Genomic DNA, 47305 nt, shown 5'->3' on the forward strand with positions numbered 1-47305 from the left:
GGTGAGCGCCACCACCTGGTGCCCGGCGGCGGCCAGGTGCTCGGTGACGGCGGAGCCGATGTAACCGGTCGCACCGGTGAGCAGAACCTTCATGACGTTCCTGTCTTGAGGAACGAGACGCTGCGTCTCGTTCGACGGCATGGTGACTTGCTTCGAAGCTGCGCAGTGCGCGCAGGGTTTCGCTTCAGGGATCGATCAGGTGTCCGGCCAGGCCGCGCACGGCTTCCCGCCCGCCTCCCCGAGGGGCGGGCGGGCGTGGGCGTGCACGGCACGGGCCGCCTCGTGGACGGTGAGGTCCCGCTGCCGAGCGGGCAGCAGCTCGGCGACCTCGGGCGCGCTGGGCCTGCGCCTCGATCCGGCCGAGGTCGGCGGCCTGCGGCCGGGACAGCGGGTAGGAGAGCGGGTGGGAGAACGGGTGGCGCGCGGGTGACACGCCGGATCATCGGGCGAGGGAGGCAGGCTCTAGGGCCGGGTGACGGTCGGAGCGTCCCGGGTACCCCACCGGTCGAGCACCGCGTAGGCAGGCTGCCATCGGTGCGCGTACGTGTGGTGCGCGGACTCGGGCAGGAGCTCCGTCAGAACGGCGGCCACGGTCCGCTCGGCGACGCCGTCCAGGAGCCACGGCAGGATCCGTGCCGCGTCGACCTCGATCCGCCGGGCGTGGACGCGCCCGAAGTGTTCCCACTGCTCCTTTCCCAGGATGGTCTGCACCAGCGGGAAGACGGTTTCCTCCTCGTGGCGGAGGTGTCCGCGCAGACCGGTGATCAGCGAGCCGGTGAGCTCACCGAACAGGTCGAGCCCGACATCGGGGCCGGCCAGCGTCCGGTCGATCGCTTCGAGCAGCAGCGCGAGCGCGGCGTGCTCGGCCTCGATCGCCTCCAGCCGCGCCAGGGAGAAGGGACGGCCGCTCAGGGCCTCGCGCAGGGAGGGCCAGAGGGCGTCGTCCTCGGCGGAGTGGTGGGCGTGCAGACCCCTCCGGAACAGCTCCCAGCCCGGGGCGGTGCGCAGCACGTTCCGGGGATCGGGATGGGCTCGGGCGGTGGCTCGGTCAAGGTGGTGCAACTCCCTTCGCAGTGCGTTGTGCATCGCGTACGTCACGGTCATGTCGAACCTGTCTCGCACGTCCGTCTGACTCCTGGTGCCGGTGGCCGGGTGAGCCCGTGGCAGGCAGTGGCGCCATGACTAGGTTCCTCCAGGAACAAAGCAGTGGAGAGCCACGCCTGACGGAGCGGGGCATCGTCGGAAGGGTGGCCGGGCGGGGGACGGCCGGGATCCCAGGCCCTCGACGAGCAGCCTGCCCGGGTGCCTCAAGCCTCCCGTGAGAGCCGTGCCCGGATCAACACAGGCTTCGTGCGTTGATCGATAACTCGACGGTTATCGCCGTACGGGAGCGGTGGTGGAGCGACACGACGGGGAGACCCCGCGGGCGCCGGCGTCACGCGTCGGCGAACGGCGAACGGCGAACGGCGAAGGCGGCATCCTCGGCTCCGCGGCGTGGCGGCGCCTCAGAACCGCAGTGCGCCGAGTTCGCGGACCGTGTCGGCGAGCGCGCCGATCAGCTCGTTCTCCGCCTCGGTCCGCCAGACCAGGGCGAAGGACAGGGCCGGCAGGTCCGTGACTGGTATCCAGCGGATGTTCGGCATGCCCCAGTGCCGGGTGACGTGGCTCGGGAAGCCGTGGATGATCTCGCCCATGCCGACCTGGTTGATCAGCTCCTCCGCGTTCACCACGAGGCGCCCGCGCTCGATCGTCCGGCCCTTGGACGTGTGGAAGGGCAGGTAGCTGTTCTCCCAGTAGTCCGGCATGGCGGGTGCGACGGCGTGCTGGGAGTCGGCGAACACCTCCAGTTGCACCGACGTTCGCCGGGCGAGCTCGTGGTCGGCGGCCACGGCCAGGATCCGGGAGTCCGTGCAGAGGATCGGGCCGACGGTGAGGTCCGGTTCCTCGACGGGCAGCCAGGTGACGAGGACGTCCATCTCGTTGTCACGCAGCCGGCCGAACGGGTCCGTGTACTCCAACTGGCGGATCTCCAGCTCCCACTGCGGATGCCGCGAGCGGAAGGTCCGCCAGTAGGTGTGCATGTCGACGACGTTGAACGGCATCATGCCGACCCTGAGCCGGCCGGTGACGCCGCGGGCGACCAGGCGCGCGCGTTCCAGGGACTCGTGCAGGCCCGTGTAGACCGGCTGCAGGTCGTCGCGCAGCTGGCGTCCGACACCGGTCAGGCGCACGGTGCGGCTGGTGCGTTCGAACAGGGGGGCGCCGATGCGCCGTTCCTGTTTCCGGATGGCCTGGCTGACCCGGGCCTGGGAGACCAGGAGCCGCTCGGCGGTCCGGCCGAAATGCAACTCCTCGGCCAGGACCAGGAATATCTCGATGTCCCGCAGCTCCACCACGCCCCCGTGTGCCCTCATCCGCCGACAACCCGGAGGCTGCCGAACCGCAGAAGTATATGTTGATCACGGTTCCGCGCGCAGAAGCAGCGGCCAGGGGCAGCGACCGGGAGCAGTGACCGGAGCGGACGTGCCGGACGGCGGACTCCTGCCCCGGCAGCGCACCCACGACCGGATCGAGTACGGAGGCTCGCCGAGCCGGCCGCGGGGCTGTCACAGGTGACGGGCACAATCGACCTCACCGCGATCACCGCACCCACCGGAGGCCCGCTTGTCCACGCTGTACGAGTTCGAGACCTGGGAGCCGCTGCTGCGTCTCCTGCGGACCGCACACGCGCAGGCGCTCGCCGTGCCGGGCGGCCAGGTGTCGGGAGACATCGGCCGCGGCTCGCACAGCGTGCCCGTGAAACTGCGGTACCCGCCGCGCGGGCGGGCCATGCTGGTGTCGGACAACCAGGAGGAGCACGACGCGATCGAGCGGGTGCGGGACACCCTCGCCGGGGCCGGAGTGACCGACATCGCCTTCAGCGCGGAGATCCCGCCGAACGGAGCGGCGGTCCTCCGGCTGTTCGAGCGCAGTCCGGCAGCCGATCCCGGCATCGGCAGTGCCGTGGGCGCGCTGACCCTGGTCGAGGGCGCCGTCCCCGAGCCCTGGCGCCGCCTGCCCGAGCCCGTGGAAGAGGCCCGGCCGGCCCCGTCCGCGGACGCGGCCCTGCTGGAGCGGACGCTGCGCGAGCGGATACCCGACGCGATCGGCGCCACCGAGGAGGAGATAGCCGCCGCCGAGGAGCGGCTGGGCCTGTCCCTTCCCGAGGAGGTCAAGGCGTTCTACCGGGTGACGCGGGCACGATGGGAGGACTGGCGGGACGACCACGAGGCCGAGATGCGCGTCCTCGGCGCGATCGGCTTCGAACCGAGCGCCTTGGAACACCTGGCCATCGCCGACCTGTCGTCCCGTTCGTCGTTCCGCTGGGAGCACGCGGCGACGGGCGCCGCCGTCACGGGACCCGACGATGCCGTACAGGACCTGGTCGGCTCTCCGGGGTGGATCGTGCTCGGCGGAACCGGTGGAGGGGACATGGTCGCCGTCGACCTGACGCCCGGCCCCCGCGGCCACACCGGCCAGGTGATCGTGCTCGACCACGAGCAGAGCATCGGCGCGTCGCTGTGGGCCGAATCGCTCACCGACCTGATCCTCGACCCCGACCGGACCTGGTACACCGGGCACCGGTGGGACAAGCCGCCGGTCACGGCCATCATCCACGACGAGTACGTCGGAGGCGTCGAGGCCGCCGCCCACCCCGCGCTGGAGGTCCTGCGGATCGGGGGGTGGAGCGGCGCGCCCCTGAGCCTCGCGCCCGTCGTCGGGCTGCCCCGCCTGCGTACTCTCTGCGCCTACCCCGGCACGCTCGCCGACCCGCTGGAGATCGCCGCGCTCACCGGTCTGGAGTTCCTCGAACTCTCGCCCGCCGACTGGCGGGTCCTGCTCGACGCCGGGGCCGTCCCGCGCGGCCTCTCGGCTGCCTCCATCCACACGTTCGGGAGCGGCGACCCGCGTTCCATCGTGGCCCTGGCCGACGAGATCCTCGCCCTCGGGGACCGCCCCCCGAGCACCGAGACCGTCGTCACCGGCGACCTCGGTCCGCTGCCGTAGCGCGCGACGTGTTCGCTCCCGCGGTCGCGCGAGGGGCCGGACACGCTCCCAGGACGCCCAGGCGCGGTGCGCTACGGCCCGTCAGCCCGGCATGGTGCCGGGCCGACGGGGCGCGTCGGGCCGGTCGGCCGTCGGGCCGCCGGGGCGCACATGAGCCGGTCGGCCGTCGGGCTGACGGCGGCGCACTTGGCCCGGTCGGCCGTCGGGCCGCCGGGGCGCGGCCGGCTCGCCGTTGACGTCCGCCGCCGGGATTCGGCGCGACCTCGCTCCCGACGCCACCACCCCCTCTCGATAGGCTCACCCCATGACCGCACGTCAGACCGACAGCACCTCGGGCACCGTCCAGCGCAGCTCCGGGCCGCACGAACCGTGCTCGGCCAGCGCGGACGACGCGGACGACGCGGACGACGCCGTCGCCGAGCCGTGCGGGCCACGGTCGCTGCCCGCCGCGCTCACGCACGGGCCGAGCCGGGAACTGCTCGCCGCCGGCGAGTTGTCCTGGTGCCACGCCTACCTGGACCTGCGGGCCGCGGCGGCCGAGCCCCTGGAGACGGCGGCAGACCGGTACGAGGGCCGTCTCGTCAGCGGTGCCGCGGGCCTGGACGCCGCAGGCCTGGACCCCGCGGGCCTGTTCGTCCTGGGCGAAGCCCAGTACCCCTCCGGCTCCGAGGACGTCACCGTGCTGCTCGACGGCGCGAGCGGCGCCGTGTACCTGGCCTGCCCCGACGACGGCGGCGTCCTGCGGCATGACCTGCTGGCCAGCAGCCCGCACACCCTGATCGCCCTGGTGACCGTACTGGAGGGCCTGAGCGTATGCGCTTCGGGCGCCTACGAGCCGGACGAGGGCGACGCCAGGCCGCCGTACGGCCCGGAGACAGTCGGTGCGGCCGTGCGGATCACCCTGCAGGAGATGCGCGAAGCCGATCCGGACCTGTGGGAGCGGACCGGCGGCCGGCCCGCGCACTGGGAGACGGCGCTGCAGGTCCGTGCGCTCGCCTGGGGCGCCGCTCCGGGGGAGCCGGGAGAACTCGCCTACGCCGTCGGGCCCGACCTGGTCGAGGACCTCGCGGCACGGGCCGGCGGGGGGACGGTCCGCCGGTTCACCGCCGAGGAACTGCCCGGGCAGCTCAGCCACGCACCGACGCGGCGCCTGCTCCTCGACGTGGGACTGCCGGTCGCCGACCGCTGCGTCCTGGCCGTCGCCGCCGACGGCCCGCTGACCACCGTGGCGCTGACGTACCCCGCGGACTACACGGACGACGGAGCCGTGGAGCCGACCGGCCGCCACCACCAGGGCGAGTACGTCGCGCTCGGCGGGTGGACGTACGACCTCGCGGTCGCACTCGACGGCGCCACCGGGCGGGTCGAACTGCCCGACTGGCACGACGGCGACGAGCCGGCCGCGTACCTGCACCGGGACCTCGCCGCCCTGCTCCACGTCCTGTGGACCCATGAACGGCTGCGCGCCGAACGCCGCCGCTGGACCGGCGCCCCCGCGCAGTTGCCCTGGGCCGTCTTCCGGCCTCGCGACCTCCTCGACAGCGTCGCCGAGGACGTCCTGCGGGCCCTCGACCCGCCGGCCTGGGCCACCCGGAGCCACTTCTGGCGCATCCGCGTCGACGACTGCCACATGGGCGAGCTGATCGGCTGAACGCACCGTCCGCGGTCCGCACTGCCCGCACTGCCCGCACTGCCCGCGCTGCCCGCACTGCCCGCGCTTGCCTGCGGAACACGCACCGACACCGCGCGGGGCCTGGGTGTGTCGGAGGCTTGCCGGGCGGCTCCGCGAGCGCTACGCAGCTCGGGTCGGGCCGGTGCGGCGGAGGACCATGAGCGAGTCCTCCAGCGCCGCCGTCATGGCGAAGGGGAACCGGTCGAGTTCGAGGCAGAGTGCGACGTCGTCGGGGTGGACCCCTTCGCGCACACCCTCCGTCAGCTCAAAGGCGGCGCGCGACTCGGCGGCGCGGCGCAGGAAGTCGGCGGCATCCGTCGTCCCGGTCTCGACCGCCCTACGCGCGATGTACTGAGCGCACGCCAGGTCCTCGTCGGCCTTCCCGTCCTCGCCGGTGACCACGAACGTGACGCTGTCAGGCGTGCGCGTCCGCAGGACCCGGGCCGTCGCCTCCGCCACCACGAAGCTCGCGCACAGCACCAGCGACGCCTCCTTGACCGCGAGGGCGCCGACCGTCCCCGCCGTGGTCTTCTGCACGACGGTCCGTCCGCCGAGGTCGACGGACCGCAGCAGTCCCGGCGAGTTGACGGCGTCGAACCCGGGCGCGGACGGACCGTCCTTGATCGCCACCCAGTCCGGATGGCGGGCCTTGAGCGCCAGGGCTTCGTCCAACGACTCGGCAAGAACGATCTTCTCCGCGCCCTGGGCGAAGGCCCAGGCGGCCACGGTGAAGGCACGCATGACGTCGACCACTACCGCTACGGACGGGGTTTCGGTCAGCTCGGCGATACCAAGGAAATGGGCGTCCATACGATCATGATCGCGCACGCCGGGCCCGGAGCAGCCGGAGAGTGATCCATGTCACATCCACGGCCTCGGAATGCGGCAGCCGCCGCCGAGCGCACCCTGCCGTCGGAGGCAGTGCCCCCGCATGGCATCAGTCGCCGGATCCCGGCCGTTCGGAGGAGGATTCGCTCGCGATCCCCACGGCCTCGGCGTACCACGTGACGAGGTCGGTCGTGAGATCACCGATCGAGTAGCCGATCTTCGTCCGGATGCCGTCCGGGCCGAGGAACACGGCCTTGAACGGCCACGGCCCCTCCATGTGGACCACGTGCTCCTCGGTGTCGTCGGTCAGGACGGCCGTGCGCCCGCCGTCGAGGGTGACGACCCAGTAGGCGCCGCCGTCCTCGGGGTCGTGGAACACCTGAATCCGGTCGGCGTCGATCCCCGCCGCCGACAGCGTGCCGAGGACACCGTACCGATGGGCGACCTCGCGGGAACTCCCCCTCCGCGTCACCCTGTTCGCGGCAGGCGACACGTGCGGCGGCCGGGTGAGGTCCGGTTCGGGGCGGTCGGCGGGGCCTTCCTCGTCCATGTGGACCGACCCTCCTTCGTGACGGCTGCGGGGGACCACAACTCTGCCGTACGAACTGCCGACAGGACACGGTGAGGCCTGTCCCATGTTCCCGTGGGTTCCCGCAGTCTACCGACCTTGGTGACGACCTCGGCAGCCGTCTGATCCGGTGCTCCCTCTCGTCCGTCCACGGTCGAGTGATTCCTGCTCGTTTCTCGGAAGTCCCGAAGTCTCTTCGGCTGTCATGGCGGAGTCGCCTGGTAGCCGAAGGGGAGGAACGGCGTGGCTCTGGCTGTCGGACCCTCTCCACCTCGCACACGTCTTCTCGATCGGCGCCAGGACAAGCCTCCACTTCACGACCGCCGTCGCCACCTCGGCCGCCGAACACGACCCGCGCACCCATGAAGCGGTGTGCCTTGGTCCCGATCGCCTAGCCGATGAGGGCCTCGGTGATCTGACGGGTGGTCTGCGCGGCGACCCGGGGGTTGACGGCGGCGTAGTGGGTGTAGGCGTTCAGGGCCGTGGCCAGCGCCCAGCCACGGCCCCGGATCCAGGTGGCGTCGTCCACGCCGAGCGCGGCGCGGAAAGCGGCCCGGCTCCCGGCCGACATCAGGGTGAAGGCGATCATCAGGTCGCAGGCCGGGTCGCCGATGCCGAGTCCGCCGAAGTCGATGACCGCACTGAGGCGGCCGTCGACGGTCAGCAGGTTGCCGGTATGGAAGTCGCCGTGGAACCAGACCGGCGGGCCGTCCCAATCGGGGGCTCTCAGCGCCGCCTCCCACAGCTCCGTCATGGCAGCGGTGTCGAACGGGCCGTCGACCTCTGCGATGGCGGCCCGCGTAGCCCGGTCCCGTGCAACCAGCAGCCGGACGGACAGCCCCCCACCAATCCGGTAGATCACATGGTTCGAGCCGGCCGGGTCGAGCAACTCCAAGGGCAGCTCGGCCCACTGCGGGAACTGCGTATCGACCAGGCGCCTGACCAGCGCGGCATCGATCGCGGGACGGGCGTCTGTGATTCTCCCGCTTGCCAAGAGCAGCTCCTGCAGTCGGCCCGCCACCTGCGGCAGGCAGTCGGAGCCATCACAGTGCGTCGCGTGGCGCCTGTCGACCGGTTTTCCCCACCGGCGTCACCGCTACAGGACTCCGCGCGCCGGTTTCTCGAAGCCGGCCCAGCGCGCCCCTTGGAACCCGCGGAGGCTGACGCCCGCTCCGAGGCGGGGCGCCCGGGCCACTCCCAATGGAGATGAGGTTAGGCCAGCCTAACTCTTGCTGGCCTGCAGGTCAGCCCACCCTCGAAGATCGAAGGCTGCGCATGCCCCGTGCCCGCCCGCAGCGGCCGAGCAAGGCCGAGCGACTCCTGACCGTCCTGACCGCGGCGCACTCCATGACCGTCGTCAGCGACGGACCCGGCCGGCAGGTGCACCGCCTCGACGGCCACGGTGTCATCGGCCGCATCCATCTCCACGACCCCTCGCCCGCGACGCCCCAGGACCCGGTCGGACGCATCCCCGTCCGCATGGAGTTCACCGACGTCGCCCCCACCCCGGTCCGTGACCGGGTACGCGCCCGGGTCACCGTCACCGGCCTGCTCGCCGAGCCCTACAGCGACTCGGCCGAGACCACGTGCGTGGAGTTCGGACAGGCGGTCATCGAGGACGCCGACGGCCTGAGCGACGTACCACTCGAAGCGCTGCACGGGAGCACACCGGATCCGCTCGCCTGCTGCGAGGCCGACATGCTCACCCACCTCCTCGACGACCACCCGGAACTGGTCCCCCTGCTGCTGCGGCTCGCCCCCCGCGACGCTCTCGCCTGCCGACCGACCCGCACCCTGCCCCTCGCGCTGGACCGCCACGGCATCACGCTGCGACTGGAGCGGCCCCACGGGCACACCGACGTCCGGCTGCCTTTCGCCACCCCCCTCACCGACCCCGAGGAGGCCGGGGTCCGGATCCAGGCCCTGCTCGCCCGGGCCCGGCGCCTGACCCACGCCAACCGCCTCCCCGCCTGACCGGCACGACCGGCACGACCGTCTGACCGGCACGACCGGGCACCTCGTCGACACCGCCGGTGCCGGGGCCCTGGAGTGAGCCGGCGAGGACGCCGCGCCCGCCGACGGCGTTCGGCCGGCTACCGGGCGGCCGCCTCAACCGCCGTAGCCGGCGCAGCCGGTGCGGCCGGTGCGGCCAGGGCCCGGCGGTCCGGCCGTGCGGGTGCCGGCACCGCGGCCTTGCGCGCGTGCAGGACGGTACCGCCGAGCGGCAGCGGCGAGCCGTCCACGAGTTCGAGGCCCGCGTCGGCCAGGAGCCGGGCGAAGTGGTCGGCGCGGCGTTCGCGGCCGCCGGTGTTGCACATCATGTGGAGGTCCCACGCGGTGGCCAGCGAGGTCGAGCCGTCGGCGGGCAGCACCCGCTCGACGACGAGCAGGTCGGCGTGGGCGGGCATCGCACGGGCCACGTGGCGCAGGATGTCCCGGCAGCGCTCGTCGCTCCAGTCGTGCAGCACCCGCGAGAGCAGGTAGACGTCCGCGTCCGGCGGTACGTCCGCGAAGTCGCCCGTGAGGTACGTGCAGCGCCCGCCGCAGCCCGCCGTGTCCAGCAGCCTGCGGGCGGCGGCGACGGCGTGCGGCCGTTCGAGCAGGACGCCGCGCAGACGCGGGTGCGCGGCCAGGATGCGTCCGAGCAGTTCCCCGTTCCCCCCGGCGACGTCGACGACGGTGCCGGGAACGGGTGCCCGGCCCGCGGCCGTGAGGGCGGGGTGTTCCGGAATCGGCTCGAACATCCGGGAGCTCGCGGCCATCGACCGGTCGAACAGCTCCGCCAGTTCGGGGTCGCGGGCGAAGTGGTCGAAGTGGTTCTCGCCGAAGAGGTGGTCGAAGGCGGCCTGTCCGGTCCGCACCGTGTGCCCGAGTTCCGCGAAGGAGCGGTAGAACGGGCCGCCGTACATCAGTGCCAGCGGCTGCATCGATCCCGGGGCGTCCGTCCTGAGGAGCGCGCCCGTCCCGGTGAGCCGGAAGCCGTCCGGGTGGTGGGCCACCACGTCCAGCATCACGAGGTAGCGCAGGAGGGTCGCGAGGCTCTGCGGGTGGGCGCCGATCCGGTGCGCCAGCGCCTCGGCCGTGGTCCCCGTACGGGTGTCCAGGGCGTCGGGCGCCCCCAGGCGCGCGAACACCGCGAGGGCCTGGGTCGTCCAGGCTCCGGTGAGCAGGTGCAGGAGCGTTTCGGCGTGGCGGTGCGGTTCGGCGTGCGCATGCGGTTCGGCGTGATGGTGAGGTTCGGCCTGCGGGTGCGGTCCGGCCTGCGGGTGAGGTTCGGCCTGCGGGCGCGGTCCGGCGGGCCGGTGCGGGTGGCTCCGCCCCGGGCCGTCGCCCGGTGGGCGCGCCTGCTCGCCCAAGTGGGCCGCCAGGACGTCCGGGTGGGCGCCCGCCACGTGGAGCTCCAGCCGCCGGTACCCGGTCTCCGAGCCGGCGGGAGCGGTGAAGTAGAGGACGGTGCCGTCCTCGTGCGGGTTGTATCCCCCGCCGTCGGGGCTCGCGCCGTGCCGGGCGAGGAGCGCGCACAGGCCGTCCAGGACGAGCGGGTCCGCGGAGCCGACCTCGAAGGCGAGGTGTGCCTCGTGCTGCACGGCCCGCTCGTGTGCGGCGAGCGCGGCCAGTCCGGAGCCCGGCGGAACGGTCAGCGCGAACACCTCGACCACCCGGGGCTCGCCGCCCGGGCCGTGCAGTGGCGGCCGCAGGATGGCGACGTCCAGGGCCGCCGGGTCGTGCCCGTGCCGTAACGCCAGCCGCTCCCGGACGACGGTGCTGGGCGTCGGCGGGGTGTCGGCGACCAGTCCGCAGGCGGCCAGCTGACCGTGCAGGGTCGCCTCGTCCGGCGGGAAGACCAGGAGTGCGGCGTGCGCGAAGTGGCAGCGGTCCGCCAGCGCCCGCAGCTGCGGTCCGTGGAGGCCGGGGAGCAGGAGCCGGAGCAGGGCGGTGCTGTCCTGTTCCCGGACGAACGCGGCCGCCGCGAGCAGCCGGGCTGCGTCGTCGTCCGGGGACGTCGTCGTGGCTGTCATGGCTGTCGTGGTCGTTGCGGTCGTCGGGGTCGTCGTGGCTGTCGGGGTCGTCATGGCGTGGGTCCTTGTTCGGCATTGGGGGCCGGGGTCCGGGGCCGGGGTCCGGGTGAACGGCGGGGCGGGGCGGGACGGGCGGCGCGGCGGAGTGGGAGGCTCAGACGCCGACGTAGTTCGCCGCGAACCAGTCCTGATGGGTGCGCGATGTGCGCAGTGCTTCGAGGGGCGAGTCCCCCGGGGATGCGGGGAACGGATTCGCCCCCCGGGCCCGCAAGGATTCGTGGAAGAACGATTCGCCACCCGGAGCGGCCGTGCGGTGCAGCAGCCGGATCATCCAGTGCGAGAACTCCTGCGCGCGCCAGATGCGGGCCAGGGCGAGTTCCGAGTACCGGTCCAGGGCTCCGGGATCGCCGTGCGCGAGGTCGGCGATCAGGGCGTGGGCGAGCAGTTCCGCCTCCAGGACCGCGAGGTTGGCCCCCTTCGCGGCGGACGGGCTGATCAGGCTCGCGGCGTCCCCCGCCAGGAGGAGCGATCCGTGGCGCAGCGGTTCGACGACGTCGGACTCGAAGTCGACGACGCCGCGGTGGAGGATCCGGCCGCGGTTCAGGGGCCCGTGCTCCGCCGCGTACATCCGCGTTTCGAGCTCGTCCCAGAGGTGTTCGTCGGACCGGGCTCCGGCCTCGGTGCCGCGTTCGCACTCCAGGTAGTAGCGCGTGACCTCGGGCGTGCGGGCCATGTGCCCGGCGAAGCCGCGGTCGTGGACCGCGTAGCCCACGGCGTCGAGGCTCGGCGGTGCCTCGGCGAGCAGGCCGAGCCAGGAGACGCCGTGGTCCCGGTGGTGGCGTACGGTGCCGCGCGGCAGGGACCGCCGGGCCGCGCCGTGCCGGCCGTCGCAGCCGGCCACGTACCTGGCCCGCCATCGGCCGGGACGGCCGTCCGCCTCCCGCGCGGTCACGGACGGACGGGTCGTCCCCGCGTCGTGCACGGCCAGCGCCTCGGTCCCGAAGTGGATCCGCCCGCCTGCCTCCAGGTAGTACGTCAGCAGGTCCGTGACCAGGTCCTGTTGGGGGTAGACGGTGTGCCGCTCACCCCGGCCGAGCCTGCCGTAGTCCAGCCGGAAGCGGCCTTCGGCGGTGCGGAACTCGCAGACGCCGTGCGGCAGGCCGTGCCGGTGCAGGCCCTCGGCCAGACCGTGGCGGTCCAGGATCCGCACGGTGTTGGCCGCGAGGAAGCCGGCCCGTGCCCTGGTCTGGACGCGGGCGCGGTCGGCGCGTTCCAGGACGACGCAGTCGATCCCGTTCCGGTGGAGCAGGTTCCCCAGGAGGAGGCCGGCGGGGCCTGCACCGAGGACCACGACATCGGCCGACTGTAAGTCCGTTCTGCTGCTCTGACTGTTCGTCACAGGAAGTGGATCATAATCACCGATAGCGGTTCGGAATGGCGCCAGTAACCCGAATTGCCTACTTTGACGACAATCCTTACGACGGCCGCCGACGCCGGCCGGCTGACGCGACGTCCACGAACGCCCCGCCGCCGGTCCACCGGACCGCGCAAGGTCGACCCCGTCGCGGTCGCCACGACGGCTGTCGATCCGACTGCCGGTCAACCTGCCTCACCGAGCCGGTCGGCGAGGTCCGCCGGCAGGCGCGCCCGATTGCCGGTACCTCCCGGCACCATCGCGGCATGAAGGCCGAAACGACGGAACGGGGGGTGAGGAACATCCATGCCAGATCGTGCGCCAAGGCCGGATCGTGGCTGGTGGGCGACTGACGGGTCGTCGGTGCCGGGGCCGAAAAGGTTGAGCGTGATCCACACCGGGGGCGTGACCGAGGTGCGCGCCGAAGGGGCAATGTGATGATCTTGAAGCCCCGAGCTCCCGTCCCGTCACCCATTCGGGTGCTTCGTCTCCTTGTCTCATTGTCCGGACCACCTGCAGGCCTGGAGACTGTTCGACATGATCAGAGCAAGAGCATCCCGGCTCCTCGCCCTCACAGCCTCAAGTGCCCTGCTCCTGATGGGCGTTCAGGCTGCTCCCGCGTCGGCTCAGGTCGACTGCACCGGGGGTTACTCGGTCCACGGGGCCATCTGGACCGAATACACCCAGACGCCGGGCGTACAGGAATCCCTGGGCTGTCCGAAGTCCGACGAAATCCCGCTCCCCGACGGCAAGGGCGTACGCCAGGTCTTCGAGCACGGCTCGATCTACTGGAGCCCCGACAGTGGGGCCCACGCGATCTGGGGCCTCATCGGCGACAAGTGGGGACAGCTCGGCTGGGAAGGCGGCAGCCTCGGTTACCCCACCAGCGACGAAAGCCGGCTCCCCGACGGGAAGGGCGTACGCCAGGTCTTCCAGGGCGGCTCGGTCTACTGGTCCCCCAACACCGGTGCACACCCCGTCTGGGGTCGCATCGGCGAACGCTGGGGAACGGCCCAGTGGGAGACCGGCCGCTACGGCTACCCGATCAGCGACGAAGTCCAGGTTCCGGGTGTCAAGGGCGTCAGCCAGATGTTCGAGCACGGCCCCATCGCGTGGTCTCCCGAGGAGACTCCCAACCCACAGTACGCACAGGCACGCGACCTGTACCTGACGCCCAACAGCACTACGCGTGACGGGGGTCGGCAGGAGGCCGCACACCTGCTGCCCCTGGGAGGAGACCGGGGGATCGTCGTCGTACGCGGCTACATCGCCACCGACAACAACCCGGTGAACGACATCATCGGCAACCACCGCCAGTGGAGCACCGACCCGGCCGCCGAATCCAAGGTGACCGTCGCGTGGGACACCGAAACGGGCCGCGTCGGCGTCTACGTCGAACACTCCTGCGTCCATGACCCCAGCTCCACGCTGAACGGATGCCACGACGCCAAGCCCCTCCTCCGCACCTCGCACGCCGAAGCCGTCCAGGACGACCCGATCCCCCAGAATGAATACTGGGTCGAGCCCACCGCCGGCGGGGGCATCAAGGTGTCGATCTCGGCGGTCAACTCCTTCGTGGACATCCCGGGCTACCAGTTCGGAGACCTCGGCCGGATCAACGCGACCTGGTACCTGACGCCGCACGGGTACGACGACAGGAACAAGTCCTTCACCGGCTTCGACATCACGACGACGAAGGACAGGTTCCCGTCGTGGGAAGTCCTGCGCTACCCCAGTCGCCTCGACAACGCCGGCGCCCCGCAGGCCAAATGGCAGGGCTCCGTCTGGCAGACCCGCGTCAGCGACCTGAAAGCCCCCCAGCACACCTGTACCCGGAACGACCCGGATTCCCAGAACGCCACCATGGCGTGCACCGGCTGAGCCCGTAGCGGCACGACGAAGCCCCTCGTCAGCCTCCGGGCCGGCGAGGGGCTTTCGTCGTCGAGATCCACTGATTACCCCTTCACGGACCGGATTCCCCCGTTCCCCGAGGCCGCCGTGCGGCGGGTCCTCACGGCGTGGAACCCGGGCCGTCGCCACCGGGTCGACGGACGACGGCGCCGAGACGGAGTACCACTTCGCCCCGGACGGCGAGGTGCTCTCCGTGGCGGTCGGCCAGAGCGGGCGGCGGCGCCGGCTCGACCATCGCGGCCACCGCCGCAGCGGGATCCTTGCACGGCACCACCGCCTCAGGAACCCGATCCAGCCCCCTGTCCGGGTTCCCCGCAAACCACGTCCGCACCGTGCCCGGCTACAGGAGGACGAGCAGCTTGGTGCCCGGCACCAGCTTCCGGTTGACGGAGGTCGACTGGACGAACACGGTGTACGACGGGTTGTCGCCCGGCTTCACCGTGGCCTCCGACGTCGGCAGGCCGAGGAGTCGGCGGGCCGCCGGGCCCGAGAACACCCGGCCCGTCATCCGGCCGGTGGCCGGGTCCTTCTCCGCCACGGCGAGCTGCTTGTTGCCCTGGATCTTCTCGCGCTTGGACAGCTCGTAGAAGGCGCAGCCGGACTTGTACGAGTGCCCGGTGCTCGTGACGAAGTCGCGGATCGGCGCCTGCTCGTCGACCGGGACGAGGACGTACTTGCCGGTGTCCAGGGCGTCGAGGTTGGCCTTGACCTCGTCGGTGCTCAGGTCCTGGCCCATGGCGAACAGGTTCCTGGTGCCGCGCACGCCCTGTTCCCGGCCCCGCAGGAAGCTCGTGGCGGCCGTTTTGACGGTGCCGATGGCCTCCTCGACGCCCTTGCCGGAGTCCGCGTCCCAGACCGCGATGTTGCCCGCCGGGAAGCCGTACTCCTGAGCGGTGCGCTTGGCCAGGGAGTTCGGGACCAGGATCGCCGACGTCCAGTGGTCGGGGAGGTCGTCCATCGCGCCCTGGATGCGGTCCATCCACGTGCGCAGGACGGCCTTGCCCGGGCCGGCGCCGAGGCGGGTGTGCATCCGGCCGCTCTCCGAGAAGCCGGAGGCGTTCTCCTCACCGTCGGTGACGACGACCTGGAGGAAGGAGTGCTCCCCGTACCCCTCCCAGATGTTCTTCAGGTCGTCGACGGACTTCACGGCCGCCTCGATCAGCGCCGTCGCACCGTTGTCGACCTTGTAGACGCCCTGCAGGGACGGCAGGTGCTTGACGTCCATGTCCCAGACGAGGTTCCGCACCTCGTGGTCGAACGCGTAGAGGCTGATGCGGGTCTCGTGGCCGAGCCGGTCGGACTCCTCCTGGAGGCCCTTCACGAACTCGTCCACCACGCGGACGAGCTGCGACTCGTGCCGGCGCATCGAACCGGACTTGTCGACCACGAGCGAGACGTGGTTGACCTTGTGGTTGATCCTGGTCGCAGACATGGTTCCACCCCATTTTCCGACGCCTTCTCCGACGCCCTTCCGGCGTCCCCTCCAGCGTTGATCCCACACTACGGGCGGGCACTGACAGTCCGTCCTGACCTGGGCGCTTCCGCGGATTCCCACCGCTCGCACGCCGAATGATCGGGCACTGACGGCCGGACGAAATACGCTGCTCGGAGGAGACCTCGCCGATCGGGTTGGCTGCGGACCCGCGGGCGCCCGCACACCCGGGCCGTTCTGCCGACAGTGAAGAACGGACCGACCGGGGCCGGCAATCACTAGAGTCCGGTCCCATGACGACAATCACCACACGAACGGTCGAATACCCGGCCGACGGCCTGACGATGATCGGGCACCTCGCACTCCCCTCCGGAGCGGGCCGCCGGCCCGCGGTCCTGCTCGGGCCCGAGGGGCCCGGCCTGAACGACTTCCAGCGTCGCCGGGCCGACGCCCTCGCCGAACTGGGCTACGTGGCACTGGCCTTCGACATCAACGGCGGGCGCTGGTTCACCGACCGGGAGGAGATGCTGGCGCGCGCGACCCCGTTACTCGCCTCCCCCGACCGGATGCGGGACATAGGGCATGCGGCGCTCGACGTGCTGCGTGCCGAACCACGGACCGACCCCGACCGGATCGCCGCCGTCGGCTACGGCACCGGAGGCGCGATCCTGCTGGAACTCGGGCGCGACGGCGTCGACCTGCGGGCCATCGCGACGATCAACGCCCTGACCACCGGCCGCCCGGGCGAGGCGGCGCGGATCCGTTGCCCCGTCTGGGCCGGGGTCGGATCGGAGGACCCGATCATGCCCGCCGAGCAACGGGACGCCTTCGCCGCCGAGATGCAGGCCGCGGGTGTGGACTGGCGCCTCGTGGTCTACGGCGGGGCCCTGCACGCGTTCCACCACCCGCCGGTCGACAAGCCCGTGGTCCCCGGCGTCGGCCACCACCCGCTGCACGCGAAGCGGGCCTGGCACGACATCGTCGGCCTGCTCGCCGAATGCCTGCCCGTCACGGAGTAGGCCGCGGGATCATCCGCCCGCCGCGGGGGCTCGGCCGGAGCGGTGCCGGAGCCGAGACCCGGCGTCCAACCCTCCTGGCCGGCCGCGGAGTTGCTGCGCCGCGGCTCGCCCGCACCACGAACCCAGCGCGCGCCGGTCGGCCGTGAGCGCCCGGTGGCGGACCACCGGGCGCTCGGTCTGCCGTCGCGCGCCGGGCTCGCGGCGCGGGCAGCGGTTCCCGGTCAGTCCTGGTCGTCCAGGCCCTGGCCCTGGTCGCCGACCTCGCTGCCGCTGTCGCCGGCGCTGCTGCCGTTGCCGTTGCCGCTGCCGTCGCCGCTGCCGGCACCGTGGTGACCGGTCGGGCGGGCGAAGACCTGGTAGTCGGTGCCCTCCGGGCCGCCGGCGCCGGGGAGCAGGTTGCCGCTGGTCGAGCCGAACACCACCGTCTCGCCGCGGGCGTCGACGACCGGGTCGATCGAGGAGCCGTTGCCGGGCGAGCCGTCCGGCGCGGTGGCGACCCGCTCGGTTCGGCCGGTGCGCAGGTCGTGGCGGTAGACGTCCCAGCCCGGGTGCTGCGGGCCCGCCACCAGGTTGTCGGCGGCGGAGGAGAAGTAGACCCAGCGGTTGTCGGCGGTGATCCGCCCGTGGTCGGACGAACCGACCGAGGCGGTGCCGGGCAGACCCCCGCTGATCTTCGTCACGGTGCCCTTCCTGAGGTCCCGGACGTACAGCACCGTGTGGTACCGGTGGCCGTTGGTCGACCCGCCGGGCTCGCGCAGGGCGTAGATCGCGCGCCGCCCGTCGGGGCTGATCGTCGCGTCGAAGCTCGCGTACCCGAGCTTGCCGTCGAGGTCGAGGCTCGCCGCGGAGATGCGGCCGGACGCCACGTCGTACGTGTAGTAGGCGCCGGTCGTCGGCCGGGCCAGGCTCTCCCGGGCGCCGCGGGGCAGGGCCAGGGCGGTACCCGCGGCGGCACCCGGGGCCGGCTCGACGTCGGCGGTGGCGGCGCCCTCGGCGGCCGGGGCGGCGAGGGCGGGGGTCTCCTCGGCGGGCAGCAGGTTGCCGGCGAGCGAGGTGAAGCCGACGGTGCGACCGTCCGCGCTGATCGTCGGGTTGAGGGACATGCTGTCGCCCGGCTTGCCGTCGACGCCGCGGGTCACCAGGCGGGTCTTCCCCGTCCAGCGGTCGGTGACGTAGATGTTGTAGTCCCAGGTGTAGGGCCTGGCCAGCGTGGGGCCGTCGCCCTGGAGGTCCGGGACGAGGTCCGTCCGACTGGAGACGAAGGCCACGTAGCGGCCGTTCGCGCTGATCGAAGGCGCGTACGAGGCGTGGAACCGGTCGGTGTCGGTGCTGGTCAGTCCACCGCTGACCAGTTCGGTGCGGCCGGTCCTCCGGTCACGGACGTACACCTCGTCGCGCCCCTGGACCTGCTTGCCGGGCACCACGTTCTCGGCGTCGCTCTCGAAGGCGACGTAGCGGCCGTCGGCGTTGATCGCGACGTAGTCGGTGAAGCCGTCCAGCACCTGGTCGTCGTCCGACAGGTTGATCCGCTCGGTGCGGCCGGTCCGCAGGTCGCGGACGTACGCGTCGCGTCCGCTCTTCGCGGGCTGGGACACCAGGTTCGTGGCCCAGGAGGTGAACAGGGCGTAGCGGCCGTCGGCACTGATCCCCCGGCTCCACGACTGACTGTCCGGCACCGCGCCGTTCAGCCCGACACTGACCTGGACGGTGCCGCTCAGTGCCGGACGGGCTTGCGCCGGGGCAGCCGTCGTGGCGATGACGGCGGCCGCCACGAGGACGCTGCCGCCTCCGGCAAGCCACCGGCTCCGGGTGGTACGGGTACTGCGTGCCATGAAGTCTGTCCCTCCCATGTGATCGCCCGCCCGGGCTCCCTCCCGGCATCGGGCTCCAGGAGAGCCAATCCGTCGGACGGCACGGCGGTCAACGGTCGCGGGCGAACAGCGCGGAAGATACGCCAACGGGCGTATCCGGAGGCGTGAGGACACGGACGGCACGGGGACGTGTCCGAACGTGGCCGGGGCCGGAAGCCGGGCCTTCGCCTTCCGCCGCTCGCCGCTCGGACCGATCGGCCCCGCAGGTCCCGCAGGTCGCGCAGGTCGCGCAGGTCGCGCTCGAAGGGGAACGGACCGACAACCGGGCGGGAGGTGCCGGCCGGAGGACGGGACGTGCCGCGGAGCCCGCCCGTCCGGTTGTCGGTGAGGTCCGCTAGGTTCGCGATCATCAGTCGACCGGTTGGAGGGGCGTCGTGACCGACCGCACGGGCGGGACCATCAGCTGGGACGAGGTGCGCGCGCTCATCGCCGCCCGGATTCCGCAGGGGGTGATCGACCGGCTCTCCCCCGTGCCCGCCTCCAAGCTGCGCCACCTGCGCGCCCCGCTGCGCAGGCTCCGCACCGAGTTGGGGCGCGAGCGCTCGTCGGGCGACACCCGGCGCGCCGTCGCCGCGTTCGACCAGCTCGCCGCGCTGCAGTTCGCCGGGATCGCCTGCGCCGCCACCCCGGCCGAAGCCCTCGACTGGCTGACCGCGCGCCGCCTCCTCGATGCCACCTGGCCCCTGCCCGGCGGCGGTTCCACCTCCGCCGACCCCCGCGCCGTCCTCCTGGCCCTGCTCGCGCCGCACCGCGACACCGCGTTCCACCGCGAACTCGCCGTCCGGCTCGCCCACTGGCTGCCCGCACGCGGCGACGCCGCCCGCTGGCTCATCGCACACGGCCTCGCCGTCTGGTCCGGCGCCGAACCGCCCGCCACCGACGGCTACGTGATCGGCTGGCTTCGCCAGGGAAGCCTGATGCGTCACCAGCAACAGGAGATCGGCGAGTGGTTCGCCGCCCAGGGGCTTCGCGCGCCGGTGCCGCACCACGACTCGCTGCTCTCCTGGCTGCGCGCCCAGCCTCGGCTCGCCGAGTTCGTCCGCCGCCTCTTCGAGGTCCCGGACGTCGGGACGGAACTCGCGGACCCGTACGCCTCCGGACCGGACGAGGAGTGGCCCAAGGCGCTCGCCGCCCTGGCGGACGAGGGCCTGCTCGACCGCGCCGAACTGATCGACCTCTGCCTCGGCCGCCTCCTGCGCGGCGACCGGCCCGGCAACCTGCGCGGATTCCTCCGGCTGTACGCGGCGCTCGCACCCGACGCCGAAGAGGTCTCCGCCCGGGCCCGCGACCACGTCCAGCTGGCCGCCGACGGTGCACCGGCCGCCGCGAAGGCCGCCCAGGCGGCGTTGCGGTCCGTGGGCGCCGGGCTCCCCACCGACCTGTTCGCCGAGCTTACTGCCACGGTACTGGCCCGCCCGGAGAAGGCTCTCGTGACCGCCCAGCTGAGTCAGGCCGACGCCGCTCTGCGCCGCGCCCCGGCCGGAGCCGACGAACTGCTGCCCGCCGTCGCCGTGGCGTTCACCCACCCGGTTCCCGCCGTCCAGGAACGCGCCCTGCGTCTGGTCACCCGTCATCTGTCCGACGCCGCTCCCGGCACCGTCGAGGCCGTGCGCACCGCCGCCACCGCGCTCAGTCCCGCCCTGTGGCCCGACGCCGACCGTCTGCTGGCCGCCTCGCCCGTGACCGCCGAAGGACGTGACGACTCGCCGGTGGCCGCCGGAGGACGCGACGAACCTCGCGTCGCGGCGGAGCACGTGAAGCAGGCGGGGCACGCGGAGCACGCCGCCCTGCCGTCCGAGCCCGCCCTGCCGTCCGAGCCCGACGGGCCGCACGCCCTCGCCGAGCGGTTGGCCGCCGTGACGGCCGACCGCGTACCCGACCCCGGCGAGTTCGAGGTGGTGTTCGCCGCCCTCGTCGCCGAGCACCACCGCGACGCGGCCGCGCTCGCCGCCGCTCTCACCCCGCTCGCCTCCCGCGGTGACGAGGGCCCGCTCGCGTTCTGGGAGACCCGCGGCATGGGCGGAGCACTGGGCTGCCTGATCGACGTGCTGACCGGCCGAACCCACCGGTCCGCCCTGAGCGCCGCCGAATTCCTCGACCACCCCGACCACCTCCGCACCCCGGCCGTGATCCCCGCCCTGCGCGTCCACGAGGCGGCGTGCCGGATCGTGGACACGCCGGTACCGTTCCTGCTCGCCGCCCCCACCGCCGCCGACGGCACGATAGCCCCGGCCGTGCTCACCGAGCGGCTCGCGGCGTACCGGGCCGCCGATGCCCGCCCCTGGCCCGCGGACCTGGCCCAGGCGCTGCTGCGGGTGGTCCCGGAGGCGCTGCCGGCGCTCCGCACCGCCGCCGCCGGACTCGGCTGTGAGCTCCCGGCCGACACGGAGCCGCCCGCCCCCGACCGGTTCCACACCCAGACCCTTCGCATGCCCGAGAAGCCGGTCGGCGAGCGCAACTTCACCCCGCCCACGCTCCCGCGCATCGCCCCGCTCGCCGGCACCGCCGAACCCGCCGGGCCCGCCGGGCCCGCCCCCGAGGGCGTCACCGGCCTGCTTCACGTCCTCCCCGACCCCACCGACACCGGCCGCTTCACGCTCATGTCGTGGCCGCCGCCCGCCGAACTCGCCCAACTGCCCTGGCTCGCGCCGTGGCACCCGGAGACCGTGGCCGCGCACGGCCTTCCCGTCGTGGTGTTCCAGGCGCACACTCCCGGCCCCCGCGAACACAACCCCTTGCTGCCCCGGCTCGCGGAGGTCCCGGGCGAGCCCGGACCGGTGAGCCACCTCCTGCTCGCGTACGGGCTGACCGCCGCCCGGGCGGAGAACCGGACCGCCGCGCTGGACTCCCTGCTGGCGATGGCCCAACGCGGGCGGCTGCGACCGGAGTCGCTCGGCGGGTGGCTGGCGGCGCTCTGGCGGCTGTCCGCGGCCAAACCGAACCGGGTCCTGCCCGTCCTCGCCGATGCGGCGCGCGGTGGCGCGGGCCGGACGGTGTTCGCGGTGCTCACGGCCTTGATCACCGAGCTCGCCGCCGAACCCGGGCAGCGTGGGCTGGCGGACGCTCTCACATTGGCATCCGAGTGCGCGGCGGCCGACGGTATCCGTACCGCCGTCCCCGCCCTGGACGACCTGGCCGCGCCGGCGGCGCCCCGCCGCGTTCGGGTGGAGGCGGCACGGCTGGTCGGAATCCTCACGTCCTGACCGCCCGTTCGGGTGCGGTGAACCGTCGCCGGCGGGGCCGACCGGGCGGCCCCCGGGCCGGTTCCCGCTCCCCGTGCTCGGTGCGGGAACCGGCCCCACGACGCGACCGGCGCGATCCGCGGCCGGTCGGTGTCAGCAGGCCTTCCAGGAGGAGATCGCGTCGTTGAGCACGTTGCCGCCGAGGTCGTCGATCTGCTGCCCGCTGTCCAGCCTGAGGTACCTGCCCTGGAAGTCGTTGTGCTCCCAGAAGCAGAGCCGCTGCCCGCTCGCGTTCGTGATGGACGAGATCGAGTCCTGGAAGCGGGCGCCCTGGTCGAGGTTCCTGAGCGGGTCCTTCACCCAGGCACCGCCGTTGACGCAGTCGTCGAAGTGGGCGTTCCGGCAGACCACGACCGGGCCGGCCGCCGCAGCCGCGCCCCTCTCGGAGGCGCTCCCGGCGGTGGCGCTCCTGGCGGTGGCGGTTCCGGTCGCGGTGGCCGACAGCGTCAGCGCCGCCGCGACCGTGGCGAGCGCGACCAGGTTCTTCCTCGAACGGCCAGTCATCTGTCCTCCTGTGCTCGGCGAACCCGAGGCGGTCGATCCCCGGGGACCGCAAGGCACTCGGTCGGCCCGACGGTCACCCATGTGACCGGACAGCGCCCCCGGTTGTGACAGCCGGCTCGGAGCCGGCGGCGAGCCGGGAGGGGCATCGCCGTACGGGCTCCGTCGCGAGGCGCCATGCAAGCCGCCCGACCCCCGTTTGCCGACGGATCGTCATGATCCCGTCCGTTTGAGGACAATCACCTCTCCCGGACCTGCCCGCGCATCCGGTCATGGAACTCCCGGATGAGGCCGCGATCGCGCCGGCGGCGGAAGAACGCATGGGCCCGGTACCGGCAGCAGCGGCCGCACCACCACCCACTCCGCGTCCGTCATGCCGCTCGGATACCGACGCTCTCGCAGGCGGTTGTCGGCGGCGTTTCCGAACCGGTGAGCCGGACGGTCACACTCCCGAGTACCCGCGGTGGAGTGCACGGGCATCGGCACGCAGGACTGCGACACCAGGGTCTCCTGATGCCCGGTGATTCGACACCAGCGAGCTGTTCAGGAGGCCCTCCTCACAGGCGCCGAGCACCCGACGACCACCCAATCGAGACGGCCGTTCGAGCACCGAGCCCCCAGAGCATGACGACAGAAGCTACTTACGCGTCGGGGTGTTCCGGCAGGGCGAGCCAGTCCGTCCAGGAGATCTCTCGGCCGAGGAAGCGCGGCTGCTCGAACGGCCAGTCGGCGGCGATCCACTGCGGCACCAGCTCGTCGAGGGCCTGCTCGACCTCGCTGTCCACCAGGTCGTCCACCACCCACCAGGAGATCTCGCCGTCCGCGCCGGTCCTCTCCGGTGGGTCGATGTAGACGCAGCCGAGGAGAGCTGTCTCCGCCGCGTCGAACAGCGCGTAGTTGAAGGACTGGTGTGCGGCGATCTCCTTCTCGTGCCGCAACAGGTCGGCCTGGTCGGCCTCGTAGGTCATGGTGGCCGCGGGCCAGCCCCAGGCCGGGCCGAAGATGGTCCACAGCCGCTCGCGCGAACCCATCACAGCCGGATAGTCGAGCGGGGTGTCCGCCTCCCGGATCGGCCGCAGGTGATGACCACTGCCCGGCAGCGGCACCAGGACGGGATGGACGAAGTTATCGGGGAGCCAGCTCATAACGCCCGACCGTAGCAGCGCGCGGCCGTCCGCTCCTCTGGATTTTCCCCGTGTACCGCCAGGCCCTGCTCTCATGCCGGGCAGTGCACGCGCTCACCCGATCGAGGCTCCCGTTCGATCGACAGGCTCCATGATCGGTATGGCAACGGCTGCTGAGCCTGGTGTTCAACCTCGTCGGGCTCGGTGTTCCTTGATTGACTCGGCGCGTTTGAGTGTCTTGCCGACGCCGTGGCGCTGGGCCCGTTGCTCGTTCTTCGAGCCGGGAGGCCGTCCCGGGCCCGGCCGGGACGGTTTCGGTGCGTCTGCCGGACGGGTCGCCGTCGCGCGGACGTTACGAAGCCCCCGTCACGCACGGGCGGGGGTGAGGCGCCGGGGTTCGGCCGGCCGCCCCCGGGAGCGGTGGAGGTCCTCGGCGAGGGGACGGGTGAGGCGGAGCTGGGTGTGGGCGGCGATGATCAGCCGGGTCCACAGGTCGGCGCTGCCCGCATGGCGGATCCTCGGGGCGCTCCAACCGCGTGTCTGCTTCATCAGCCGGAGGTGTGTTCGAGGTCGAGTCCGCGGAGGAAGGACTGCCACCGGCGGTCCACGTCCGCCGGCAGGGCGGTCGGTGGCCGGGCATCACGGCCAGACCGGCTTCGGGTCGCGATCGCCCGGCAGTCGCTCGACTTGCAGCGGGCCGGGCCCGGTCGCGGAGCATGACGAGGTCCGAGCGCGAGCGTCCGACCAACACGACGGGCAGGTCGGCAGGGTCGGCCAGGGCGTGGGACAGGTAGACGACGTCGTAGCCCGGGTCCATGACGACCAGGATCTCGGGATCTCCGATCCGCCGCTGCCCGGCGTGTGTCAACCGCTCGACGGCGTCTCGCAGTTGGGCGGCGGTGACGGCGGTGGCGTCGTCCTCGGGGCCCAGGCGCACGGCGTTCGGCAACCCGGTCCAGGGCCGCATACAGGGCTCCGCGCCCGCGCCGATGCTCGACGGCCAACGACAGCTCGACCGGAGCCTTCACCGGTCCGTCCGCGCACAGCACGGCGTCGGTGAGCTCGAAAAGCACGTCCGCGCGGGCGTACAAGCAGTCGCAGAACCCCACCCGAAAGCGGGACGACAGGCCCAACGCCTCGCTCGCGGACGCATCGGCCGGGGGGACGAAGCAGCGGGCCCAGCGCCACGGCGTCGACACGACGGTCAAACGCGCCGAGTCGATCAAGGAACACCAAACCCGGCCGCGTTGAACGTCGAGCCGAGGCGGCCCGACACCCGTTCTCGTGAACTTGCCGCGCATGCCTGGGCGTGTCCGCAGATGCGTCCTCAGGCAACGCAGATGCCTGCATAAGCTCCCCGGCATGGACATCGTGATCCCGCTCTTCAGGCACTTCGAGCCGCTCGACGCCATCGGCCCGTACCAGCTCCTGGCGAACATCCCCGACGCCCGGGTGCGCTTCGTCGCGCCCGAACCGGGGCGGATCGCCGACGTGCTGGGCTCCATGCGGGTGGACGTGCCCACCCGGTTCACGGAGGTCAAGTCCTGCGACGTGCTGCTCGTCCCGGGCGGTGCAGGGGCGCGACTGATGCTGAACAACACGGAGTTCATCGACTGGGTGCGCCGGATTCACGAGACGACCCGCTTCACCACCTCGGTCTGCACCGGGGCGCTCATCCTCGGGGCGGCGGGGCTGCTCAAGGGGCAGACCGCGACCACCCACTGGCTGGCGATCGACGACCTGGAGGCGTTCGGCGCCACCTACACCGCGGAACGCGTCGTCCGGCACGACAAGATCATCACCTCGGCCGGGATCTCCTCCGGTATCGACATGGCCCTGGGGCTGTGCGCGTTGCTGAGCGACGAACTCACCGCCCGGGCCATTCAGCTCCTCACCGAGTACGACCCCCAGCCGCCGTACGACAGCGGCTCCCTGGCCACGGCGACGCCCGAGGTCGAGGCCCGGGCCCGGGAGCTCGTCAGCGGCGGCTGATCCCGCTCAGCCCCAGCGTGCGCGCGGCAGCCCAGTTCCGGCCATCAGTTCCCACCTCGTAGGACCCGCGTGCCGGCCCCGCCACAGGGAGTCCGCACCATGAGTTCGCCGAGAGTTCACCGAGACCACCCCCACCTTCTCCTCGTTCGGCCCGTTCGGATCGTGCAACTCCCACGCACCGGAGACCGTCGAGTCCGAGGTGTTCGACGTCACGGTCAGTGACATGTCGTCGTTGAACTGGACGGCCGACACCCCGAGCCACTTGCTGATCACGTCGTCGAACTCGAACGCCCGCGCCGGGTACGTGTAGTCCGCGACGTTGCCGCCGCACTGTCCCGCCGCTCGTGTCGCCGCCTGCGCCGCACCGGTCTGCGTGAGCGCTCCCGCCACGGCGAGCAGTACCACCACGGCGGCCAACCGCCTACGGGCTCCTATGTGCTTCATGGTGCCGAATTCCTTCGCTCGATCCATTCGTTCGTCAGCGAATCACTGACGGAATCAACCTGCCCAGCCGCCACAAGCATCCGCAACCGCCCAGAACCGAACAGCCGACCAGGCATCCCCGAACGGAGTCCCGTCAGCGGGCATCAGCCAACCTCGCCCACAGGGGCCACTCCCCGAGCTCCAGCCGTGCCGCGAAGCCGGCGAACCCTTGATGCCTGTTCCTCGACCTCTGCCGTCGAAATGGTCTCTCGTGAAGCCCGCACGCTGATCTACGGATTCGGCGGGCTCGCGTGCGGGTTCACTCCGCCTGGGGATGCCCTGTGATTCGTGGCGGCAGGAGCTGGTCCACTGCGACAGGACCAGCACTTACCAGCGCATCGAGGAGGAATCTTGAGCTGGACGGATTTCGACTTCGAATCGGCCCGCACAGCGGTCAGCGCGACGGTCCCGAGGCCGACATCGACGACGGGTACCTCAGTCTGGTGACCGCTGAGGGCGTCTCGAAGGGCGACGTCGAGGTGCCGGCGCGAGACCTGGGCAAGCAGATCGAGGCCGACTTCGAACCCGGCAGGGGCCTCATCATCACCGTGATCTCCGCCATGGGCGAGGAAGCTGCCATCAGCGTCAAGGAAACGAACTAGCGGTCTCCGGCGCCGGCGTCGAGGCGGAACAGAGGGGCCACGGCCTCGTCGACCACATCAAGGGCATTCACAACTTATTTGACGGTTCATCACATGTTCGACATTGATCGGGAAAGTACAGTCCCGACCCGTCGCGATCGAATCGAACCGGTCCGCGGGGGCGTCACCGTGCCCCCGGTCCGACTGGCCGACTCGCCGGGGCGGACGCCGCAAGAGGGCCGTTCCAGCACGCGCCGGATCTGGCCAAGTTCTCTGAAATGCAACGAAGTTGTGATCGTCCTGGATAGCTTTCGAGTGAACCGGAAGGCGTCGTTCGCCTATGGGCTGGGCGTTCCGACGCCCGGCTGCCTCTCCCTGACCTCCTTCGCAGACGGGAACCGTGATGACCACCCCGAGCACCGGAACACCTGCCACCACCCCGGCGACACCCCCGGCGGCCCCTGCCGGGCTGGACGGCGAGACACCCAAGGACCTGCTCCCGACGACCGGCAACCACCCCACGGAGATCGTCCGCTACCGGTCGGTGGTGCTCACCGACATACCCGGCGCCAAGCCGGCGCGCAAGCTCACCGGCGCCATCGACCTCGGCGAGGAGAACCTGCCGTTCTACGACCGCCCGGCCGAGGGCATGATCGTCACCACGGAGCAGAGCTGGAAAGCCGAGGGCGTCACGCTCGGCCGGCTGCTGCACAGCCTGGCGCTCGCGCCCGGAGAGAGCACCAAGGTCGCGGTCGTCGACTGGCAGCGCGGCACCAAGGCCACCGGCACCGAGAGCACCGCCGAGAACGACTCGCTCTCCAGCATCACCGACCAGAACCGCTCGATCAGCGAGGTCGCCAACGCGATCGCCCGCGAGGAGCAGTACGGCACCTCCCAGGCCTCCCAGGCGAGCAACTCCGCCAGCTCGGGCGGCACCTTCGGCACCTCGCTCGGGATCATCAGCGGCGGCGCGTCCTGGAGCAACTCGTCCAACTCGGGCTTCACGACCGCGGTCTCGCGCTCCACCGGCGTGAAGTCGGTCGCCGCCGAGGCCGCGCAGCGCATCGGCGCGCGAACCCAGCAACTGGCCACCGCCGCCCGCAGCCGGAACATGACGGTGGTACGGGAGACGACGCAGTCGGAGAAGGAGAAGGTCCTCACCCGCGTCGTCACCAACTACAACCACATGCACGCGATGTCGGTGCAGTACTACGAGGTCGTGCAGGTCTACAGCGTGACGACCAAGCCGACCAAGCTGGAACGCTGCCTGTTCATCCCGCTGCAGGAACTCACCTTCACCAACACCACCCTGCAGCGGTACAAGGAGGTCCTGGCGTCGGTCGCGCCCGCCGACTGGGCGAAGAAGATCCGGGAGGCGAACCCGTTCAACACCGCCGAGCGCAAGCTGGACGCGTGCACGGCGCCGGAGGCACCGCAGGTGGCGCTCTTCGACGGGGTGGACCTGGCGGACATCGCCGCCTCCGCCATGGGCGTGTACGGGGTGCGCAAGTCCGACGGCAGCCCGGTCCGCTTCGACCCGGTGGCCCGGCAGTGGAACCCGCTACCCACCACCGGACTGGACAGCGGCCTGATCCGCATCGCCCCGGGCAAGGACACCCTCTGGGCGCTCAGGACCGACAACCAGCTCGTCCAGTTCGACGGCACGACCTGGCGGCGCGACGCACAGGGCTGGGCGGGACGCTCTCTGACCTGCGGCCCGGACGGAACGCTCTACCTCATCGGCATGGGCAACGCGATCCACCAGCGCGACCCGAACGGCGTGTCGCATGACACGAGCGTCCTGGCTGACGACGTCACCGCCGTCGGCCGGGACAAGGCCTGGTACTGCCGACAGGGGCGGACCTTCGAGCGCAGCGGCGGCGGCTGGCTGGAGCGGACCCCGGTGCCGAACGTGCAGCGCCTGTCCGCAGGTCCGGACGGCACGCTGTGGGGCATCACCGCCGAGGGCAAGGCCCTCGTGGTGGAGCCGGGCGCGATCGCCTGGACCACCCCCAAGCCCCCCTTCACGACCATCACCGGCATAGCCGAGATCGTCTCGTCCACCAGCGGGGACCACTGGGTCCTGCGCACCGACGGCTCCCTCCTGCGGATCCTGATGGCGCAACGGGAAGCGCCAGTGGCCTTCGACGCCCCGCCGAAGGCCGACTCCTCCTACGCCTCCAAGATCGACGTCTGGTACGACGAGGCCGGCATCCGCAGCATCCAGGTGGTCTTCCCCGGCCAGACCGTCCGCTTCGGCGACAACGGCGGCTCCGGCGTCCTCAAGCGCGCCTCCTACACCTTCGGCCCCACCGACAAGCTGCTCTCCTACGACGCCTGGGCCGGCACCGCCGCCCGCGGCAGCCTCGCCGGACTGCGTCTGACGATGACCTCGGGCGTGGCCAACTTCGGCGTCGCCGAGACCACCACCGCGGCGCCCGACCTGAGCGAGGACGCCGGCGGAGCGGCCCTGTGCGGGCTGTTCGGTGCGACGGTGAAGTCCGGCACCCGCACCTACCTCTCCTCGCTCGGCTTCCACGTGCGCGGCGGGAGCGTGCCGCAAGCGGTGCTGGACCACCTCAACGACAACCGCCGCCACTACAGCCAGGCCGTGTGGGCCAACGCCGACGAGCTGACCCTCAGCCGCATCCTCGCCAACTACTCCTACACCCCGGCCGGCTCGACCGCCGCCGCGGTCCCGCTCGGCATGCTGCTGGACCCCAAGCCGGTCGCCGCCACCGGCAACTACCTCGGCTTCCGGTGGAACTTCCCCACCGAGCAGGAACGCGAGGCGTGGGCCAAGGCCCGCCAGCAGAGCGACACCTCGCTCGGCGCGTCGGTGACCAACACCATCGCCATCGCCACCGACGGCGTGTTCGCCGAGGCCGTCCTCGGCCGGGCCAACTCGGCCGAGAAGATCGACCTCACGCGGTTCTGGAACTGGAAGGACTCGCCCATCCAGATCACCGCCCCCGACATCGCACCGGTCGCCACCGGCACCCGCGCGCAGAACCTCGACCTCTCGGTGGCCGGCCTGGGCACCACCGCGGCGTCCTTCACGCCGCTGGTGGCCATGCCCGACCCGACCGGTCTCCAGGCCGCGCAGGCCATCACCACCGCGAACCTGTTCCGCGACATGAGCGGCCTCAACACCATGGGCCAGGTCCTCACCAAGGGCATCGAAGCCGCCGCCGCCGGCGACAAGGCCGCCGGCGAACGCGCCCAGGACGCCATGAAGACCGCCACCCAGCACCTGGAGAAAATGGCCGAACTCGTCATCCAGGCCACCAAGAAGGCCACACCGGCCGGGGCCGCCACCAACCCGACCGTCACCGGAGGCGAGATCAACCAAGCCGTCAAGGCCGCAACAAAAGCCTGACCACCACACCACGCGGGCCCGGACCACAACCCGGGCCCGCCCCCGCACAATCACCAGCGGCGACTCCACACCCGCTACGAACGACGTGCCAGCCTCTGCCGAGTCCTGGCCGAACTTGCCATAGCGTCAACGCTTCCTTCAGTTCCAGCGGCATTCTGACACGAGCGGTCAGTACCGGCTCTCACAATCGACTTCACAGTCGGGACGACAGGATTCGAACCCGCGGCCCCTTGAGACCCGGTCAAGGGATTCAACGGGTGACAGGGCTTCCATGTATCCCGGGCGGGGCGGTCCATCGGCCGATGTGCTCCACCGGCGCGCCGTCGACGGGATGGTCGACGGGATGGGTGCCATCGCACTCCCGCCTCAGCGAAGTCGACGAGGCGGCCGGCGCACGGCGAGCACCGTGCGCCGGCCTCGGGCGTCAGTCGATGGCGTCGAGGACCTTGCCCAGGTCGACGAACTTGAAGCCGGTCGCCTCACGGTCGCCGTCGGCGGGGGTCTCCTGGCCGTCCTGGACGACCAGCAGGCCGTTCGGGTACTTGGAGCCGAGCGGCGCGTTGAGGGCGGCGGCGCCGTCGCAGACCTCGGAGCCGTCGAGGGTGCTGGAGGCCGCCGTGATGCGGAAGGCGCCCTCGAACTCGTTGTCGTCGTCACGCTCGCGGTCGTAGGCGACGAAGGTGTTGTCGCCCTGGCTGGAGGCAAGGAGATAACCGTCGCCGTCCGGCTCGGTGACCAGGGTGAGCCCCTCGACGTCGGCCGTCAGGCGCTTGCCGCCGTAGCCCGGGTCGACGCCCGGCGCGCACTCCTCGGTCTCCTCGTCGTACGTGCCGGGCACGCCGTACTCGCGCACCTTGTCGATCAGCTCCGGCGTGCCGGTGAGGCCCGCGTCGATGCGCCAGATGCCGACGTCCTCCTGCCCCGCGTACAGGGTGCCGTCCGCGGGGTCGACGACCATGCCCTCGACCTGGGGCAGTTCGCCCGGCTCGGCACAGGGCGTCCAGGAGGTGCCGTTCGGCAGACGGAAGGAGGACGGCAGGTCGATCGTGCGCACCTGGCGGTAGTCCACCGTGCCGTTCGGGGTGGCGATCAGCTCCAGCAGGGCGATGCGGGTGCGGTTGCGCTGGCTGACCACCGCGTAGGAGCGGCCGGTCTTCCGGTCGGTCCAGGTGGCCAGGCCGTAGGCGGTCTTCTGGTCGTTGATCTCGGCCTGGTCGGCGGAGAAGACCGGGCGTGCGGCGGGGTCGGTGATGTCGGTGAGGGGGCCGCCGGACTTGTCCCGGTCGATGCGGTAGATCCGCAACCGGTCGTTGCCGCGGTCGCTGACCACCGCGACGTCGGCGCGACTGCCGGCCAGGCGCAGGCCCTGCACCAGGTCGACGTTGTTGAAGCGGCCGGGGGCGTCGTCGGCGCCCGGACCGGCGGGGGCGGGGATCGACTGCACCTGACGGGCGTCCAGGTCGTAGACCCGCAGACCGCCCTGCTTCGCGGTGGCGACGACCAGGCTGCGGCCCGGGTCGGCGCTGTTGCGCCAGATCGCCGGGTCGTCCGCGTTGGCGTCGCCGCCGGCCTCGTCGTCGTACAGCGGCGCGGTCTCGGCCTTGGGCCGGATACTGCTGATCGAGGAGGCCTGAGCCGGAAGTGCGACGGAGGCCGCGAGGGCCGTGCAGAGCACGAGCGTGGAAGCGCGAGCGACCAGACGTATCGTCATGTTTCTTCCTTTATGAGGGTTTTGCCCTGAAAGGAAGACGTTCGCGGACGCATCTGCCATGCCCGCAACCAGATGGTATCTGATATCTGAACTCGGCGCGAAGAGTCCGGGGCGGCGGTGTCCTGGACGGCGCCGTCCTGGGCCGGGGTGGTGGTCGTGTTCGGTGCCGTACTGGGGGCGGGGTGTTCGCGTACCGCGGATTGCCGGTGCGTGACCGCCCCTGTCCGGCGTTGCGGTGGGCTGCTCGCGCCGGTGCGTGCGGGTCGGTGCGTGCGGGTCGGTACCGGGCGGTGACGGTGACGCCGTTGAACGCTGTCCTGCCTCCGAGGGTGATGCAGCGGCAGTCGGCGGTGGTGTCGGTCACGGCGTTGCTCTGGATGCCGGTGCTCTTGGTGGAGTTCGATCACCGGTCTACCGTCAGCCTTGCCGTGCCTCCCGTGACGGCGATTCGACTTGACGCCGGAAGGGCCCCGCCGGAGCCGGATCAGCCGCCACCGATCCTGCGTCCGGTGATCTCGTCCGGCCGGATCCGGACCCAGAGCGGGCGGTCCCCGCCGGCCCACGGGGTGGTCCCGGGCAGCTCCGACAGCCGCCGCACCTCGTCGGCGTCCGTCACGTGCTGTGCCTCTCCGAGGATCAGTACGCTCCAGCCCCGGCTGAGCCGGTCGTCGATGCGGTCGACCTGGAACGACACCGGCGAGCCGTCGTCGGGAGCGGCACCGCTCCGGACGGCCGTGCGGAAGACGACGGTGCCGGCGTCCACGGTGTAGTTGACCGGGAAGACCGCCGGCCCCGGTTCGACGGGCAGGGCGATCCGCCCCACCCCGTGCGGGCCTATCATCTCCCAGCACTCGGCGGTCGTCAGGTGGAGGAGGAGTGGCCTCGGAGCCGCCCCGGGCTGTCCCGGTGGTGCGTCGCCCCGGCCCTCCAACAGGTCCTGATAGGTGAGTCGCAGGGCGGCGGCGATCCGCACGAAGCCGCCAGGGTCGAAGTCCGGTCCGGCCGCCAGCAGGTGCTGGAGGTAGCGTGGCGACATGGCCGCCTGGTTCGCCAGCACCTGCTCGGTCATGCCCAGGTGGGCGCACCGTTCGTTGATCCTGCGCGCGACGTCGGCGGGGTCGGCACGGCGGGCGGATTCGATGTCTGGGTTCTGGTTCACCGTGTGCTCCTCGGCTTGCCGGTCTCCGGGTCAGGTGCGGAAGAGTGCGACCTTGAGGGCGCCGTTGCCGCCCGCGTCGGCGAAGACGTCGTAGGCCTCCTGGATCTCGTCCAGGCCGAAGCGGTGGGTGACCAGTCCGGAGACGTCGAGCCGGCCGGCGGCGAGCATGTCGAGCAGCAGCGGGGTGCTGTGCGTGTCGACCAGGCCGGTGGTGATGGTGACGTCCCGGATCCAGAGGTCTTCGAGGTGGAGGACGGCGGGCTTGCCGTGCACTCCGACGTTGGCCACCCGCCCTCCCGGGCGTACCACCCGGGTGCACAGTTCGAAGGACTCGGGGACGCCGACCGCCTCGATCGCCACGTCCACGCCGAGGCCGTCCGGGCTCAGTGCGCGCACCGCCTCGGGGGTGGCCTCGGCGACGGTGAGTACGGTGTCGGCCCCGGTGCGCTCGGCGGCGTCCAGGCGGCCGGTCGCGAGGTCGACCGCGATGATGCGGGAGGGGCTGTAGAGCCGGGCGGTGATGATCGCGGCGAGGCCGATCGGGCCCGCGCCGACCACCACCACGGTGTCGCCGGGGCCGATCCGCCCGTTGTGGACCCCGACCTCGTAGGAGGTGGGGAGGATGTCGGCGAGCAGCAGGGCGTCCTCGTCGGTCACGCCCTCGGGCAGCCGGTGGAGGGAGTTGTCGGCGAAGGGAGTGCGGACGTACTCGGCCTGGCAGCCGTCGACCAGGTGGCCGAGGATCCAGCCGCCGCCTCCGGTGCACTGGCCGTAGCGTGCGGCGCGGCAGTAGGCGCAGCGGCCGCAGGCGGAGACGCAGGAGACGAGGACGCGGTCCCCGGCCTTGACGGTCCTCGTGCCGGGGCCGGTCTCGGTGACGGTGCCGACGGCCTCGTGGCCGAGGACGCGTCCGTCGGCGACCTCCGGGACGTCACCCTTGAGGATGTGCAGGTCGGTGCCGCAGATGGTGACCGCGTCCACTCGGACGACGGCGTCCTCGGGGTCGCGGACGGCGGCGTCCGGGACCTCGCCCCAGGTTCGGCGGCCCGGTCCGTGGTAGGTCAGCGCCTTCATGTCCTGATCACTCCCGTCGGCCCTCGCCGGTACGGAACGGGGATGCTGTCCCGCTTCTCCTCCAGCGTTCCCCCTGGGGTGGGTGGTCGCCATAGGGCGGGTGGGGTCGGCGGCGGGGCCGATCGGCCCCGGCGGGCGGCGGGCGAGGAAGGGCGGGACCGAGTGGCCGCGTCTAGTCTGGCAGTGGCACCCGGCGAGTCTCGGATCCCGGAGGAACCGGTGGGCAGCGCATCGGAGGATTCCACCCCTCTGCCCCGGCTTCGGCTGGACGATCTGCTGGACGAGCTCCAGGCACGGCTGGACGCGGCCCGTGGTACCCGTGACCGGGTGCACAGCCTGCTGGAGGCGGTCCTCGCGGTGGGCCGTGAACTCGACCTGGGCCAGGTTCTCCGGCACATCGTCGAGGCGGCGGTCACGCTGGTGAACGCCGAGTACGGCGCCCTCGGGGTGATCGGGGACGACCACCGGCTCTCCCGGTTCGTCCCGGTGGGCATGACCGACGAGCAGGTCGAGCGGATCGGACCGTTGCCCTCCGGCCACGGTGTCCTGGGGGAGCTGATCCGGAACCCGGATCCGCTCCGCCTGGCACGGATCTCGGACCACCCGTCCTCCTACGGCTTCCCCGCCCACCACCCGCCGATGAACACCTTCCTGGGTGTGCCGATCCGGATCCGGGGCCAGGTGTTCGGCAACCTCTACCTGACCGAGAAACACGGGGGCGGCGAGTTCGACGCCGAGGACGAGTCCGTGCTCGCGACCCTGGCCGTCGCGGCCGGGGTGGCGATCGACAACGCCCGGCTCTACGCCCGCTCCAAGCTGCGCGAGCGCTGGCTGACGGCCAACGCGGAGATCACCGGCAGCCTGCTGGCCGGCGACTCCGAGCAGCGGGTGCTCGACCTGCTGGTCACCCGGGCGGCCGAGATCGCCGGCGCCGACCTCGCGGTGGTGGCCCTGCCGCTCGCGGGCTCGGAAGAGTTGGAGGTACGGATCGCCGTCGGGCTGGGCGAGGACCGGCACCGGGGCCTGGTCCTCCCGCTGGACGGCTCCTTCGTCGGCGCCGCCGCCCGGACCGGCGGGCTGGTGGTGAGCACCGACGTGCGGAAGGATCCGCGGATCACCGCCGGTCCACCGCGTTGGGAGGGGCTGGGGCCGGCCCTCGCGGTGCCGATCGGCACGGCGGGGCACGGAACACGCGGGGTACTGATGCTGGCCCGGGCGGCCGGCGCACCGCAGTTCCGCGAGGAGGAGTCCGGTCCGCTCCTGGGATTCGCCGGCCAGGCGGCGGTGGCCATGGAGTTGGCGGAGCGCCGTCGCGATTCGGAACAGGTCGCGCTGCTCCGGGAGCGTGACCGGATCGCCCGGGACCTGCACGACCTGGCGATCCAGCGGCTGTTCGCCACCGGGATGACCCTCCAGGGCGCCACCCGCTTCATCGAGCATCCGGAGGCAACCGACCGGGTCCTCCGGGCGATCGACGACCTCGACGACACCGCCAAGACCATCAGGGCGACCATCTTCGGCCTGCGCGCCCGCGAAGCCGGACCCTACGCCGACGGTCTGCGCGCCCGGGCGGTCGAGGTGATCGAACGGGCGGCGGGGACACTCGGCTTCACCCCGAGTCTGCGGATGACCGGCCTGCTCGACGTCACCGTTCCGGCCACGGTCGCGGACGCGGTGCTCGCCGTGCTCCAGGAGGCCCTCTCCAACGCCGCCCGGCACGCCGCCGCGAGCGCGGTCGCGGTGTCGCTCACGGCCGGCGCCGACCTGGTGCTCACCGTGACGGACAACGGCGTCGGGCTGCCTGAGGGCGGGCGGCGCAGCGGGCTGGCCAACCTGGCCGAGCGGGCCGCCGAGCTGGGCGGCACCTTCAGTGCCCGGGCGCTGTCCGGCGGCGGCACCGAGTTGCTGTGGCGGGTGCCGCTGGCCCCTCCGCCCTAGGTTCCGGGGTCGAGGACGTCGGCTGCCGCCATTCGTGGGGTCGGGCTTCCTTCCGGGCCGTAGCCGAGGCGGATCAGCATCTGCACGTGCTCGGGCTTGAGGTGGGGCTCCCGGACCGTCCATCGCAGGTCCGGCCACTCCATGGCCTGGTGCAGGAGCGAGGCGCGCACCTCGTGGACGGTGGCGGCCAGCAGGACGTGCTCCAGGGCGAGCCCGGTGCGCAGCCAGTCCGCGGGGCGGTCGCGCTCGGTGGTGAGCACCGCGATGCGCGGCTCGTGCTCGAAGGTGGCGGGCGGTCGGTGCTCGGCGGGGTGGAGGGAGGAGAAGTCCCGCATCGGCAGGTGACCCTCCCGGTCCTGCGGGCCCAGGGCGCGGGCCGGGATGCCGTAGGCCGGCACGTCACCGCTGCGGATCCAGTCGCGGCTCTCGGCCCGCTTGCCGGGGTCGGTGGTGCTGCGGCGCTCGGCCTCGGCGGTGAGTCCGAGCAACCGGTCGGTCTCCTCCCGGCCGGGGAGGTGGAGGATCGTCTCCTCCTCCCGGGCCGCTGCCACCAGCTGGTCCAGCACGTCGGCCGGCACGGGCCGGTCGGTGAACGGTGTCCGGATGGAGTGGCGGCGCCAGATGGCGTCGTACAGGCCCTCCGTGCCGGGGAGTCGGACCGGGGACGTCTCGTCCAGGCGGACCGCGGCGAACAGGTCCGGGTCGGCGGGGTCCGGCAGCAGCCGCACCTCGGGCGCCCAGCCGAGGTGGCGGGCGGCGACCCGGAGGTTGAGCACCGCCGCGCCGACGGAGATGTGCATGGCCCGCCCCTCGGGGTCGGCGGCCGGGACGGCGCGCTCGCGCGCGGCGCGCACTTCCAGGACCGAGGCCTCCGGATCGAGCCGGAAGTGCCAGGGCTGGCTGTTGTGGATCGAGGGCGCGGCCACGGCGGCGGAGACCAGTTTCTCCAGGGCGGCGGCGTCGAGTGCGAGGGTGGGCATGGCGGGCTCCCGGGGTGTGCCGTCAGCCGGCGGGCGGACTGGCGCCGGAGCGCAGTACCTCCAGGCGGTGGCGGTACTCGTCGGCGTCGATCTCCCCGCGGGCGAAGCGTTCGGCGAGCAGCTGCTCGGGCGGGATGCGCTCGGGCGGGATGCGTTCGGGCTGCGGGGAGGGGTGCGTGCTCTGCGGATGCTGCGGGATCTGCACCAGGTGGCGGACGAGGAGGACGACCGCCACGACGACCAGTCCCCAGAACAGCAGCATCCCGACGGCCATCAGGCCGAAGCCCCAGCCGTTCATGCCGTGATCGTTCCAGTACGTCATCGTGGGCTCCTCGGCCGGACGGGGTGGGGCTGCTGCCTCACCTCCACCGTGCACCCGGGGGCCGGGGCGGTGCATGGGCCGACCGGCCCTGTCCTCGGGATCGGGCGGGCCGGTGCGGCCGCGCCCGCTCAGTGGGGCCGGTCGGGCCGGTGCTCGGGGTCCGCGTGGGCCGCGAGCACCGCGGCCTGGAGCCGTCGCTCCACCCCCAGCTTGGCCAGCATGCGCGAGACGTGGTTCTTGACCGTCTTCTCGGCGAGGTAGAGCTCTTGGCCGATCTCCCGATTGGTCTTTCCTTCGCCGACCAGGGCGAGGATCTCCCGCTCGCGCGGGCTCAGCCGGGCGAGCGCGGCCTCGGTCGGGCTCTCGTCGTGGTGGCGGAGGCTCTCCATCAGCTTGCGGGTGGTAGCCGGGTCGAGCATGGACTGCCCGGAGGCGACCGTCCGCACCGCACCGACCAGGTCGGCGCCCTTGACCTGCTTCAGCACGTACCCGGCCGCGCCCGCCATGATCGCGTCGAGCAGCGCGTCGTCGTCGTCGAACGAGGTCAGCATCAGGCAGGCGAGGTCCGGCAGGAGACCACGCAGGTCCCGGCAGACGGTGACGCCGTCGCCGTCCGGCAGCCGCACGTCCAGGACCGCGACGTCCGGTCGTAGCGCCGGGACACGCGCCAGGGCCTGCGCACAGGTTCCGGCCTCACCCACGACCTCCATGTCGGGTTCCGCCCCGAGCAGGTCGCTCACCCCTCGCCGGACCACCTCGTGGTCGTCCAGCAGGAACACCCGCACGGGCCGCGCGGGCCGCACGGACTCGGCGGGCTGGGCCGGCTCGGTCGCGGCCGTCGCCGGTTCCGGCTCCGCTGGGGTTGGCGTCGTCACGCAACGATTCTGCGCGCCGGACGGCCGCGTCGCACCAGAGACCAGGACCGGCCGCAGGGAACCCGGCGCGACCAGCCTTCACGACAGCCTCGTCCGGCGCGGCAGCCCAGGCCCGTGGGCCGGCTTGCCGCGCGACGTGCGGGTGCGGCTCAGGCCGGCATCCGTCACCGGTCGGGCCGTCCACACGCCGGAGGAGTCGGAGGCGGGAGCCCGGGACGGCGACCGGTGAGCGGCCCGGCGGCACGCTGCGCAGACTGGGAGGGAGCCGACAGGACGGAGACCGCCCCGTGGAACCGGACGCCGTCCCCGCGCACCCGGCCGCCGACCCGGTGATGCCCGGCCCATGGACCCTGCGCTACGAGGACTTCGACCCGGCCGAGGAGGGTCTACGGGAGGTGCTCTGCGCGACCGGCAACGGCTACGTCGTCAGCCGCGGGGCCGCACCCGAGTCGACGGCCGACGGAGTCCACTACCCCGGCACGTACCTGGCCGGCTGCTACGACCGCGCGTCCTCGACGGTCGCGGGCCGGGCGGTCACCAACGAGGACCTGATCAACACCCCGAACTGGCTGCCCCTGACCTTCCGTCCGGCCGGCGGCTCCTGGTTCACCGGCCCGCCCGCCGCGCAGACCCTGGAGCTGGACCTGCGGCGCGGACTGCTGACCCGGCACGCCCTCGTCGTCGACGCCGAGGGCCGCCGGACCCGGCTGGTACAGCGCCGCCTCGCCAGCCAGGCGCAGCCGCACCTGCTCGCCCTGGAGACCACGCTCACCCCGGAGAACTGGTCCGGCCCGCTGGAGATCCGCTCCGCCCTGGACGGCACCGTGACCAACACCGGGGTCGCCCGTTACCGCGGCCTGGCCGCACGCCACCTGGTGCCCGCCGGCCAGGGTTCGGGGCAGGACGGGTCGCTCTGGCTGGAGGTCGCGGCCGCCGGTTCGCCACTGCACATCGCGCTCGCGGCTCGCACCACCCTCCGCCGGGAAGGCGTACCCGTCATCCCGGACCGTCGCGGCGACGTCCGGGCGGGCTGGGCGGCCCAGATCCTCACCGTGGACGCCCGGCCCGACCACCCGGTGACGGTGGAGAAGACGGTCGCCGTCCACACCTCCCGCGACCCGGCGATCGAGACGCCGCTGCACGCCTCGCGCCTGCTGGCCGCGCGGGCTCCCGGATTCGAGGAGATCCTGGCCGCGCACACCCTCCGCTGGACCGAGCTGTGGCGCCGCTGCCGGATCGAGGCGGACTTCGACGGCTCCGGACCGCTGCACCTGAACCTCTTCCACCTCCTCCAGACGTACTCCGAGCACTCCGTCGACCTCGACGTCGGCATCCCGGCCCGCGGCCTGCACGGCGAGGCCTACCGGGGCCACGTCTTCTGGGACGAGCTGTTCGTCCTCCAGCTGCTCAACCTTCGGTTCCCCGAGCTGGCACGAGCCGTGCTGCGCTACCGCCACCGGCGCCTGGACGCGGCCCGCCGAGCCGCCCGCGAGGTCGGCCTCCGCGGCGCGATGTACCCGTGGCAGAGCGCGAGCGACGGCCGCGAGGAGTCCCAGCGGCTGCACCTCAACCCGCTCTCGGGCCGCTGGCTCCCCGACCACAGCCACCTCCAGCGGCACGTCGGATCGGCCGTCGCCTACAACATCTGGCAGTACTACCAGGCCACCGGCGACTCGGAGTTCCTCGCCGAGGCCGGGGCCGAGACCCTGCTGGAGATCGCCCGCTTCTGGTCCTCGGCCGCCGCCTACGATCCTTCACGGGGCCGGTACTCGATCCGCGGGGTACTGGGCCCGGACGAGTACCACGACGCCTACCCGTGGGCGGACCGCCCCGGACTGGACGACAACGCGTACACCAACGTCCTGGCCGCCTGGGTGCTCGCCCGCGCACTCGACACCCTCGCCGTCCTGCCCCGCTACCGGCGCGACGAGCTGACGGAACGGCTGGCCCTCGACGACACCGAACTCGACCGCTGGCGCGAGGTCGGGCGACGCCTCCACGTCCCGTTCCACGACGGCGTGCCGAGCCAGTTCGAAGGCTACGAGCGGCTCCTCGAACTCGACTGGGCCGTCTACCGGCAGCGCTATCCCGACCTGCGCCGGCTCGACCGGATCCTGGAGGCCGAGGGCGACACCGCCAACCGCTACCGGGTGTCCAAGCAGGCGGACGTCCTCATGCTCTGGTACCTGTTCTCCGCCCGCGAGGTGCGCGACCTGCTCCGCCACCTCGGCCACCCGGCCGGCCACGAGCTGCTGCGCCGCACCACCGACTACTACCTGCGGCGCACCGTACACGGCTCGACGCTCAGTTCGGTGGTCCACGCCTGGGTGCTCACCCGCTCCGACCGCCGCGCCTCCTGGCGGCACTTCCGCGACGCCCTGGTCGCCGACCTGCGGGACTCCCAGGGCGGCACCACCGCGGAGGGCGTCCACCTCGGCGCCATGGCCGGCGCGGTGGACCTGCTGCAACGCTGCTACACCGGCCTGGAGATCCGCGAGGACGCCCTCTGGCTCGATCCCCACCTGCCCTCCGCCCTCGGCCGACTGGAGCTGGAGCTGCACTACCGCGGCCACTGGGGCGTCGTGATCGCCACCGACCGCCGGGCCGTGACGGTGAGCCTGTCGGAGGGGCGCCAGGAACCCGTCCGGATCCGCTTCCGGGGCGCCCCGACCCTCGTCCGCCCCGGCGAGAGCCGCACCTTCCCCCTGTGAACCCCGACCGGACGGTCAGCCGCAGTAGCCCGACGCGGCGCCCAGACGGAGGGCGCCCACGGACTCACCCGCCCTGCCGAAGCCGCCACCCCGGGCGACGGCCTGCCTCCTCCGGGACGGCGCCACCGAGGGCCTCCCCGAGGGGGCGAGCCCGGTCGGGCTCCACGGGATCCACCGTCCGGCCGTTTCCCCCTCCCACAGCTGACGCACGACCGGCGGCAACGGTCCTGTCGGCGGCACGGTCAGGGCCGAACGGCCCACGCCCGGAAGGAGGTGGCGGAGGACGATGGAAGGAGAGGTGAGAGCGATGCGCACAGTGATCGTGTACGAGAGCATGTACGGCAACACACGCGAGATCGCCGAAGCGATCGCCGCGGGCATCCACGAAGCCGCCCCGGACGCGGCGGTCGACTGCATCCCGGTGGCAGAGGCCGACGCCGACATGACGCGGACCGCCGACCTCCTGGTGGTCGGCGGTCCGACGCACATGCACGGCATGTCCTCCGGGCTCAGCCGCAGGATGGCCGCCACGGCCGAGGCGAAGAAGGAGGGCCACGAGGACGCCGCTCGGGAGGCCGCTTCGACGGCTGAGGGGCCCGGTCTTCGCACGTGGTTCCACGACCTCCCGAAAACCGAGCCCGGTACCCACGCGGCGGCCTTCGACACACGCGCCGACATGCGGATGAGCGGCGGCGCGGCGGACGGCATAGCGCAACGGCTGTCCCGCCACCACTACGACGTGGTGGCGGAACCCGAGGGGTTCGTCGTCGAGGAGGCCGACGGCCCCCTGCGGGCGGGCGAACTCGACCGCGCCCGCGCCTGGGGCGCCGGCCTGGTCTGACGGATCTCCGGCCGACCCTGCTCGTGGCAGCGTGACGACTACGGACGAAGGCCTTCTCGTCCCTACCCCGGCAACGGCCCTACCGACCAGGAGGGCCGCGCCGAGCGGCTCCTCGCGGTACGCCTCGCGTACCGCGAGGACGGCCACGGCGGCGATCAGCCTGAACAGGCGTCCAGCTGGCAGCCGGCCGCCGTCCCGCTCGGTGCCGAAGCAGAAGTACGAGCTTGTCCCGGCACCCGGCGGGACCCCGCGGATCATTGCGCTGGTCAAGCAGGCGCCGCCCGGACGACCGTTCCGGCGGGAGCGCACTCAGGGGAAGAGAGCGCACTCAGGAGAAGAGCTCGCCGAGCAGCTCGGGGCCGAGGGCGATCGGGGCGGGGCGGTAGGCCGGGGGCTGGATGCCCATCAGTTCGCGCACCATGAAGTCCCAGCAGCGCTTGCGGACATAGGACAGGCAGTCGATGAGCGTGTGCTCGGCGCCGGGCACGATGAGCAGCTCGAAGTCCTTGTCGGCGGCGATGAGACGGTCGGCCAGCCGCAGCGTGTGATGCGGGTGGACCTGGTCGTCCATCTCGCCGTGGACGAGCAGCAGCTTGCCGGCCAGCCGGTCCGCGAGGCCCGCGTCGGACACGTTGGAGGTACGGGCCCATGCCTCGGGGTCGGCCGCGCCGTCATAGGTCTCCACGAAACCCTGGCTGAAGTGGGGGGCGTCGTGGGAGCCGGAGAGGGCGACGCCGGCCTTGAACACCTCGGGGAAGTCCAGCATCGCCCGCGCCGCGGCGAACCCGCCGCCGGAGTGGCCGAACACGCCCACCCGGTCCAGGTCCATCCACGGCCGGGTCTCGGCCAGTTGCCGCAGCGCCGCGACGTGGTCGGCCAGGGAGCCCGCGTCGGCCAGGCGGCCGTAGGAGGCGTCGTGGAATGCCTTGCTCCGCCCCGGGGTGCCTCGCCCGTCCACCGCCACCACCACGAAGCCCAGTGCCGCGAGGGGTTCTGCGTCCATGCCCATCCCGCCGGGGTCGAAGCACGGGGCGACCCGGGCGACCTGCGGGCCGGGGTAGACGTTGTCCACCACGGCGTAGCGTCGGGCGGGGTCGAACCCGCGCGGCCGGTACAGCACCCCGTAGACGTCCGTCACCCCGTCGGCCGCCTTGACGCGGAACCGCTCCGGCGGCGTCCAGCCGGTGGCGGTGAGCTTGCCGATGTCGGCGCGCTCCAGCTCGACCAGCACCCGCCCGTTCCAGTCACGGACGAGGGTCACCGGCGGGGTGTCGACCGTGGACGCGGAGTCGATGAAGTACTCCTGGCCGTCCGGCACGGTGACGACGTGGTCCAGCTCGTCGTCGGTGACCTTGGCGAAGCCGGAGCCGTCCAGGCCGGCGCGGCACACCGTGCGCCGGTACGGGTCCTCCGCGACCAGCCCGGAGGCGGTGAAGTACACCACCCGCTCGGCCTCGTCGACGCGCAGGATCTGCCGCACCGCCCACGGCCCGGAGGTGACCTGCCCGAGCAGCTCGCCGGTGTGCAGGTCGTACCGGTAGAGGTGGCCCCAGCCGTCCCGCTGCGAGTACCAGAGCACCTCGTCGGGCAGGACCCGCACGATCGGCGGCTCGTACAGCCACTGGTTCGGCTCGACCCGGGTGTCGCCGGTCTCGCTGAGCACGGTGGTGACCTCGCCGGTGGCGGGGTCCAGTCGGTGCAGGGAGAGCGTGCGCGGGTCGCGCGGCCGGCCGAGGTAGTACACCGCCGAGCCGTCCTGGGCCCACCACGCCCACCTGGTGGTGATCGGCGACATCTGTGGCATGAGCAGCGGCTCGGCCTGGGCGCGGACCACCGTGCCCGCGGCGACGTCCAGCACGACCAGCTCGGCCTGCGGCACGCTCTCGTCCCCGGGGTGGGCGTACCGCTGGGTGTGGACGGCGGGCGCGCCGCCGTCGGCGGGCCTGGCCTCCACGAGGTGGGTCTGCCGCACACCGCGCTCGTCGGTCCGGTGCGCGAGCACCTTCGTCGAGTCGGGCGACCAGGCCACCGCGGGCGGCAGGTACGGCAGGCCGATCTTGCGCAGCAGGGTGGTGTTGCTCGTGCAGTCCGGGCCGGTGCCGTACTGGTGGTCGGGCGCGCCGTCGGTGGTCAGCGCCCACTCGCGGCCGTCGGACAGCGAGCGCGCCCACAGGTCGTGCCCCCGCCGGGACACCGCGGCCTTCCCGTCGGGTGACGGCACCTCCAGCGGGCTGCCCGGTGGCGTGAATTCCGCCGGCTCGCAGCTGTAGTCGTCGAGGCGGCAGCGCCAGTACGCGCCGAACGCGGCGAACTCCACGGTGTTCCCGACCAGTTCGATGGCCGGGAACGGCAGGGCCTCGGGGTCGACCTGCTGTCCGGTGGCGGCGGCCAGCGCGGTGGCGAGCCGGGCGTGGTCGAAGGCCGGCTCGCGGGTGCCCGCCGTCGGGCCGACCAGGACGAACCGCCTGCCGGTGCCGTTGCTCACCGCGTACCAGAAGCGGGCGCCTCCGTCGATCCACTGCGGCCTGACCTTGTCGCCTACGACGAGCTCGCCGGGGCGTGCGGGGCGGTGCAGAAGCAGTTCCGCGGCCTGGTAGTCCTGAGTGGTGCTCATTCTTCTTGTCCTTCCTTGGCGCCGTTTCCGGGCACGGCGACGGCCTGGTGGTGCCGTGACGGCAGGGGTGACGAGAGCGAGAAGGGCTCAGGGGCCCTGGACCATCTCGCGGGCCGGTGAAGGCTGCCGCTGTGTCAGAGGCTGCGAGCGGTGATGTCGCCGTGGGTGGTGGTGGCGTGGATGTCGACCGTGGGGGTGCCGTCGGCGTTCTTGAGCGCGTTGTCGATCCGGCCGTAGGAGGTGCCGGCGTCCAGGGTGGCGGAGACGCCGCGGGCGACGCCGACGGACAGGTCCCCGGCCGCGGTTCGCAGGGCCACCGTGCCCCGCACGGCTTCGGTGATGGTGATGTTGCCCTTCTGGGTGGTGATCTGGGCGGGTCCGCCCAGACGGCCGACCCGGATGTCGCCGGCCTGGAGGGTGAGGTGGGTGCTCGCGGCATCGTCGAGCTCGACCGAGCCGTGCGCGAGCTCAAGGGTGACGTCACCCAGTCGTCCGACGCCCCGCAGGTCGGCGCTGGCCGCCTTGGCCTCGACGCGGGAGCCGGCGGGCAGTCGGACGGTCACCTCGACGGCACCGGAGTCGCCGAGGATCCCGTTCTTCGGCGCCGGGGCGTCGATCCGCAGGAGGCCGCCGGCGTAGTCGACGGTGATCCGCTCCGCCGCCTTCACGTCACGGCTCTTCGACGCGTCAGCGGGCAGGACCTCGACCGTGGTGTCGGCCCGGTCCGCGGCGACGAACCGGATTCGTCCCGCCGGGATGTCCAGGACGGCGGTGACCGGGGCAGGAGTGGCGAACGTCTGCATCATGATTTCCTTCGACTCGTTTTCTGGAATGCCCTCCGCATCCGACTGTCATCGAGACAGGTCGATGCGGGGACGTTTGTTGCGCTCGCCCGTGCACCCGTGCAGCGGGGAGCCTCTGCACCACATGGCGCATCGACCGGTTCGGGCTCCGAGTGAACGCCACGCCGGGACACCACGGACCCCGAAGGAGGCCGCGCCCACACCGCGGTCGCCCCGCGCCGCACCGTGTGAGCGCGAGCAACCCTGCGGCCGGACGACGGGCTGGCTGGCAGGCAGGCAGGCAGGGGCATGACAGCTTCAGGGCCGGTCGGCACCACCGATCCAGGACCGCTTGACCAGCCCCGGATCCGGCCCGGGGCACCGCCGCAGGCCCACCGGATCACCCGCGTCCCGTTGCCGGTCCGGCTGCCCGCACCAGCACACCGGCCACTGCCGCAGTCACCCGGGTAACAGCCGCTCGCCGCGCCGGCCGTCCCGGCTCCGAGAGCCACCGTCGCGACAGCCGAAACCACGACCAAGCGCGTTCACGACCTTCATCCCCACCCTCTGGTACGCACGGTAACGCTCTCGCCGACCTGACCGGCTGCGGTACACCGGCCGCCCCGGGCGGCCCGGGCTCACCGAGTCAGGCGGGGCTCAGCCGAGAACGATCATCACGCTACTGCCGTGAAGATCATTCAGCGAGGGCGGTACGCGCCAGCAAGGGGGCCTCGCGCGCCACGGAGCAGACCGCCCGCGCCATGACGGGAACCCCGGCGCCGGCCCCCGTGATGATCTTGTCGTTCGGGCTGGTCTACGCTCGGCCCCTGTGATCTCGCACGCACACCAGGGGACGACCTCCACGGCCCTCACCCGTCTCAACGTCAACGCCGCGCGCCTGCTCGGCGTACCCACGACGGAATACGCCCACCTGCTGGGCGTCGCACCGGAGCACCTCAACGACGACCTGTGCCGGGCCCCCACCATCACCAGCATCCGCATCGCCGAGCTGATGACCGTACACACGTCCTGGCCCGAGGTGGCGCTGCTGATGGCACAGCGGTCGCACGTCGGCAGCCTCGGGGTCTGGGACTACCTGATCACCTGCGCGACCAGCCCGCTTGAGGGGATCCGTGATTCGGCGACGTACCTGGCGACCGTCCTCGACGTGGGCACGGACAGCATCCAGGTCAGCGAGCACGGCCGGCACATCTCCGTCAGCCACGCCAACGGGGCCGATCTGACCTTTGAGGCCGCCTGCGCCGTCCGCGCGTGCGCGCTCGGCCTGTTCCAGGCGCGCCTGGGCCATGCCGCACAGCGGCACCTCGTCCCCGTGCACGTCGCTCTGGCCACCGAAGTGCCGCGTAGCCACGACGCTCTGATCGAGCTGTACGGCACGCGCGCCATCGACTTCGAGGCACCGGTCAGTTCCATCACCTTCCACGCCGCCGACCTGAAGGCGCCGTCGCCCCACGCCCAGCCGGGGCTGTCGGCAGTGCTACACAGACACGCCGAGCAGACGCTCGCCGCCTCCGTCCCGCTCCGCAACTGGCTGGACCTCTTCCGTGCCGCCCTGGCGTCCGCGCACGACGCGGCGGACCCTCCCACGCTGTCCGCGGTGGCGCAGCGCATGAGCCTCAGCACCCGGACCCTGCAACGCCGGCTCGAGGAACACAGCACCACGTGGAGCGGCGAAGCCGAAGCCATCCGCAAGGCCCACGTCACCGGGCTCCTCCACGACACCGATCTCAGCATCAACGCGGTGGCCGCCCGCACCGGCTACGCCGACGCCCGAGCCCTGCGCCGCGCCGTCCAACGCTGGTACGGACAGACACCCGCGACCCTGCGGCGCACCGCTCAGCCGCAGCCCCGCCGGTGATGTGGGGACTCCCGCTCCGGCGGGCACGGACCTGCCGTCCGTGACGCGCACCGATGCCTGTCATCCGGCAGGGACTTCCGGTTGCGGGCCGCGGGACCCGCAGCCACGGCGGCACGGTACTGATGTCGGCCGCCGCCCATCGGGACGTCCAGGTCGGCCTCGTCTCCGGTTCGCGCGGTGCGCCCGGCTCGTCCTGTTCCGCTACTGCGCCGGTGTGATGAGGCCGTAGTGGCCGTCGTAACGGTGGTACAGGACGTTGCCCCGGCCGGTGGCGGCGTCGGTGAAGAAGACGAACGGCAGCCCGGTGAGGTCGAGTTTCGAGACCGCCTCGGCCAT

General features: G+C 72.4%; 36 protein-coding genes and 1 pseudogene. 13 read left to right on the plus strand and 24 right to left on the minus strand.

The features are described 5' to 3' along the window. The 3 genes from AC067J_RS40245 to AC067J_RS40255 form a co-directional block, all read right to left on the minus strand. A partial coding sequence (locus AC067J_RS40245; protein ID WP_478307796.1) for an NAD-dependent epimerase/dehydratase family protein occupies window positions 1-141 on the minus strand: 141 nt, incomplete at its 3' end. 321 nt (window positions 142-462) lie between these two features. Next, window positions 463-1122 carry a hemerythrin domain-containing protein gene (locus AC067J_RS40250; protein WP_478307766.1) on the minus strand — a complete coding sequence of 220 codons (660 nt, stop codon included), beginning with the start codon at window positions 1120-1122 and terminating at the stop codon, window positions 463-465. 383 nt (window positions 1123-1505) lie between these two features. Then, complete coding sequence (locus tag AC067J_RS40255; RefSeq protein ID WP_478307767.1) at window positions 1506-2414, minus strand: LysR family transcriptional regulator; 909 nt, start codon at window positions 2412-2414, stop codon at window positions 1506-1508. 250 nt (window positions 2415-2664) lie between these two features. On the opposite strand from AC067J_RS40255, the gene AC067J_RS40260 reads away from it, so the two are divergent. Beyond that, entirely contained in the window at window positions 2665-4047 is a 1383-nt protein-coding gene (locus AC067J_RS40260) for an SMI1/KNR4 family protein (protein ID WP_478307768.1), read from the plus strand. Window positions 4048-4351: 304 nt separating this feature from the next. Further along, window positions 4352-5698: an SUKH-4 family immunity protein gene (locus AC067J_RS40265; RefSeq protein ID WP_478307769.1), complete on the plus strand. Its 1347-nt coding sequence runs from the start codon at window positions 4352-4354 to the stop codon at window positions 5696-5698. A 141-nt stretch (window positions 5699-5839) separates the two neighbouring features. Here AC067J_RS40265 and AC067J_RS40270 read toward each other — a convergent pair whose 3' ends face one another. The 3 genes from AC067J_RS40270 to AC067J_RS40280 all read right to left on the minus strand — a co-directional run bounded on the left by AC067J_RS40270 (window position 5840) and on the right by AC067J_RS40280 (window position 8109). After that, on the minus strand, window positions 5840-6529 hold the full coding sequence (locus AC067J_RS40270) for a 2-phosphosulfolactate phosphatase (RefSeq protein WP_478307770.1): 690 nt from the start codon (window positions 6527-6529) through the stop codon (window positions 5840-5842). Between the two features lie 127 nt (window positions 6530-6656). Continuing rightward, the gene (locus tag AC067J_RS40275) at window positions 6657-7097 is read right to left on the minus strand and encodes a hypothetical protein (protein WP_478307771.1); all 441 of its coding nucleotides are present in this window, start codon (window positions 7095-7097) and stop codon (window positions 6657-6659) included. 409 nt (window positions 7098-7506) lie between these two features. Further along, on the minus strand, window positions 7507-8109 hold the full coding sequence (locus AC067J_RS40280; protein WP_478307772.1) for a phosphotransferase: 603 nt from the start codon (window positions 8107-8109) through the stop codon (window positions 7507-7509). 275 nt (window positions 8110-8384) lie between these two features. On the opposite strand from AC067J_RS40280, the gene AC067J_RS40285 reads away from it, so the two are divergent. Next, the gene (locus AC067J_RS40285) at window positions 8385-9089 is read left to right on the plus strand and encodes a DUF2470 domain-containing protein (RefSeq protein WP_478307797.1); all 705 of its coding nucleotides are present in this window, start codon (window positions 8385-8387) and stop codon (window positions 9087-9089) included. Window positions 9090-9208: 119 nt separating this feature from the next. Here the strand turns inward: AC067J_RS40285 and AC067J_RS40290 are convergent, their stop codons facing one another. Then, window positions 9209-11134 carry a methyltransferase gene (locus AC067J_RS40290; protein ID WP_478307773.1) on the minus strand — a complete coding sequence of 642 codons (1926 nt, stop codon included), beginning with the start codon at window positions 11132-11134 and terminating at the stop codon, window positions 9209-9211. Between the two features lie 154 nt (window positions 11135-11288). Continuing rightward, complete coding sequence (locus AC067J_RS40295) at window positions 11289-12485, minus strand: 4-hydroxybenzoate 3-monooxygenase (protein WP_478307774.1); 1197 nt, start codon at window positions 12483-12485, stop codon at window positions 11289-11291. A gap of 660 nt (window positions 12486-13145) precedes the next feature. Between AC067J_RS40295 and AC067J_RS40300 the strand changes: the two genes are divergently transcribed. Then, window positions 13146-14429 carry an LGFP repeat-containing protein gene (locus AC067J_RS40300; protein ID WP_478307775.1) on the plus strand — a complete coding sequence of 428 codons (1284 nt, stop codon included), beginning with the start codon at window positions 13146-13148 and terminating at the stop codon, window positions 14427-14429. A gap of 370 nt (window positions 14430-14799) precedes the next feature. Here AC067J_RS40300 and AC067J_RS40305 read toward each other — a convergent pair whose 3' ends face one another. Continuing rightward, window positions 14800-15891 (minus strand): vWA domain-containing protein, encoded by a 1092-nt coding sequence (locus tag AC067J_RS40305; RefSeq protein WP_478307776.1) that lies wholly within the window; start codon window positions 15889-15891, stop codon window positions 14800-14802. A 293-nt stretch (window positions 15892-16184) separates the two neighbouring features. On the opposite strand from AC067J_RS40305, the gene AC067J_RS40310 reads away from it, so the two are divergent. Next, a complete protein-coding gene (locus AC067J_RS40310; RefSeq protein WP_478307777.1) occupies window positions 16185-16910 on the plus strand; it encodes a dienelactone hydrolase family protein in 726 nt (241 codons plus the stop codon). 221 nt (window positions 16911-17131) lie between these two features. On the opposite strand, the gene AC067J_RS40315 is transcribed toward AC067J_RS40310, so the two are convergent. Further along, the gene (locus AC067J_RS40315; RefSeq protein ID WP_478307778.1) at window positions 17132-18742 is read right to left on the minus strand and encodes a TolB family protein; all 1611 of its coding nucleotides are present in this window, start codon (window positions 18740-18742) and stop codon (window positions 17132-17134) included. A 413-nt stretch (window positions 18743-19155) separates the two neighbouring features. Here AC067J_RS40315 and AC067J_RS40320 point away from each other — a divergent pair, with 413 nt between their 5' ends. Beyond that, window positions 19156-21984, plus strand: a complete 2829-nt coding sequence (locus tag AC067J_RS40320) for a DUF7824 domain-containing protein (RefSeq protein ID WP_478307779.1) — start codon at window positions 19156-19158, stop codon at window positions 21982-21984. Window positions 21985-22116: 132 nt separating this feature from the next. On the opposite strand, the gene AC067J_RS40325 is transcribed toward AC067J_RS40320, so the two are convergent. The 4 genes and pseudogenes from AC067J_RS40325 to AC067J_RS40340 all read right to left on the minus strand — a co-directional run. Continuing rightward, window positions 22117-22527, minus strand: coding sequence for a peptidase inhibitor family I36 protein (locus tag AC067J_RS40325; RefSeq protein ID WP_478307780.1), 411 nt, complete (start codon window positions 22525-22527; stop codon window positions 22117-22119). Between the two features lie 638 nt (window positions 22528-23165). Beyond that, entirely contained in the window at window positions 23166-23669 is a 504-nt protein-coding gene (locus AC067J_RS40330; protein WP_478307781.1) for a GNAT family N-acetyltransferase, read from the minus strand. Between the two features lie 345 nt (window positions 23670-24014). Then, window positions 24015-24197 (minus strand): hypothetical protein, encoded by a 183-nt coding sequence (locus AC067J_RS40335; protein ID WP_478307801.1) that lies wholly within the window; start codon window positions 24195-24197, stop codon window positions 24015-24017. 133 nt (window positions 24198-24330) lie between these two features. Then, window positions 24331-24615: pseudogene (locus AC067J_RS40340) on the minus strand (transposase); the annotation flags it as partial. Between the two features lie 395 nt (window positions 24616-25010). Here AC067J_RS40340 and AC067J_RS40345 point away from each other — a divergent pair. Continuing rightward, the gene (locus tag AC067J_RS40345) at window positions 25011-25640 is read left to right on the plus strand and encodes a DJ-1/PfpI family protein (RefSeq protein WP_478307782.1); all 630 of its coding nucleotides are present in this window, start codon (window positions 25011-25013) and stop codon (window positions 25638-25640) included. 6 nt (window positions 25641-25646) lie between these two features. Here the strand turns inward: AC067J_RS40345 and AC067J_RS40350 are convergent, their stop codons facing one another. Further along, on the minus strand, window positions 25647-26084 hold the full coding sequence (locus tag AC067J_RS40350; RefSeq protein ID WP_478307783.1) for a hypothetical protein: 438 nt from the start codon (window positions 26082-26084) through the stop codon (window positions 25647-25649). A 320-nt stretch (window positions 26085-26404) separates the two neighbouring features. Here AC067J_RS40350 and AC067J_RS40355 point away from each other — a divergent pair, with 320 nt between their 5' ends. Together AC067J_RS40355 and AC067J_RS40360 are read left to right on the plus strand one after the other, a co-directional pair. Further along, entirely contained in the window at window positions 26405-26725 is a 321-nt protein-coding gene (locus AC067J_RS40355) for a hypothetical protein (protein WP_478307784.1), read from the plus strand. A gap of 382 nt (window positions 26726-27107) precedes the next feature. Continuing rightward, window positions 27108-30083 carry a hypothetical protein gene (locus tag AC067J_RS40360; RefSeq protein WP_478307785.1) on the plus strand — a complete coding sequence of 992 codons (2976 nt, stop codon included), beginning with the start codon at window positions 27108-27110 and terminating at the stop codon, window positions 30081-30083. Between the two features lie 424 nt (window positions 30084-30507). Here AC067J_RS40360 and AC067J_RS40365 read toward each other — a convergent pair whose 3' ends face one another. The 3 genes from AC067J_RS40365 to AC067J_RS40375 all read right to left on the minus strand — a co-directional run bounded on the left by AC067J_RS40365 (window position 30508) and on the right by AC067J_RS40375 (window position 34027). Further along, entirely contained in the window at window positions 30508-31794 is a 1287-nt protein-coding gene (locus AC067J_RS40365) for a phytase (RefSeq protein ID WP_478307786.1), read from the minus strand. Window positions 31795-32278: 484 nt separating this feature from the next. Then, entirely contained in the window at window positions 32279-32953 is a 675-nt protein-coding gene (locus AC067J_RS40370) for a pyridoxamine 5'-phosphate oxidase family protein (protein WP_478307787.1), read from the minus strand. A gap of 30 nt (window positions 32954-32983) precedes the next feature. Next, on the minus strand, window positions 32984-34027 hold the full coding sequence (locus tag AC067J_RS40375) for an alcohol dehydrogenase catalytic domain-containing protein (RefSeq protein ID WP_478307788.1): 1044 nt from the start codon (window positions 34025-34027) through the stop codon (window positions 32984-32986). 219 nt (window positions 34028-34246) lie between these two features. On the opposite strand from AC067J_RS40375, the gene AC067J_RS40380 reads away from it, so the two are divergent. Further along, a complete protein-coding gene (locus AC067J_RS40380) occupies window positions 34247-35965 on the plus strand; it encodes a sensor histidine kinase (RefSeq protein ID WP_478307789.1) in 1719 nt (572 codons plus the stop codon). On the opposite strand, the gene AC067J_RS40385 is transcribed toward AC067J_RS40380, so the two are convergent. The 3 genes from AC067J_RS40385 to AC067J_RS40395 all read right to left on the minus strand — a co-directional run bounded on the left by AC067J_RS40385 (window position 35962) and on the right by AC067J_RS40395 (window position 38070). After that, the gene (locus tag AC067J_RS40385; RefSeq protein WP_478307790.1) at window positions 35962-36945 is read right to left on the minus strand and encodes an Acg family FMN-binding oxidoreductase; all 984 of its coding nucleotides are present in this window, start codon (window positions 36943-36945) and stop codon (window positions 35962-35964) included. The two genes, AC067J_RS40380 and AC067J_RS40385, sit on opposite strands and share 4 nt — an antisense overlap. 22 nt (window positions 36946-36967) lie before the next feature. Beyond that, entirely contained in the window at window positions 36968-37267 is a 300-nt protein-coding gene (locus AC067J_RS40390; protein WP_478307791.1) for an SHOCT domain-containing protein, read from the minus strand. 128 nt (window positions 37268-37395) lie between these two features. Beyond that, window positions 37396-38070: a response regulator gene (locus tag AC067J_RS40395; RefSeq protein ID WP_478307798.1), complete on the minus strand. Its 675-nt coding sequence runs from the start codon at window positions 38068-38070 to the stop codon at window positions 37396-37398. A gap of 359 nt (window positions 38071-38429) precedes the next feature. Between AC067J_RS40395 and AC067J_RS40400 the strand changes: the two genes are divergently transcribed. Next, window positions 38430-40853: a glycoside hydrolase family 65 protein gene (locus AC067J_RS40400; RefSeq protein ID WP_478307792.1), complete on the plus strand. Its 2424-nt coding sequence runs from the start codon at window positions 38430-38432 to the stop codon at window positions 40851-40853. A 307-nt stretch (window positions 40854-41160) separates the two neighbouring features. Further along, window positions 41161-41694: a flavodoxin family protein gene (locus AC067J_RS40405; RefSeq protein ID WP_478307793.1), complete on the plus strand. Its 534-nt coding sequence runs from the start codon at window positions 41161-41163 to the stop codon at window positions 41692-41694. A gap of 328 nt (window positions 41695-42022) precedes the next feature. Here AC067J_RS40405 and AC067J_RS40410 read toward each other — a convergent pair whose 3' ends face one another. Together AC067J_RS40410 and AC067J_RS40415 are read right to left on the minus strand one after the other, a co-directional pair. Beyond that, entirely contained in the window at window positions 42023-44308 is a 2286-nt protein-coding gene (locus tag AC067J_RS40410; protein ID WP_478307794.1) for a S9 family peptidase, read from the minus strand. A 134-nt stretch (window positions 44309-44442) separates the two neighbouring features. Then, window positions 44443-45111, minus strand: a complete 669-nt coding sequence (locus tag AC067J_RS40415; RefSeq protein ID WP_478307799.1) for a DUF4097 family beta strand repeat-containing protein — start codon at window positions 45109-45111, stop codon at window positions 44443-44445. An 808-nt stretch (window positions 45112-45919) separates the two neighbouring features. On the opposite strand from AC067J_RS40415, the gene AC067J_RS40420 reads away from it, so the two are divergent. Then, window positions 45920-46969, plus strand: a complete 1050-nt coding sequence (locus tag AC067J_RS40420) for a helix-turn-helix domain-containing protein (RefSeq protein WP_478307795.1) — start codon at window positions 45920-45922, stop codon at window positions 46967-46969. Window positions 46970-47170: 201 nt separating this feature from the next. Here AC067J_RS40420 and AC067J_RS40425 read toward each other — a convergent pair whose 3' ends face one another. Further along, window positions 47171-47305, minus strand: coding sequence for a sigma 54 modulation/S30EA ribosomal C-terminal domain-containing protein (locus AC067J_RS40425; RefSeq protein ID WP_478307800.1), 135 nt, complete (start codon window positions 47303-47305; stop codon window positions 47171-47173).

The organism is Kitasatospora sp. NPDC042419 (genome assembly GCF_056437345.1).

Bases quoted from the DNA above. Each gene is read 5' to 3' on its own strand.
- AC067J_RS40255 (WP_478307767.1), bottom strand. From the start codon at position 2,414: ATGAGGGCACACGGGGGCGTGGTGGAGCTGCGGGACATCGAGATATTC.
- AC067J_RS40265 (WP_478307769.1), top strand. From the start codon at position 4,352: ATGACCGCACGTCAGACCGACAGCACCTCGGGCACCGTCCAGCGCAGC.
- AC067J_RS40270 (WP_478307770.1), bottom strand. From the start codon at position 6,529: ATGGACGCCCATTTCCTTGGTATCGCCGAGCTGACCGAAACCCCGTCC.
- AC067J_RS40275 (WP_478307771.1), bottom strand. From the start codon at position 7,097: ATGGACGAGGAAGGCCCCGCCGACCGCCCCGAACCGGACCTCACCCGG.
- AC067J_RS40290 (WP_478307773.1), bottom strand. From the start codon at position 11,134: ATGACAGCCACGACGACGTCCCCGGACGACGACGCAGCCCGGCTGCTC.
- AC067J_RS40300 (WP_478307775.1), top strand. From the start codon at position 13,146: ATGGGCGTTCAGGCTGCTCCCGCGTCGGCTCAGGTCGACTGCACCGGG.
- AC067J_RS40305 (WP_478307776.1), bottom strand. From the start codon at position 15,891: ATGTCTGCGACCAGGATCAACCACAAGGTCAACCACGTCTCGCTCGTG.
- AC067J_RS40310 (WP_478307777.1), top strand. From the start codon at position 16,185: ATGACGACAATCACCACACGAACGGTCGAATACCCGGCCGACGGCCTG.
- AC067J_RS40315 (WP_478307778.1), bottom strand. From the start codon at position 18,742: ATGGCACGCAGTACCCGTACCACCCGGAGCCGGTGGCTTGCCGGAGGC.
- AC067J_RS40325 (WP_478307780.1), bottom strand. From the start codon at position 22,527: ATGACTGGCCGTTCGAGGAAGAACCTGGTCGCGCTCGCCACGGTCGCG.
- AC067J_RS40330 (WP_478307781.1), bottom strand. From the start codon at position 23,669: ATGAGCTGGCTCCCCGATAACTTCGTCCATCCCGTCCTGGTGCCGCTG.
- AC067J_RS40335 (WP_478307801.1), bottom strand. From the start codon at position 24,197: ATGAAGCAGACACGCGGTTGGAGCGCCCCGAGGATCCGCCATGCGGGC.
- AC067J_RS40345 (WP_478307782.1), top strand. From the start codon at position 25,011: ATGGACATCGTGATCCCGCTCTTCAGGCACTTCGAGCCGCTCGACGCC.
- AC067J_RS40350 (WP_478307783.1), bottom strand. From the start codon at position 26,084: ATGAAGCACATAGGAGCCCGTAGGCGGTTGGCCGCCGTGGTGGTACTG.
- AC067J_RS40360 (WP_478307785.1), top strand. From the start codon at position 27,108: ATGACCACCCCGAGCACCGGAACACCTGCCACCACCCCGGCGACACCC.
- AC067J_RS40365 (WP_478307786.1), bottom strand. From the start codon at position 31,794: ATGACGATACGTCTGGTCGCTCGCGCTTCCACGCTCGTGCTCTGCACG.
- AC067J_RS40375 (WP_478307788.1), bottom strand. From the start codon at position 34,027: ATGAAGGCGCTGACCTACCACGGACCGGGCCGCCGAACCTGGGGCGAG.
- AC067J_RS40385 (WP_478307790.1), bottom strand. From the start codon at position 36,945: ATGCCCACCCTCGCACTCGACGCCGCCGCCCTGGAGAAACTGGTCTCC.
- AC067J_RS40390 (WP_478307791.1), bottom strand. From the start codon at position 37,267: ATGACGTACTGGAACGATCACGGCATGAACGGCTGGGGCTTCGGCCTG.
- AC067J_RS40405 (WP_478307793.1), top strand. From the start codon at position 41,161: ATGCGCACAGTGATCGTGTACGAGAGCATGTACGGCAACACACGCGAG.
- AC067J_RS40410 (WP_478307794.1), bottom strand. From the start codon at position 44,308: ATGAGCACCACTCAGGACTACCAGGCCGCGGAACTGCTTCTGCACCGC.
- AC067J_RS40415 (WP_478307799.1), bottom strand. From the start codon at position 45,111: ATGCAGACGTTCGCCACTCCTGCCCCGGTCACCGCCGTCCTGGACATC.
- AC067J_RS40425 (WP_478307800.1), bottom strand. From the start codon at position 47,305: ATGGCCGAGGCGGTCTCGAAACTCGACCTCACCGGGCTGCCGTTCGTC.